General features: G+C 68.8%; 45 protein-coding genes and 2 pseudogenes. 31 read left to right on the top strand and 16 right to left on the bottom strand.

Going from position 1 to position 51655, the window contains the following annotated elements; genetic code table 11:
• Window positions 1–117: 117 nt before the first annotated feature.
• Complete coding sequence (locus MLGJGCBP_RS30870) at window positions 118–717, bottom strand: TetR/AcrR family transcriptional regulator (RefSeq protein ID WP_201453242.1); 600 nt, start codon at window positions 715–717, stop codon at window positions 118–120.
• A gap of 141 nt (window positions 718–858) precedes the next feature.
• Here MLGJGCBP_RS30870 and MLGJGCBP_RS30865 point away from each other — a divergent pair, with 141 nt between their 5' ends.
• From MLGJGCBP_RS30865 to MLGJGCBP_RS30840, 6 genes are all read left to right on the top strand, one after another.
• On the top strand, window positions 859–2004 hold the full coding sequence (locus MLGJGCBP_RS30865) for an acyl-CoA dehydrogenase family protein (protein ID WP_072947707.1): 1146 nt from the start codon (window positions 859–861) through the stop codon (window positions 2002–2004).
• Window positions 2005–2045: 41 nt separating this feature from the next.
• On the top strand, window positions 2046–2807 hold the full coding sequence (locus MLGJGCBP_RS30860; protein WP_087559137.1) for an SDR family NAD(P)-dependent oxidoreductase: 762 nt from the start codon (window positions 2046–2048) through the stop codon (window positions 2805–2807).
• A 43-nt stretch (window positions 2808–2850) separates the two neighbouring features.
• Window positions 2851–3546 carry a TetR/AcrR family transcriptional regulator gene (locus tag MLGJGCBP_RS30855; protein ID WP_087559136.1) on the top strand — a complete coding sequence of 232 codons (696 nt, stop codon included), beginning with the start codon at window positions 2851–2853 and terminating at the stop codon, window positions 3544–3546.
• Between the two features lie 123 nt (window positions 3547–3669).
• On the top strand, window positions 3670–4479 hold the full coding sequence (locus tag MLGJGCBP_RS30850; protein ID WP_160100426.1) for an SDR family oxidoreductase: 810 nt from the start codon (window positions 3670–3672) through the stop codon (window positions 4477–4479).
• 67 nt (window positions 4480–4546) lie between these two features.
• Window positions 4547–5305: a 3-oxoacyl-ACP reductase FabG gene (gene fabG, locus MLGJGCBP_RS30845; RefSeq protein WP_087559134.1), complete on the top strand. Its 759-nt coding sequence runs from the start codon at window positions 4547–4549 to the stop codon at window positions 5303–5305.
• A gap of 3 nt (window positions 5306–5308) precedes the next feature.
• Window positions 5309–6298 carry an NADPH:quinone oxidoreductase family protein gene (locus tag MLGJGCBP_RS30840; protein WP_087559133.1) on the top strand — a complete coding sequence of 330 codons (990 nt, stop codon included), beginning with the start codon at window positions 5309–5311 and terminating at the stop codon, window positions 6296–6298.
• Here the strand turns inward: MLGJGCBP_RS30840 and MLGJGCBP_RS30835 are convergent.
• The gene (locus tag MLGJGCBP_RS30835; RefSeq protein WP_087559132.1) at window positions 6295–6753 is read right to left on the bottom strand and encodes an SRPBCC family protein; all 459 of its coding nucleotides are present in this window, start codon (window positions 6751–6753) and stop codon (window positions 6295–6297) included. The two genes, MLGJGCBP_RS30840 and MLGJGCBP_RS30835, sit on opposite strands and share 4 nt — an antisense overlap.
• A gap of 119 nt (window positions 6754–6872) precedes the next feature.
• On the opposite strand from MLGJGCBP_RS30835, the gene MLGJGCBP_RS30830 reads away from it, so the two are divergent.
• The 4 genes from MLGJGCBP_RS30830 to MLGJGCBP_RS30815 all read left to right on the top strand — a co-directional run bounded on the left by MLGJGCBP_RS30830 (window position 6873) and on the right by MLGJGCBP_RS30815 (window position 10560).
• Window positions 6873–7493: a TetR/AcrR family transcriptional regulator gene (locus MLGJGCBP_RS30830; RefSeq protein WP_160100424.1), complete on the top strand. Its 621-nt coding sequence runs from the start codon at window positions 6873–6875 to the stop codon at window positions 7491–7493.
• 99 nt (window positions 7494–7592) lie between these two features.
• Window positions 7593–8804: an acyl-CoA dehydrogenase family protein gene (locus tag MLGJGCBP_RS30825; RefSeq protein WP_160100422.1), complete on the top strand. Its 1212-nt coding sequence runs from the start codon at window positions 7593–7595 to the stop codon at window positions 8802–8804.
• The gene (locus MLGJGCBP_RS30820; protein ID WP_160100420.1) at window positions 8801–9826 is read left to right on the top strand and encodes a phosphotransferase family protein; all 1026 of its coding nucleotides are present in this window, start codon (window positions 8801–8803) and stop codon (window positions 9824–9826) included. Before MLGJGCBP_RS30825 ends, MLGJGCBP_RS30820 begins: the two co-directional genes overlap by 4 nt.
• A complete protein-coding gene (locus MLGJGCBP_RS30815) occupies window positions 9823–10560 on the top strand; it encodes an SDR family NAD(P)-dependent oxidoreductase (protein ID WP_160100418.1) in 738 nt (245 codons plus the stop codon). The genes MLGJGCBP_RS30820 and MLGJGCBP_RS30815 overlap by 4 nt, the downstream gene beginning before the upstream one ends.
• Here MLGJGCBP_RS30815 and MLGJGCBP_RS30810 read toward each other — a convergent pair.
• Window positions 10557–11108, bottom strand: a complete 552-nt coding sequence (locus MLGJGCBP_RS30810; protein ID WP_160100416.1) for a ribulose 1,5-bisphosphate carboxylase large subunit — start codon at window positions 11106–11108, stop codon at window positions 10557–10559. The genes MLGJGCBP_RS30815 and MLGJGCBP_RS30810 overlap by 4 nt on opposite strands.
• Window positions 11109–11201: 93 nt before the next feature.
• Here MLGJGCBP_RS30810 and MLGJGCBP_RS30805 point away from each other — a divergent pair, with 93 nt between their 5' ends.
• From MLGJGCBP_RS30805 to MLGJGCBP_RS30780, 6 genes are read left to right on the top strand one after another with little or no spacing between them, the layout of a single operon-like run.
• Complete coding sequence (locus tag MLGJGCBP_RS30805; RefSeq protein WP_160100414.1) at window positions 11202–11708, top strand: methylated-DNA--[protein]-cysteine S-methyltransferase; 507 nt, start codon at window positions 11202–11204, stop codon at window positions 11706–11708.
• On the top strand, window positions 11705–12196 hold the full coding sequence (locus tag MLGJGCBP_RS30800) for an RNA polymerase sigma factor (RefSeq protein ID WP_160100412.1): 492 nt from the start codon (window positions 11705–11707) through the stop codon (window positions 12194–12196). The genes MLGJGCBP_RS30805 and MLGJGCBP_RS30800 overlap by 4 nt, the downstream gene beginning before the upstream one ends.
• On the top strand, window positions 12193–12795 hold the full coding sequence (locus MLGJGCBP_RS30795) for a methylated-DNA--[protein]-cysteine S-methyltransferase (RefSeq protein WP_087559124.1): 603 nt from the start codon (window positions 12193–12195) through the stop codon (window positions 12793–12795). The genes MLGJGCBP_RS30800 and MLGJGCBP_RS30795 overlap by 4 nt, the downstream gene beginning before the upstream one ends.
• Entirely contained in the window at window positions 12792–13502 is a 711-nt protein-coding gene (locus MLGJGCBP_RS30790; RefSeq protein WP_160100410.1) for a 2OG-Fe(II) oxygenase, read from the top strand. The genes MLGJGCBP_RS30795 and MLGJGCBP_RS30790 overlap by 4 nt, the downstream gene beginning before the upstream one ends.
• Before the next feature lie 5 nt (window positions 13503–13507).
• Window positions 13508–14164, top strand: coding sequence for an alpha-ketoglutarate-dependent dioxygenase AlkB family protein (locus MLGJGCBP_RS30785; RefSeq protein WP_160100408.1), 657 nt, complete (start codon window positions 13508–13510; stop codon window positions 14162–14164).
• Window positions 14161–15012, top strand: coding sequence for a DNA-3-methyladenine glycosylase family protein (locus tag MLGJGCBP_RS30780; protein WP_160100406.1), 852 nt, complete (start codon window positions 14161–14163; stop codon window positions 15010–15012). The genes MLGJGCBP_RS30785 and MLGJGCBP_RS30780 overlap by 4 nt, the downstream gene beginning before the upstream one ends.
• Here the strand turns inward: MLGJGCBP_RS30780 and MLGJGCBP_RS30775 are convergent.
• Together MLGJGCBP_RS30775 and MLGJGCBP_RS30770 are read right to left on the bottom strand one after the other, a co-directional pair.
• Entirely contained in the window at window positions 15009–17231 is a 2223-nt protein-coding gene (locus MLGJGCBP_RS30775; protein ID WP_160100404.1) for an MMPL family transporter, read from the bottom strand. The genes MLGJGCBP_RS30780 and MLGJGCBP_RS30775 overlap by 4 nt on opposite strands.
• An 83-nt stretch (window positions 17232–17314) precedes the next feature.
• Entirely contained in the window at window positions 17315–18856 is a 1542-nt protein-coding gene (locus MLGJGCBP_RS30770; RefSeq protein ID WP_160100402.1) for a bifunctional 3'-5' exonuclease/DNA polymerase, read from the bottom strand.
• A 117-nt stretch (window positions 18857–18973) separates the two neighbouring features.
• On the opposite strand from MLGJGCBP_RS30770, the gene MLGJGCBP_RS30765 reads away from it, so the two are divergent.
• Window positions 18974–19183 carry a hypothetical protein gene (locus MLGJGCBP_RS30765; protein WP_061697828.1) on the top strand — a complete coding sequence of 70 codons (210 nt, stop codon included), beginning with the start codon at window positions 18974–18976 and terminating at the stop codon, window positions 19181–19183.
• 1 nt (window position 19184) lies between these two features.
• Here the strand turns inward: MLGJGCBP_RS30765 and MLGJGCBP_RS30760 are convergent, their stop codons facing one another.
• Together MLGJGCBP_RS30760 and MLGJGCBP_RS30755 are read right to left on the bottom strand one after the other, a co-directional pair.
• A complete protein-coding gene (locus MLGJGCBP_RS30760; RefSeq protein ID WP_160100400.1) occupies window positions 19185–20528 on the bottom strand; it encodes a YhgE/Pip domain-containing protein in 1344 nt (447 codons plus the stop codon).
• Between the two features lie 111 nt (window positions 20529–20639).
• On the bottom strand, window positions 20640–20888 hold the full coding sequence (locus MLGJGCBP_RS30755; RefSeq protein ID WP_160100398.1) for a phosphopantetheine-binding protein: 249 nt from the start codon (window positions 20886–20888) through the stop codon (window positions 20640–20642).
• 145 nt (window positions 20889–21033) lie between these two features.
• Between MLGJGCBP_RS30755 and entS the strand changes: the two genes are divergently transcribed.
• Window positions 21034–22299: an enterobactin transporter EntS gene (entS, locus tag MLGJGCBP_RS30750; protein WP_160100396.1), complete on the top strand. Its 1266-nt coding sequence runs from the start codon at window positions 21034–21036 to the stop codon at window positions 22297–22299.
• Window positions 22300–22315: 16 nt separating this feature from the next.
• Here the strand turns inward: entS and MLGJGCBP_RS30745 are convergent, their stop codons facing one another.
• The 3 genes from MLGJGCBP_RS30745 to MLGJGCBP_RS30735 form a co-directional block, all read right to left on the bottom strand.
• Window positions 22316–23380 carry an iron-siderophore ABC transporter substrate-binding protein gene (locus MLGJGCBP_RS30745; protein ID WP_160100394.1) on the bottom strand — a complete coding sequence of 355 codons (1065 nt, stop codon included), beginning with the start codon at window positions 23378–23380 and terminating at the stop codon, window positions 22316–22318.
• Entirely contained in the window at window positions 23377–30456 is a 7080-nt protein-coding gene (locus MLGJGCBP_RS30740; protein ID WP_160100392.1) for an amino acid adenylation domain-containing protein, read from the bottom strand. The genes MLGJGCBP_RS30745 and MLGJGCBP_RS30740 overlap by 4 nt, the downstream gene beginning before the upstream one ends.
• A gap of 122 nt (window positions 30457–30578) precedes the next feature.
• Window positions 30579–31226, bottom strand: coding sequence for an isochorismatase family protein (locus MLGJGCBP_RS30735; RefSeq protein WP_160100390.1), 648 nt, complete (start codon window positions 31224–31226; stop codon window positions 30579–30581).
• Between the two features lie 224 nt (window positions 31227–31450).
• On the opposite strand from MLGJGCBP_RS30735, the gene MLGJGCBP_RS30730 reads away from it, so the two are divergent.
• From MLGJGCBP_RS30730 to MLGJGCBP_RS30710, 5 genes are read left to right on the top strand one after another with little or no spacing between them, the layout of a single operon-like run.
• On the top strand, window positions 31451–32047 hold the full coding sequence (locus MLGJGCBP_RS30730; protein ID WP_160100388.1) for a DUF4178 domain-containing protein: 597 nt from the start codon (window positions 31451–31453) through the stop codon (window positions 32045–32047).
• Window positions 32044–32550, top strand: coding sequence for a DUF2617 family protein (locus MLGJGCBP_RS30725; RefSeq protein ID WP_160100386.1), 507 nt, complete (start codon window positions 32044–32046; stop codon window positions 32548–32550). The genes MLGJGCBP_RS30730 and MLGJGCBP_RS30725 overlap by 4 nt, the downstream gene beginning before the upstream one ends.
• Entirely contained in the window at window positions 32538–32960 is a 423-nt protein-coding gene (locus MLGJGCBP_RS30720; protein WP_087559111.1) for a DUF4247 domain-containing protein, read from the top strand. The genes MLGJGCBP_RS30725 and MLGJGCBP_RS30720 overlap by 13 nt, the downstream gene beginning before the upstream one ends.
• A gap of 28 nt (window positions 32961–32988) precedes the next feature.
• Window positions 32989–33459 carry a DUF350 domain-containing protein gene (locus MLGJGCBP_RS30715; RefSeq protein ID WP_072947786.1) on the top strand — a complete coding sequence of 157 codons (471 nt, stop codon included), beginning with the start codon at window positions 32989–32991 and terminating at the stop codon, window positions 33457–33459.
• A 5-nt stretch (window positions 33460–33464) separates the two neighbouring features.
• Entirely contained in the window at window positions 33465–35036 is a 1572-nt protein-coding gene (locus MLGJGCBP_RS30710; RefSeq protein WP_160100384.1) for a polyamine aminopropyltransferase, read from the top strand.
• Window positions 35037–35102: 66 nt separating this feature from the next.
• Here MLGJGCBP_RS30710 and MLGJGCBP_RS30705 read toward each other — a convergent pair.
• A pseudogene (locus tag MLGJGCBP_RS30705) lies at window positions 35103–36224 on the bottom strand (2-isopropylmalate synthase); the annotation flags it as partial.
• Between the two features lie 19 nt (window positions 36225–36243).
• Between MLGJGCBP_RS30705 and MLGJGCBP_RS30700 the strand changes: the two are divergent.
• Window positions 36244–36852 carry a FadR/GntR family transcriptional regulator gene (locus tag MLGJGCBP_RS30700; protein ID WP_160100382.1) on the top strand — a complete coding sequence of 203 codons (609 nt, stop codon included), beginning with the start codon at window positions 36244–36246 and terminating at the stop codon, window positions 36850–36852.
• A gap of 7 nt (window positions 36853–36859) precedes the next feature.
• On the opposite strand, the gene MLGJGCBP_RS30695 is transcribed toward MLGJGCBP_RS30700, so the two are convergent.
• Window positions 36860–37993 carry a lysylphosphatidylglycerol synthase transmembrane domain-containing protein gene (locus MLGJGCBP_RS30695; RefSeq protein ID WP_160100380.1) on the bottom strand — a complete coding sequence of 378 codons (1134 nt, stop codon included), beginning with the start codon at window positions 37991–37993 and terminating at the stop codon, window positions 36860–36862.
• Between the two features lie 28 nt (window positions 37994–38021).
• Complete coding sequence (locus MLGJGCBP_RS30690; protein ID WP_072947540.1) at window positions 38022–39479, bottom strand: adenylate/guanylate cyclase domain-containing protein; 1458 nt, start codon at window positions 39477–39479, stop codon at window positions 38022–38024.
• Between the two features lie 188 nt (window positions 39480–39667).
• Here MLGJGCBP_RS30690 and MLGJGCBP_RS30685 point away from each other — a divergent pair, with 188 nt between their 5' ends.
• The 5 genes from MLGJGCBP_RS30685 (at window position 39668) to MLGJGCBP_RS30665 (ending at window position 45397) form a co-directional block, all read left to right on the top strand.
• A complete protein-coding gene (locus MLGJGCBP_RS30685; protein ID WP_160100378.1) occupies window positions 39668–40897 on the top strand; it encodes an AI-2E family transporter in 1230 nt (409 codons plus the stop codon).
• On the top strand, window positions 40881–42083 hold the full coding sequence (gene macS / locus MLGJGCBP_RS30680) for a MacS family sensor histidine kinase (RefSeq protein WP_160100376.1): 1203 nt from the start codon (window positions 40881–40883) through the stop codon (window positions 42081–42083). Before MLGJGCBP_RS30685 ends, macS begins: the two co-directional genes overlap by 17 nt.
• The gene (locus tag MLGJGCBP_RS30675) at window positions 42076–42744 is read left to right on the top strand and encodes a response regulator (RefSeq protein ID WP_160100374.1); all 669 of its coding nucleotides are present in this window, start codon (window positions 42076–42078) and stop codon (window positions 42742–42744) included. The genes macS and MLGJGCBP_RS30675 overlap by 8 nt, the downstream gene beginning before the upstream one ends.
• Window positions 42745–42805: 61 nt before the next feature.
• Window positions 42806–43447 carry a DUF1707 SHOCT-like domain-containing protein gene (locus tag MLGJGCBP_RS30670; protein ID WP_087555001.1) on the top strand — a complete coding sequence of 214 codons (642 nt, stop codon included), beginning with the start codon at window positions 42806–42808 and terminating at the stop codon, window positions 43445–43447.
• A gap of 66 nt (window positions 43448–43513) precedes the next feature.
• Window positions 43514–45397, top strand: coding sequence for a DUF2339 domain-containing protein (locus MLGJGCBP_RS30665; RefSeq protein WP_160100372.1), 1884 nt, complete (start codon window positions 43514–43516; stop codon window positions 45395–45397).
• On the opposite strand, the gene MLGJGCBP_RS30660 is transcribed toward MLGJGCBP_RS30665, so the two are convergent.
• The 3 genes from MLGJGCBP_RS30660 to trmB are packed head-to-tail and all read right to left on the bottom strand — an operon-like array spanning window position 45372 to window position 49880.
• Window positions 45372–48365 carry an MMPL family transporter gene (locus MLGJGCBP_RS30660; protein ID WP_160100370.1) on the bottom strand — a complete coding sequence of 998 codons (2994 nt, stop codon included), beginning with the start codon at window positions 48363–48365 and terminating at the stop codon, window positions 45372–45374. The two genes, MLGJGCBP_RS30665 and MLGJGCBP_RS30660, sit on opposite strands and share 26 nt — an antisense overlap.
• Window positions 48366–48375: 10 nt before the next feature.
• Complete coding sequence (locus MLGJGCBP_RS30655; RefSeq protein WP_087555004.1) at window positions 48376–49107, bottom strand: NYN domain-containing protein; 732 nt, start codon at window positions 49105–49107, stop codon at window positions 48376–48378.
• Complete coding sequence (gene trmB / locus MLGJGCBP_RS30650) at window positions 49104–49880, bottom strand: tRNA (guanosine(46)-N7)-methyltransferase TrmB (RefSeq protein WP_179220066.1); 777 nt, start codon at window positions 49878–49880, stop codon at window positions 49104–49106. The genes MLGJGCBP_RS30655 and trmB overlap by 4 nt, the downstream gene beginning before the upstream one ends.
• A gap of 123 nt (window positions 49881–50003) precedes the next feature.
• Between trmB and MLGJGCBP_RS30645 the strand changes: the two genes are divergently transcribed.
• Together MLGJGCBP_RS30645 and MLGJGCBP_RS30640 are read left to right on the top strand one after the other, a co-directional pair.
• Window positions 50004–50909: a hypothetical protein gene (locus MLGJGCBP_RS30645; RefSeq protein ID WP_160100368.1), complete on the top strand. Its 906-nt coding sequence runs from the start codon at window positions 50004–50006 to the stop codon at window positions 50907–50909.
• Window positions 50906–51655 (top strand): annotated as a pseudogene (locus MLGJGCBP_RS30640) (hypothetical protein); the annotation flags it as partial. The gene MLGJGCBP_RS30645 and the pseudogene MLGJGCBP_RS30640, both read left to right, overlap by 4 nt.

The raw sequence follows: 51655 nt of genomic DNA, 5'->3' as shown, positions 1-51655 counted from the left end.
TCACTCACGGCGATGATCTATCTCAATCTCGGCGGAATCGAGGTAAAACTGCCCACACAAACGTAAGGAGGGGCACGTATGTTCTATATTAGCTCGATCCAAGTTCGCAGGCAATACCTACGCTGCCCCGACCAGTCGCATGGCGAGGCCGGCGTAGAGGTCTGCGACGGCCTCCGGTTCGGTGTAGGCGCCCGCGGGAAACCAGCGGCAGATGTCCACGCACAGTGACATGAGGGCGAGGGTGACGCCTTCGCCGTCGGGGACGGTGAATTCGCCGGATGCCGCCCCGGCGTCGACGACGGAGCGGACGATGTGGGTGATATCCCGGCGCAGTTTGACCACGTCGCGGTAATGCTCCGGCGTGAGGGCGTTGAGTTCGTACTGCACGACGCGGGCCTGCGCGTGGTGGGTGGCCTGCCAGCTCGCGAACGCGCCGATCAGTGCCTGCAATCTCGTCGACGGCGCCTCGTCGGGTAGGTCGGCGTTCCTCACGACGTCGAGTGCAGCGGTGTGGCCTTCGTAACTGATCGCGAAGAGAAGTTCTTCCTTGGAGCGGTAGTGCGGGTACATCGCGGCCGGGCTCATGTCGAGGCGGGCGGCGATCTCGCGAGTGGTGGTGCCGCCGTATCCGCTGGTAGCGAAGGCGTCGACGGCTGCGGCTCGGATGCGGGCGGCAGCCTTGGACGGGCTGATCACCTGGCTGGGTGATTCGCTCATGTCTCTCTCCATCCTCGGCTGCGCGGCTGTTGACAATACCGCGTCACGCCATCAGTATAAGCAAGCGCTTAGAAAATAAGCAGACGCTTACATGCTCGAAGCGTGAATCAGTCAATAGCTCGACATCCAGAAGGAGCGGTCATGCGACGCACCCTGTACGGCCCCGATCACGAGGCATTCCGCGAATCGGTCCGGGAGTTCGTGAACCGCAACCTGCTGCCGGTGGCAGACAAGCTCATCGCCCAGCGGTTCATCGACCGCGAGATCTGGCTCGAAGCGGGCCGCAACGGCTTCCTCGGCCTCGAGGTCCCCGAGGCGTACGGCGGAAGCGAGGCCGGCGACTACCGGTTCAACGCCGTCCTCGGGGAGGAACTCGCACGCGCAAGCGCCGCCGTGTCGTCGAGCTTCGGTATTCACGCCGACGTCGTCGCGCCGTACCTCGTGCAACTCACGACCGAGGAGCAGAAGCAGCGCTGGCTGCCCAAGTTCTGCACCGGTGAGCTGCTCACCGCGATCGGCATGACCGAGCCCTCCGGCGGTTCCGACCTCGCCTCGCTCAAGACCACCGCGGTCAAGGACGGCGACGACTGGATCATCAACGGTTCCAAGACGTTCATCACCAACGGCTACAACGCCGACCTGGTGATCGTCGCCGCCCGCACCAGCCCCGAGAAGAAGTCCAAGGGCATCACCCTGTTCGCCGTGGAGACGGGCATGGAGGGTTTCGAGCGCGGACGCAAGCTCGACAAGGTCGGCCAGCACGAGTCCGACACCGCCGAGCTGTTCTTCGAGAACGTGCGCGTGCCGTCGACGAACATCATCGGTGAGATCGACCGCGGATTCATTCACATGATGGAGATGCTGCCGCAGGAGCGTGTCGGCGCCGCCGTCTCGAACATCGCGCACGCCGCGCCGATTCTCGAGGAGACGATCCAGTACGCCAAGGACCGCAAGGCATTCGGGCAGCCCATCGGGTCGCTGCAGTGGAACAAGTTCCTTCTCGCCGACCTCGTCACCCGTGTCGAGGTCACCCAGGCCTACGTCGACAACTGCGTCGCCGCACACGCCGACGGCGAGCTGACGGCAGTGGACGCCGCCAAGGCCAAGTGGTGGACTGCTCAGGTGCAGAACGAGGTCCTCGACCACTGCGTGCAGCTGCACGGTGGCTACGGGTTCATGACCGAATACCGTGCCGCGCGTGCATGGATGGATGCTCGTGTCACCAAGATCTGGGCCGGTTCGAACGAGATCATGAAGGAACTGATCGGCCGCGACCTCGGCCTCTGAGTCCGCACCCCTACAGCCCGACGACAAAGGAGTCGCTTCGTATGTCCGTTCTCGACAAGTTCAGCTTGACCGATCGGGTGGTCGTCGTGACCGGTGCGTCGTCGGGCCTCGGGGTGGCGTTCGCGCAGGCGGCGGCGGAGGCGGGCGCCGATGTGGTGCTGGCTGCGCGCCGCACCGATCGTCTCGAGAAGACCGCCGAACTGGTGCGGGCAGCGGGACGTGAGGCGCTGTGCGTCGCGACGGACATCGCCGACCCGGCGCAGGCGCAGAACATGATCGACGCGGCGATGGAGAAGTTCGGCCGCGTGGACGTTCTCGTCAACAACGCGGGCGTCGGTACCGCCGTCCCCGCGACGAGGGAGACTCCGGAGCAGTTCCGGCAGGTCGTCGACATCAATCTGAACGGCTCCTACTGGGCGGCGCAGGCGGCGGGCCGGGTCATGAAGCCGGGCAGCGCGATCGTGAACATTGCGAGCGTGCTGGGCCTCACGACCGCGGGACTTCCGCAGGCCGCGTACGCCGCGAGCAAGGCCGGCGTCATCGGTCTGACCCGCGATCTGGCGCAGCAGTGGGGCACTCGCAAGGGCATCCGGGTGAATGCGATCGCCCCCGGGTTCTTCGAGTCGGAGATGACGGACCAGTACCAGGACGGGTACCTCGAATCGATGAAATCGCGACTGGTTCTCGGTCGCCTCGGTGACCCCGAGGAGCTGGCTGCGACCGTGGTCTGGCTCGCGTCGGACGCCGCGGCGTACGTCACCGGTCAGACGATCGCGGTGGACGGCGGCATCACGATCACCTGAGCGCGGGTTGGGCGGGGCTGCGGTGCTGGCGTATAAGTAGGAAATGACCACGCGCACCGTCCATGAAGAGTGGGACGACCAGCCCGCCCCGTCGATGGCGGCCACCGATCTGCTGCGGGAGCCTCCGGCGACCCCTCGCGGTGCACGCACGCGCGCGGCGTTGGTGGCGGCCGCGCGGACGGTGTTCGAGCGGTCCGGGTACCTCGACGCCAGGCTCACCGACATTACGAAGGAAGCGAACTGCTCGACGGGGTCGTTCTACACGTACTTCGACAACAAGGAGCAGATCTTCGCCGCCGTGCTCGAGGTGGCGCAGGAAGACATGATGCACCCGGGCATGAAGCGGGTGCAGGACACCGACGACCCCTATGCGGTGCTGGAGGCGAGTAACCGCGCCTACCTGGAGGCCTACCGGCGCAACGCCAAGCTGATGGGGCTGCTCGAGCAGGTGGCCCACATCGACCCGGCGTTCGCGGATCTGCGGCGTCAGCGGGCCGACGCGTTCATCGCGCGCAACGCGCGGGGCATCGCGGAGTTGCAGGCGCGAGGCATCGCCGACAAGGAACTGGACCCGATGCTGGCGTCGCGGGCGTTGTCGGGGATGGTCAGCCGGCTTGCGTACAACGTGTTCGTGGCCAGCGTGAACGGGACCGACGGCACTCCTGTCGACTTCGACGACGTCGTGTTCACGACGACGCGGATCTGGGCGAACGGACTGAGGTTCCCCGAGCGGAGCTGAGCTCTCGCCTGCGGCGTGAGCGTGTGGGACACTTCGGTCCACAAAACTGAATCCGACACCGGGTTCAGGTTGTTTCTGTGGAAGACTGGGGCCACGTTCGTGTCCCCTCGAGGGAGGAATCTCGTGCAGGTTGCGCAGAAGGTTGCCGTCGTCACCGGTGGCGGCGGTGGAATCGGCAGTGCACTCGCGGAGCGGCTCGCCGCCGAGGGTGCCAAGGTCGTCGTTACCGACCTCGACGGCACCGGGCTGGAAGCGATAGTCCGGAGAATCGACGCCGAGCATCCCGGCGCTGCGCTGGCAGTGCAGGCAGATGCGTCCGACGACGCTCAGATCGCCTCGGTCATCGACGCCGCGGAGCGAGCCTTCGGGCCCGTCGACCTCTACTTCGCCAATGCGGGTGTCGCGGCAGGCGACCAGCTCGAACCCGACGACGCCGTGTGGGACCTCGCCCTCGACGTGAACGTCCGCGCGCACGTCCGGGCCGCCCGCCGCCTCGTTCCCGGCTGGATCGAGCGCGGGGAGGGGTACTTCGTCAGCACAGCATCGGCCGCCGGGTTGCTCACTCAGATCGGTTCCGCCCCCTACTCGGTGACCAAGCACGCCGCCGTCGGATTCGCCGAGTGGCTGTCGGTCACCTACGGCGACAAGGGCGTCCGTGTCAGCTGCCTGTGCCCGATGGGCGTCAACACCAAACTGCTCACCGACGACGCCGCCCTGTCGGCCATCGCCGCACGCGCCGTCACCACCGCGGGATCGGTGCTCGAGCCGGCCGAGGTGGCCGAATGCGTGCTCGCCGCAATGGAAGCCGAGCAATTCCTGATCCTTCCGCACCCCGAGGTGCTGGAGATGTACCGGCACAAGGGCGCCGACTACGACCGATGGATCCGGGGCATGCGCCGCTACCGGGCGACGCTCCTGGCCGAGCCGTCCTGACCCGACCGAGAAGCGAAGTGCGCACATACCGTACGAAGACCGAGAACAACCACCATGGAGGAAACAAGTGAGCCAGGAACGTAGAACCGCCATCGTCACCGGGTCGGCCAGGGGTATCGGCGCCGCCGTCGCGAAGCGGCTGGCGAGCGACGGGTACGCCGTCGCCGTGCTCGACCTGGACGAGGCCGCGTGTGCCGGCACCGTCGACGCGATCAAGGCCGCCGGCGGCGAAGCCCTGGCCGTGGGCGCGAACGTCGCCGACGAGGCGTCCGTCGCCGCGGCGGTCGAACGGGTGGCGACCGAACTCGGCGCACCGACGATCCTGATCAACAACGCCGGAATCACCCGCGACAACCTGCTGTTCAAGATGACCGTCGACGACTGGGACGCCGTGATGAACGTGCACCTGCGTGGCGCGTTCCTGATGTCGCGGGCCGTGCAGAAGCACATGGTGGACGCGGGGTTCGGCCGGATCGTGAACCTGTCGAGCACGTCCGCGCTCGGCAACCGCGGTCAGGTCAACTACTCGGCCGCGAAGGCCGGCATGCAGGGCTTCACCAAGACCCTGGCCTTCGAACTCGGCAAGTTCGGGGTCACCGCCAACGCGATCGCGCCCGGATTCATCGAGACCGAGATGACCGCAGCGACCGCCGAGCGGGTGGGCGTCGGCTTCGAGGACTTCAAGAAGGCGGCGGCGTCGCAGATCCCCGTCAACCGCGTCGGACAGCCCGAGGACATCGCGCACACCGCGTCGTTCTTCGTCAGCGAGGGTGCCGGATTCGTGTCGGGTCAGGTCGTTTACGTCGCCGGTGGACCGAAGGACTGATCGATGAAGGCGTGGCGTGTACACGAACTGGGTCAGCCGCGGGACGTCCTGACGTTCGAGGACGTCCCCGACCTCGAGCCGAAGCCCGGAGAGGTGCTGGTCAAGGTGCTCTCCGCGGCCGCCAACTTCCCGGATGTGCTGTTGTGCCGCGGTGAGTACCAGATCAAGCCGCCGCTTCCGTTCACTCCCGGCGTCGAGTTGTGCGGCGAGGTGGTGGAGCTGGGAGAGGGCGTGTCCGGGTTCTCCGTCGGCGACCGGGTGATCGGCATGCCGAGCCTGCCGAACGGCGGATTCGCGGAGCTGGCCGTCATGTCGGCGGCGACCGCGTTCCCCGCCCCGGAGGCCCTCGACGACGCCGAAGCATCGGCACTGTCGATCGGGTACCAGACGGGATGGTTTGCGCTGCACCGCAGAACGCAGATCCGGCCCGGCGAAACCCTGCTCGTGCAGGCCGCGGCAGGAGGCGTGGGCAGCGCAGCCGTGCAACTGGGCAAGGCGGCAGGCGCCAAGGTGATCGGCGTCGTCGGCGGGCCCGAGAAGGCGGCCTACACGCGGGAACTCGGTGCCGACCTCGTGATCGACCGGCACAGCGAGGACTTCGTCCAGGCCGTGAAGGACTTCACGGACGGACGCGGTGCGGACGTCGTGTTCGATCCGGTGGGCGGCGACTCCTACACGAAGTCGACCAAGTGCATCGCGTTCGAGGGACGCATCATCGTGATCGGGTTCGCGAGCGGCACCATCCCGTCACCCGGGTTGAACCATGCGCTGATCAAGAACTACTCGATCATCGGGCTGCACTGGGGTCTGTACAACGCCTACGACCCCGCCGCCATCCGGGAGTGTCACGAGGAGCTGACGAGGATGGCCGCGGCGGGCGAGATCACACCGATGATCAGCGAGCGGCTCGGGCTCACCGACGTCGCGGACGGCATCGGACGCCTCGGCGACGGGACGACGGTCGGACGGCTGGCGTTCCTGCCGGGACGCTAGCGGGCGCGCTTCGCGTACAGCTCCTCGAGGTTCTGCCGCAGGGTGGCCTCGGTGTTCTTCACGGCCGTTTCGACGAACGGTTCGACGATGAGACCGAGAGCCTTGCCGGTGAGACCGCCGGGGAGTTTGTACGCGAAGTCCACGCTGATCTCGGTCTTGTCCTCACCGTGCGCGGCGAACTCCCAGGTGGAGGAGTTGGCGGCGCCGTCGAGCGACGCCAGGGTGATGACCCGGTCCTGCACCCACTCGGTGACCTCGAGGCGCGACCGCAGGGTGCTCGGGCCGATGTGGATCGCGGCGTCGAATGTCGACTCCAGCCCCTGGTCGAATTCGCCGATCGGACGGAATTCGGAGACTCCGAACATCCAGTCGGGGACCGTCCGGTAGTCGTCGATGTACGCGAAGGCCACGTGGAGGGGCACGGCTGCGATCGCGGAGTGACGGACGTGGATCATCGGGTGGTCCCTGGCTCTCTGTCGGAGAAGGCTGTCGATCTGGGCGACCTCGTTCGACTCTAGTCAACTCCCGCGACCACGGCAGGGGAGCGGCGGGTACCTGTTCTACCGTAGGACCCATGACGGTAGAGGGCGCCCAGCGCAGCAGTTCCTGGCGTGAGTACACCGACCAGGGGTTGTCGAAGGTTCTGGCCGCGGCGCTGGCGGCGTTCGTCGAGAAGGGCTACGACGGCGCGTCGATCCGTGAGATCGCCTCACGTGCGGGGCTCTCAGTCCCCGGTCTCTACCACCATTACCCCTCCAAGCAGGCGTTGCTGGTGGGGCTGACGAATGTCGTGATGCGGGATCTCCTCGATCGCAGTCGAGCGGCGGTGTCCGAGGCGGGCCCGACACCGGGGGCGCGGTTCGACGCGGTCATCGAGTCGTTGCTGCGATTCCACATGTACCGCCGCGAGCAGGCCTTCGTCGCGTCCCGTGAGACGCGGAGCATGGAACCGGAGAGCAGGCAGGCGTACATCGCGCTGCGCGACGAGCAGCAGGAGATGCTCGACGACATCGTCCGCGACGGGGTGGCGGCCGGGCATTTCCGGACACCGTTCCCGGAGGATGCGAGCCGTGCCGTGGTCACCATGTGCGTCGCGGTGTCCACCTGGTACCGCGAGGACGGGCCGCTGTCGCCCGACGAACTGGTCGAGCGGTACCTGGCGATCGCGAGGAGCACCGTCGGCGCATCCGGCTGAGCCTTGACCCCGTTCCGAACCTGTGGGATCCTCGGGAACGACTTCGACCGAGCGAGTGATCGGTCGGTACCGGAGTCGCCGTACTGACTGGAGGTAGTTGTGGCGATCGATCTGTCCTATGCACCCGAGGTGACCGCACTCGTCGAGAAGACCGAGGCGTTCATCCGCGAAGTCGTGCTCCCCATCGAGGACGAGCACGGCGGCGACATCACCGCCGCCGGGGGCGACACCCTGCGCGTGCAGATGCAGAAGGCGGCGAAGGACGCCGGAATCTTCGCCCCGCACGCACCCGTCGAGTACGGCGGACACGGCCTGAACATGACCGATCGCGCGCCCGTCTTCGAGGCCGCCGGCTACTCGCTGTTCGGCCCGACGGCACTGAACATCGGCGCACCCGACGAGGGCAACGTCCACATGCTCGCGCACATCGCGAGCCCCGAGCAGAAGGAGCGGTTCCTCGCTCCGCTGGCGCACGGCGACATGCGGTCGGCGTTCGCCATGACCGAGCCGTCGCCCGGAGCCGGCTCCGACCCGTCCGCGCTGACCACGCGCGCCGAGAAGGTGCCGGGCGGGTGGAAGATCAACGGCCACAAGTACTTCATCACCGGAGCCGACGGCGCCGGATTCTTCATCATCTTCGCCCGCACGTCCGGTGTGCCCGGCGACCGCGGCGGCGCCACGATGTTCCTCACGCCGGCCGACGTGGAGGGACTGACGGTAGGGCGTCACATCGACACCCTCGACCGGGCAATGATCGGTGGGCACTGTGAGGTGTTCTTCGAGAATCTGTTCGTCCCCGACAGCGGGGTCCTCGGCGAGGTGGACCAGGGATTCGCCTACGCCCAGGTCCGGCTCGGACCCGCCCGGATGACGCACGTCATGCGCTGGCTGGGCGCCGCGCGCCGCGGCCACGACGTCGCCGTGGCGCACGTCGCGCAGCGGGACGGTTTCGGTGGCAAGCTGGGTGATCTCGGCATGGTCCAGAAGATGATCGCGGACAACGAGATCGACATCGCCGCCACCCGGGCGTTGCTGACGCGAGCCTGCTGGGAACTCGACCAGGGCGGCCACGCGAGCAACTCGACGTCCATCGCGAAGACCTACGCCGCCGAGGCGATCTTCCGGATCGTCGACAACTCCGTGCAGATGTGTGGCGGTCTCGGCGTGTCCGGCGACCTGCCCCTCGCCCGGCTGTCCCGCGAGGTGCGGCCGTTCCGCGTGTACGACGGCCCGTCCGAAGTGCACCGCTGGGCCATCGCCAAGCGCGTGGTGGGTGCCGCGAAGAAGGCCGCGCGGGAGGCCGGCGCATGAGCGAACACCGCGGGCTCGATCTCGTTGCTCTGCAGAAGTTCCTGTCCGATTCGAATGTCCCTCTGAATGGCGAGTTGCGTGCCGACCTGATCTCGGGCGGCAAGTCCAACCTCACGTACGCCATTCACGACGACTCCTCGCGGTGGGTGCTGCGAAGGCCGCCCACCGCGGGGCTCACACCCTCGGCGCACGACGTGGCCCGCGAGTTCCGCATCACGTCGGCGCTGCAGGGCACCGACGTACCGGTCGCCGCGACCGTCGCGTTGTGTGAGGACGACAGCGTCATGGGCGCGTCGTTCACCGTGGTGGAACACGTGACGGGCCAGGTGATCCGGACCAAGTCGGACCTCGATCCGCTGTCCGACGCGGACATCGACTCGTGTACCGACGAACTGGTCCGCGTGCTCGGCGCACTGCACAACGTCGACTACGACGCCGTCGGCCTGGGCGAACTCGGCCGTCCGGACGGGTACGTGGCGCGGCAGGTGAAGTTGTGGGCCAGTCAATGGGGGCGGGTGAAGACGACGGATTCCGCCGACGTCGACCGCCTGCATGCCGCGCTGGCCGAGTCGATCCCGCAGCAGTCGGAGTCGTCGATCGTGCACGGCGACTACCGCATCGACAACACGATCCTCGCGCCCGGTGACGTGAGCACCGTGGCGGCCGTCGTCGACTGGGAACTCTCCACCCTCGGTGACCCGCTCACCGACGTCGCCCTGATGTGCGTCTACCGGCATCCGGCTCTCGACCTGGTGCTCGGCGAACCCGCGGCGTGGACGAGCCCGCGACTGCCGTCGGCCGACGATCTCGCGCAGCGCTACACCGTGGCGTCGGGGCGTGAACTGGTGCACTGGAACTTCTACCTGGCGCTCGCGAACTTCAAGCTCGCCGTCATCGCCGAGGGCATCAACCACCGCTACCGGGCCGGTGCCACCGTCGGTGACGGTTTCGACAAGGCGGGCGACGCGGTGCCCGAATTCATCACAGCGGGCCTGCGCGCCCTGAAAGGACAGACGGTATGAGCCGCAGCGCACTGATCACCGGCGCCTCGCGGGGCATCGGACTCGGCATCGCCACCCGCCTCGCGGAGCAGGGGTACGGGCTGACGATCACGGCCCGCGACCGCGAGCGGCTCGACGCCGTGGCCGCCGACTTGCGGACCGCAGGCGCGAAGGACGTCGTCGTGGTCGCGGGGGACCTCGCAGACGAGGAATCGGCGGGACGGGTCGTCGAGGCGCACGCCGACGCCTTCGGTTCGCTCAACGCACTGGTACTCAATGCCGGGGTGGGCACCGCCGGCGCCATCGGCGAATTCCCCATGCGCCGATTCGACAAGAGCCTGGGCGTCAACCTGCGGGCGCCGTTCAGCCTGTTGCAGCAGTCGCTGCCGCTGCTCCGGACCGGTGCGGCGGAGAACCCGGGCCGCGGATCCAAGGTCGTCGCCCTGGCATCGATCACCGGCGTGTACGCCGAGGCGGGGCTCGCCGTCTACGGGGCGACCAAGGCCGCGCTGATCTCGCTCATCGAGACGCTGAACGTGGAGGAGTCCGGTAACGGGATCTCCGCGACCGCCCTGGCCCCGGCGTACGTCGACACCGACATGGCCGCGTGGACGCACGACACGATTCCGCCCGAGACGATGATCGAGGTGAACGACATCGTCGAACTCGTCGACGCCGTGCTGCGGCTGTCCTCGCGCGCGGTGGTCCCGAAGATCGTCGTCGGACGGGCCGGAACGGACGGCTACCGCGCCTAGTCCTCGTCCTCCTGCGCCTCGCCGCGCTTGCGGAAGAACTTGAACCCGGGGACGCCCTGGATCGCCTGACGCACCCCCTGGACCTCTTCGAGGAGCTGGTGGATCTCCGGCGACACGGTGTCGAGGGTCGCCAGGATGGGCAGGAGTCCCTCCATGCGCATCGTCAGCTCGGGCAGATGGTCCACCAACCCGATCGCGGCGTGAATCTCCTCCTCGGTGAGGTCGTCGACGAACCGCTGCGCGAGTGGGGCGGCCTTCGTCGCGAGCGGCTGGTACAGGTCGATCAGGGTCTGCGCCGACGCGGACGTGGTTCCTGCCGTGGCGACGACGGTGGCCGCCGCTTCCGCAACAGCGTTCGCCCGCGTCACCGCGATCTCGGCGCCGGTGCTGATCGCCTCGATGCGGGCGATCAGCACCTCGACCTGGTCCAGGAGGACGCCGATCCGGCCGGGAAGGGAGACGACGAGTTCAGCGGTGTCCGCCGACCATCGGGCGATTCCGGTGACGGTACGCACCAGGTCGCGGGTGCCGAGTTGTACGAGAGACATCGGCCCATCCTGCCTGATGGATTCGCACCTCACGTTTCGGTCGTGGCAGACGTCTACCTTTCAGAGGCCCGTACACCTGGAAGGATTGGCACCGTGAATGCCGACCGAGCAGCACACACTCTCATCGATTCGCCGATCGGCCCCCTGACGCTGGTGAGCGTCGACGGGGTGCTGAGCGGCATCTACATGGTCGAACACCGGCACCAGCCGAATCCCGCGACGTTCGGTGACCGCGATACCGCAGGGTTCGACGAGGCAACCACCCAGCTCACCGAATACTTCGACGGCCGGCGCACCGACTTCACCGTCGCGCTCGCCGCGCGGGGCACCCCGTTCCAGAAACGGGTGTGGGACGCTCTGCGCACCATCCCGTACGGCGACACGTGGACGTACGGGCAGCTGGCCGATTCGCTCGGGACACCGACCGCCGTTCGCGCGGTGGCGGCGGCGAACGGCAGAAATCCGATCAGCATCATCATCCCGTGCCACCGGGTGGTCGGGAGCAACGGCAGCCTGACGGGGTATGCGGGCGGTCTCGTTCGCAAACGGTTCCTGCTCGAACGCGAAGCGGAACGGGCGGGGCTCCGGCTGAGCCGATGACCCTGAAGCCGTTCGAAGACGTCGTGGCCGAGCACGGCCCGACGGTCCTGCGCGTCTGCCGGGCCGTGGTCGGTCCGGTGGACGCCGAGGACGCCTGGTCGGAGACGTTCATCGCCGCGATGCGCGCGTACCCCGACCTGAGTCCGGAGAGCAACGTCGAGGCGTGGTTGGTGACGATCGCGCACCGGAAGGCGCTCGACCACATCCGTGCACGTGACCGGAGGCCCGTTCCCACCGACGAACTGCCGGAGCAGACCACCGACCGCGGGCTTCCCGGCGGCCACGACCCGGAATTGTGGAAGGCGGTCGGCGCCCTGCCGATGAAGCAGCGGGCAGCGGTGGCGTATCACTACCTGGCCGGGCTGCCGTACACCGAGATCGCGGTGATCCTGGGCAACTCCCCGGCCGCGTCGCGGCGGGCGGCCGCGGACGGCGTTGCGGCGCTGCGCAAGACCCTCTCGATCTCTGTGAGTGGAGACATCACATGAACATGCCCGACATCGTCTATTCCCTGTACCCGTTGGACTCCCCGGTGGAGCAGAAACTGCGGGAGCGTCTCGCCGTCGCCGCCGCCGAAGCCGGGCTCCTCGACGTCGCGTACCGGACACTCGACACCCCGGTCGGTTCGCTGCTGCTCGCCGCCACCGATCGCGGGCTGGTGCGGGTCGCCTTCCCCAGCCAGGATCACGATGCCGTGCTGCAGACCCTCGCCGAGCAGATCAGTCCCCGGATCCTGCGGGCACCGGCCCGGCTCGACCGGGTCGCCCACGAGATCGACGAGTACTTCCTCGGCAGGCGCACGAGCTTCGACGTCCCGCTGGACTTCCGGCTGTCCAAGGGGTTCCGGCTCGAAGTGCTGCGCCATCTCCCCGACATCGACTACGGGCACACCGCCAGTTACGCGGCGGTCGCGGTCGCCGCGGGCAGTCCGAAAGCGGTGCGTGCGGTCGGCACCGCGTGCGCGCTCAATCCGTTGCCCGTCGTGGTGCCCTGCCACCGGGTGGTCCGCAGCGACGGCAGCATGGGCCAGTACGCCGGTGGGCCGGAGGCCAAGTCGATTCTGCTGACATTGGAGGCGGCGGCATGACCACCGTGACGCAACGCGTGAACGCTCTGGACTGGCCGACACTGCACGCCGAGACCGACACCGCGGGATGCGCGCAATCGGAGCAGATCCTGACCGCGGAGGAATGCGGGCAGATCGCGGACATGTACGAGGAGGCCGAACGTTTCCGGTCCACCGTCGACATGGCCCGGCACCGCTTCGGCTCGGGACAGTACCGGTACTTCGACTATCCGCTACCGGAAGTCGTGGCCGAACTCCGCGCCGCCTTCTACCCGAAACTGCTTCCCGTGGCACGGGACTGGGCGGTCAAGCTGAGGCAGCCGTCGCCGTGGCCGGACACCCTCGACGAATGGCTGGACCTGTGCCACGACGCAGGCCAGAAACGGGCGACGCCGATCCTGCTCAGCTACCGCGCGAACGACTGGAACGCCCTGCACCGCGACCTCTACGGCGACCTGGTGTTCCCGTTGCAGGTGGTGATCGGCCTCGACCGACCGGGGGTGGATCACGAGGGTGGCGAGTTCATGCTCGTCGAGCAGCGGCCCCGCGCCCAGTCGCGAGGCACGGTGACGACGCTGCGGCAGGGCCACGCGCTGATCTTCACCACCCGGGACCGGCCCGTGCGGTCGACCCGCGGTTGGTCGACGGGACCGGTACGGCACGGTGTCAGCACCATCAAACGCGGCACCCGCCGGACCCTCGGCCTGGTCCTGCACGACGCGGAGTGACCGTGATGTCCGCCTTGATACCCCGACCCCGGACCGTGGTGGCGCCCGGCGCCGTCCACGTCCCCGACTGGCTCACGCTGGAGGAGCAACGCCACCTGGTGGCCGAATGCCGGGGATGGGCCACCGCGCCGGTCCCGATGCGGGCCGCGCAACTGCCGACGGGGCACCGCATGTCGGTGCAGACGGTGTGCCTCGGCTGGCACTGGAAGCCGTATTCCTACTCGCGGACCGCTGAGGACGCGGGCGGTGGTCGCGTCGCGCCGGTGCCCGACTGGCTGATCGAACTCGGCCGGCGGGCGGTCGGCGAGGCCTACGGGGAGCCCGCCGACGGGTACACACCCGATGCCGCGCTGATCAACTTCTACGACGACGCCGCGAAGATGGGCATGCACCAGGACAAGGAGGAACGGTCGGACGCGCCGGTGGTGTCGTTGAGCATCGGCGACACGTGCACGTTCCGGTTCGGCAACACCGCCACCCGCACCAAGCCGTACACCGACGTCGAACTGCTGTCCGGCGACCTGTTCGTGTTCGGCGGCGAGTCCCGCTTCGCGTATCACGGAGTGCCGAAAGTGTTTCCCGGCACGAGTGATCCGAACTGCGGGTTGACCGCGGGGCGACTGAACATCACGCTACGGGTGACGGGTCTCGAGGACGGATGAGAGTGCAATTGCCGTATCATGGTCCGTTCACCCATGCACCGCTGTGGGGTGCGCTCCGCGCGCACACCGTGTCCGGGCTCGAGCGGCACGACCCCGACGGAACCCACACCCGGGTGGTGGACGGACCGCACGGGCCCGCGCTGGTGTCCGTTCTCGTGCGACCCGCCGACGGGTATGTCGAGGCGCACCTGACACCGGCGGACCCGGACGACGTCGAGGCGTTGATCGCGACGATCCGGCGCTGGCTCGACCTCGACGCGGATCCGCGGCCGATCGACGCCGCGCTGAGCCGGCACCCGCAACTTGCTCCGCTGGTGGCGCAACGGCCGGGACTGCGGCGCCTGGGCAGCGTGGACGGGTTCGAGACGGCGGTCTTGACCATTCTCGGGCAACAGGTTTCGCAGGCCGCTGCCCGGACGTTCGGCAGCCGCCTCGTGGCCGCGTACGGCCTTCCGGTCCACGACGGCTTCTTCGCGTTCCCCGAACCGGAGACGCTGGCGGCGCTCGCCCCCGAGCAGTTCCGCTCCACCCTCGGTCTCACCGGGGCCCGGGCCAGGACGGTGCTCGCACTCGCCGAGGCCGCGTCGAACGGACTGCGCATCGGCGCGGACACCGACCCGGCCGAGTTCCGGGCCGGTCTGCTCGCGCTGCCCGGTATCGGTCCGTGGACGGCGGACTATCTGACGGTGCGGGTACTGGGCGACCCGGACGCGTTCACACCCGACGACCTCGTGCTCAAACGGGCGCTCGGCGTCAAGACCGGCAGGCAGGCAGCAGAACTCGCCGAGGCGTGGCGTCCGTGGCGGGCGTACGCCCTGTTCCATCTGTGGACGGACGAAGCGTATTAGTCCTTGGCCTTCGCCAGCGCCGAAGGCCACCAGATCTTCTTGCCGATGTCGTGGGAGAGGGCCGGGACGAGGATGCTGCGCACGACGATCGTGTCGAGCAGCACGCCGAACGCGACCGCGAAGCCGACCTCGGCGAGGAACACCAGCGGCAGCACACCCAGCACCGCGAACGTCGCGGCGAGCACCACACCGGCCGATGTGATGACCCCACCGGTCACCGCCAGTCCGCGCAGCACACCGGATTTGGTGCCGTGTTCCTCGGTTTCCTCGCGGACCCGCGTCATCAGGAAGATGTTGTAGTCGATGCCGAGGGCCACGAGGAACACGAACGCGAACAGCGGGAACGCGGGATCCGCGTTCGCGAAATGGAAGACGTGGGTGAAGAAGAGCCCGCACACCCCGAGTGTGGCCGCGAACGACAACACCACGGTGGCGATGAGGATGATCGGGGTGAGCAACGCGCGGAGCAGGAGGGACAGCACGACGAATATGACGACGAGAACGATCGGGATGATCAGGTTCCGGTCGTGGACCGACGCCGTCTGCACATCGAGGGTCGTTGCCGTGCTGCCACCGACCAGCGCGTCGGCGCCGGGCACGGCGTGCGCGGCGTCCCGCAGTCGTGTCACCGTCTCGAGGGCTTCCGGGGAATCGTACGAGTCGGCGAGGGTCACGTTGACGACCATTCGACCGTCGATCGGTGCGGCGGTGAGGAAGTCGGGTGCGCACCCCTGCCCGGCCGCCGAGGCCACCGCCGCCGGGTTCGACTTGACGAGGGCGGACAGCTTCTCGACATCGACCTGCGGGCACACCGCGCCGGGGTCCGTCGACACGCCCTCCACGCCGCTCACGGCCGCGATGACGGCGTCCGTCTGGTCGGCGTTGGTGACGATGACGGCGGGCGCGCCGGCGCCCGGATCGAATTTGGAGTCGTACAACTCCTGGCCGACGACGGCGTCGGGCCGGTTGGTGAAGTTCTCCGAAGACGACAGCCCGTCCGTCTTCAGACTGCCGATACCGACCAGGAACAGCACGGCCAGCAGCACCGTCGTCCCGATCCAGAGGGAGCGGTCCTTGCTTCCGACCTGGGCGGCGATCTTGCCCCACAGGCCGTGCGTGGTGAGGTCGGCGGCCTGATCCACCTTGGGTTTCCGCGGCCAGAACACCCACCGTCCCGCCGCGGACAGTGCCGCCGGCAGGAACGTCATCATCACGAGATACGTGCACGCGATGCCGATCGCGGCGACCGGCCCGAGGCTCTTGTTGGAGTTCAGTTCGGAGAACGTCAGGCACAGCAGACCGAGGATGACGGTGACCGCCGACGCCGTGATGGCGGGAGCCGATTCCTTCCAGGCCTTGATCATGGCGTCGAACCGGCTGGGATAGAAATGCAGTTCTTCCCGATAGCGGGAGATCAGGAGCAGCGCATAGTCGGTGCCTGCCCCGATCACGAGGACGAACAGGATGCCCTGACTCTGCCCGGTGAGCGTGAGCACGTCGGCCTTGGCGAGGAAGTAGATGACCATCGACGCCAGACCGAGCGCGAGCAGAGCCGAGAAGAGCGGGAAGAACCACAGCACCGGGGAGCGGTACACCACCAGCAGGATCAGGACCACCACGAGCAGTGCGGCGCCCAGCAGTGCGCCGTCGAGTCCGGCGAACGCGTCGATGAACGCCACCAGCAGGCCGCCGGGACCGGCGGGGAGCACCTCGAGCCCGGTGGCCGCGTCCTTCGCGGCGGTGAGGACGTTCTCCTCGGTGGCCGCGAGCACGTCGCCGGCGACCGCCGTGCCGTCCTCCTTCGCGACGAGGGGAACGAAGATCGACGCCGTGGTGCCGTCCTCCGAGAACTGTGGCTGGGACATGCCTTCGGCGTCGACGCCGTCGACGGCCGCGATGGCGTCGTGCGCCTGCGCGACGGCGGCCTTGTCCTGTTCGGTGAGCGGTGCGTCGCCGTGGAACAGCACGAAACCGGGGATGGTTTCGACGGTGAGGAACTTGGACGCTTCGTTGGTGACGATCGTCGATTCGGCGGAACTCGACAGGTAGGCGGCGTTGTCGTTCTTCTGGACCTCGGTGAGCTTCCCCTGGAACGTCCCCCCGAATCCGCCCGCGAAGAACGCGACGATCGCGATGGCCACGATGGTGAACGCGGGCCAGCGAAATCTGCGCGACTTCTCGCCGCTCGTGCTCGAGTCCGTCGAATCCAACTTCGTCATGGGTTCTCCTTCGCCGCCCCCGCCAGCAGTGCGTCCCAGTACACCATGCCGGGCGCACCCGCGACACCGGAAACCTGCGCCCGTCAGGCCTCGTCGGAGGTTTCCGCGTAGCAGTCCCGCACCGCCACATCCATCGGAAACCGCACCCGTGTCTCGCCGAACAGCAACCGGGTGGCTACGTCGACCGCACCCAGAACGTGCCGCGTCGCCGACTCCGGGTCCCGGGTGTGGACCATCACCTCGTCGTGCTGGAAGAAGACCAGTTCGCTGTCCGGTTCGTCGGCCAGGCGGCGCCGCAGATCGGCGAGCACGCACAGCGCCCACTCGGATGCCGTGGCCTGCACCACGAAGTTTCGGGTGAACCGGCCGCGGGAACGCGCGTCGCCGTGCGACCAGAAGTCGGGGGACGGCGGTGGGCAGGCGCGACCGAGCCACGAGTGAACGACCTCGCCGCGTTCACCGGCGCGGGCCGCACGCTCCACGTATTCGACGGCGACGGGAAAGCGGGTGCGCAGCAGCGTGAGCAGCGAACGGGCCTCGCCGGCGGTGGCGCCGTACAGCACACCGAGGATCGCGACCTTGGCCTTGCCGCGGTCGCCGTCGAACGTCTCCGCCGCGACCGGTGCGTACAAGTCGTCGGCGCCCGCGGCGGCGACCATCCGGGCGTCACCCGACATGGCGGCCAGGATGCGCGGTTCGAGTTGGCCGGCGTCGGCGATGACGAACGTGTGACCCGGGTCGGCGATCACGCTCGACCGCAGCGGTTTCGGAATCTGCAGTGCGCCGCCGCCGCGGCTCGCCCAGCGGCCTGACACCACGCCGCCGGGAACGTAGACCGGGCGGAACCGGTCGTCGCGGACCCAGCTCTCCATCCATTGCCAGCCGTTCGTGCTGAACAGTTTGGACAGATCCCGATGGTGCAGCAGCAGCGGGACGGCGGGGTGATCGACCTCGCGCAGCAGGTGTTTGCGGGTCGACGCGAGTTCGATGCCCTCCCGGCGAAAGGCGTCGACGACCTCGACGTGGGACGCCGGGTTGATACGACGGCCGAACGCCGCCCCGATCTCCACGGTGACGTCCTGGATGCGCTGCGGCAGGTCGTACCCGGCGGGCCGGGGCCCGAGCGTCGTCTCGAGGAACGCGCGGTGGGCGGCGGTGGAGAACGGCAGACCGTCGAAACTCATCTCCGCGGCGGCCAGCGCTCCCGCGGACTCGGCGGCCACCAGCAGGTCGAGTTTCGCGTCGTCGCCGATCGTCTTCCGCTGTTCGGCGAAGTCGGTGACCACCTGCGCCGGATCCGTGGTGGGTGCGGTGTCGAACAGGCCGGGGCGTTCGTCGACGGGTTCGTCGGCCGGCGGCGCGGGAACACCGTCGCGCATGCTGAGGACGGCGTGGGTGAGCGCGAGGTCGTGGCAGCGCCGCACCCGCACCCCGGCCCGCAGCAGCGCCGGATAGACGGCGGCGGTGCTCGTCCACACCCAGCGGGGGTGCTCGGCGGCTTCGATGTCGCGGACCGCGGCCGCGGCGTCGGAGTGCCGACGCGGCGACTCGACCGGAACTCCCGAGGGATCGGTGCGAACGGTCGTCGCGCCACCGTCGGCGCCGGAAACCATGACCACTCTCACGGGCCCAGTCTGCTCTGCGCCACCGACAGGCGATAATCCGCCGCCGGACGGGGGTGAATCCGCAGGTCGGCACTACACTGAAACGCAGACGCTTCTCGCCGGAAGGAGGGGCATCCGATGGCAACCATCGAAGAGTTCGAGCAGACGGTGACCGACAAGGTGATCGCCGGACTGCACGACCGATTCGCCGACTACGAGCGCCGCGGAGTCGGACTCGCCGAACTCGGCGACCCCGATCGGTTCGTCGAGCGGATCCTGGCGGCGGTGCCCGCCCCGCATCCCTGGTACGAACAGTTCGGCACGGCCTGGTCGTCCGCGCCCGCGTGACTCACGCCCCGGCCGCTTCCACCGGTGCGGGTTCGGTCTGTGCCTTGTGGCGGCGGTGCAGACCCTTGCGGTCGTAGAACCGGGTGATGACGGCACCGAAGACGAGGCCGATGAGCAGGCCGGCGAGGGTCATCCACACGGCGTGAATGAGGCCGGCGTCGCCGGATGCGCCGAAGAACATGATGGCGCGCACCCCGATGTAGATCTGGTGCATCGGTTCGAACTCACCGAGCCACGCGTACAGCCGCGGCGCCGCCTCGAGCGGGATGGTGCCCCCGGACGAGGGGAGCGCCAGGACGACGAAGACCATCAGGTTGATGAGCAGGCCCAGGTTCCCGAACGCGGCCATCACCGACATCGCCGTGATGCCGACGGCGGCGATCGCGAACGCGCCGTACTCCCACAACGCGAGCGGATCGGTGATCGGCAACCCCAGGGCGGAGCTGATCCACAGGTACAGCCCCGACACGATCATCGCCAGCGCCACCATCACCGCCCACTTGATCAGCAGGGTGTTGAAACGGGAGATCGGGACCGCCTCGTTGTGCAGGTACAGCGGCCCGACCTCGGTCGGGGTGAATCCGAGCAGGCCGTCGATCAGGGTGCTCGCGATGGTTGCACCGGTGAATCCGGCGAGGACGATCAGGAGCGCGTAGTAGAACGCCGCCAGTCCGAAGCCGGTGCCGTCCGGCAATGGGTTGTGGGCCACGACCCGCACGTCGATGGGGTCGTCGAGCACGAGCCGGCTGGCCCCCGACAGCTGGAGGTCGGGGGCTGTCGCCTGGAGTTGCTGCGTGACCTGGGTGGTGAGCTGCTCGCCCATCGTCTGGTTGGCCTTGGCCATCGCCATCTCACCGATGTTCTGGACGAGGTTCGCGCTGATCGTGCCGGCGCGGGGGTTCGTGTAGATGGTGATCACGGGTCGCTCGACGTCCCCGGGGATCACGCTCGCCTGGGCGAGGATGAAGGTGCGTTTCGTGAAGTCGCTCGGGATGACGATGGCGCCGTAGATTTCCCCGTTGTCCAGTGCGGACTGGGCCTGTGCGATCCCGATCTGCCGCAGTTCGATCTTGTTCGGGTCGACGCCCTCGAGGAGGCCCGCGGTGATCTGGTTGCCGAAGTTCTGCTGCTGCGGCGGATCGGAGTTGGGCAGGGTGTCGCCCTCGTCCTGGTTGACGAGGGCGATGGGGAAGTGGTTGAGGTGCTTGGGGGGATTGAGCATGCCGCCCATGTAAAGCGCGGCGAGCAGGGACATGACGACGGAGACGAGGAGCACGGGAGCTATCCAGAACCGTGGTGTCCGCAGCACGCTCATCTTGCCGGTATCGCTGGTTTCGTGTGCCATGGCCCCTCGCGTCCTCCCGTGTCCGTGCCGACCCTGAGATCGACCAGCCCGGTCAAGCGTAGGCGGTGAGGCGGGAATTTCAGGGCCGAGTGGACGACCGGGCCGGTCGGGTCATCGCGCGGCGGTGACCTCGAACCAGGCGTCGAGCGTCGGCTCCCCGACGAGGTCGACGAGATCGACCTGCACACCGTCCGCCCGCCAGCGTTCGACCAGCGCCATCACGCGCACGGAGTCCATTCCCTCGTCGAGGAGGTTCGCGTCGTCGTCGATCTCGGTGACCGGGACGTCGAGGACGTCGGCGACGTCGGCGCGGATTCGGTCGCGGGTCGGAACTGTGCTGGGTGCGGAACTCACTGTCATCCTCCGGTGCGTCGGCCGGACGCGGCGCGTTGAGCCGGTTCGGTCACATGGGGTAGGTTGCTGGGTTAGTGAAGCCTAAGCATAGTTGCTCTCCGCGCGAACGGCGAACCGGAGAGCTGTTGCAACCGAATGTGAATGGATGACAATGGCTGGATTATCGCGATACGCAATCGACTTGACGCCTCTCCGGACGAGTCGCGAGTTCCGATACATCTTCATCGCCCGCACGATCTCCATCTTCGGTCTGGGTCTGCTGCTGGTGGCCGTGCCACTGCAGGTGTACGACATGACGAATTCCACACTGGCAGTAGGCGCGGCGAGCATCGTCGTGGGCTCCTCGGTGTTCGTCGGCACCCTGTTCGGCGGCGTGGTCGCCGACCGGTACGACCGCAGGCCGGTCATCTCGCTCGCCCGGGCTGCCGCGGGTGTGGCCTTCGCGATCCTCGCGGTCAACGCGTTCCTCCCCACACCCCAGTTGTGGATCATCTACCTGTGCGGCGTGATCGAGGGCCTCGCAGGCGGCATCTCCGCGACCGCACTGATGGCGGTGATCCCGTCGCTGCTGCCCAAGGACAAGATGGCCGCCGCCGGCGCCCTGATGACGGTGATGGCCGATCTCGGCACTGTCGCGTCGCCCGCCATCGGCGGTGTGATCATCGCTGCGACGTCCGTGGGCACCAACTACGTTCTCGCCGCGGTGTCCTCGGGGATCACCGCGTACTGCATCGCCAGGCTGCCGTCGCTGCCGCCGCCGGTCAAGAACACCGAGAGTCCGCTGCGGTCGATCGCCAGCGGTTTCACATACGCGGCCAAGGACTCCGTCGTCGGCGGGACGCTGCTGGTCGGCTTCTGCGCGATGATGCTGACCGGCTGGAACGTGCTGCTGCCCGCCTACGCGAGTCAGGTGCTGCACGCCGGACCGGCGGCCACCGGACTGCTCTACAGCGCTCCCGCCGTCGGCGCCCTCACCGGGTCGCTGACGAGCGGCTGGACGGGTACCGCTCGGCGCGGTGGCCTGATCGTGTTCCTCGCGGCCATGATCGCGTCGGCCGGGCTGATCGGCGTCGGCGCGGTCCCGATGATCGCGGTCACGTTCCTCGGTCTCGCCGCACACGGCTTCGGGCGTGTGCTCGGCGACATCCTCCGATATGCGGTCATTCAGACGGAGACCCCCGAGGAATACCGCGGACGCGTCGCCGGTGTGTGGGGCGCCCAGATCTCCACCGGCTCGGCTGCCGGAGCGCTCGTCGCGGGCGCCGTCGGCGCCGCGGTGGGACCGCGGGAGGCGTTCCTCCTCTACGGAGCCGGCGGCATCGTGGTGCTGGCGGTTCTCGCGGTGGCGTTGAGGGGACTGCGCACCTACAGCAGTGCCGCTGCCGAAGAGGACGACCTCTCGGCAGCGGCACAGTGACGCTGTCAGGTGGGAACTAGCTGGCCTGAGCGTTGTTCGCGGCCTGCGACAACTGCGGGAGCAGCTTGTCCAGCAGCCACGGCACGCTGAGCACGTTCGGCGAGCTCGACGCGAACACCAGCGGCGGATCGGTCAGACCCACGTAGGCGTTGTCGCGCACGGCCTTCACGCCGGCGAACAGCGGGTTCGACTGGACCTCGTTCTGCAGTTCGGGCGAGAGGTACCAGGCGAGCAGCACATCCGGGTTGTACGTCGGCAGCAGTTCCATGCTGACCGGAGCGGCGAACTTGGTCTGGTCACTGCTCTCTCGCAACTTCTGGGCGAGCGGGTCGACCGTGAAACCGAGGCTAGCCAGCATCTTCAGGCGAGGATCGGTGTCGAAGTAGAAGTTGTACGACCCCGGCTCGGTGCCGCTGCCGAAGGCCACCGTCTTGCCGGCGAACTCGGGGTGCTGCGACTTCGCCTGCGCGAGCGTGTCCTGCGTCTGCGTCACCAGCGCCTCGGCCTGTGCCGACCGGCCGAGGGCCTTGCCGACGGTGGTGATCTGGTCTTCCCAGCTGGTCGCCCAGCGACGCTCCGGGTACGCCACGGTGGGGGCGATCGCCGACAGCTTGTCGAACTGCTCCTGGTTCACACCGGAGTGCACGGCCAGGATCACGTCGGGGGCGAGTGCCGCGATCTGCTCGTACGGCATCTCCTTGCTCGACGCCGTCAGCAACGCGGGTTCCGCGTTCGGATCGAGCTCTTCGAGCTTCGCGCGCGACCACGGCAGCAGGCCGTCGTCGGTTCCGGTGTCCGACTTCATGTTCTGCACGGCGACGGGCACGACGCCGAGCGACAGCGCCGCGTCCTCGCTGCCCCAGCCGATCGTGACGACGCGTTCCGGTGCCTCCGGGATCTCGGCGGTGCCGAGCGCCGACGGAATCGACACGGGGAAGGCCGACGCGTCGGCCTGTCCGGTGGCGGATCCCGCCGCGTCGGTCGAGTCGGACGTCGACTCGCTGCAGGCACCCGCGAACAGCGCGGTTGCCGCCATCATCACGATTCCGGCTCTACGCCAGTATCTTCCGGACGTTTTCATCGATCTCCCTGTTCTTTGTTGATGGGGTTCATGGGCGAGCCGAACGAGGCGAGTGCCTCGTTCACGACGGAACCGACTTCGCCGATCCAACGCGGCTGAGTCATGTCCTTGTGCTCGCAGTCGAGGTCGTGGTTGACGATGGTCCCGGTCAGGTAGGGCCGCCACAGGTCGTACGTCGCCGCGGTCGGAGGATTCCTGGCCGCGGTGAAGAACAGCATGTCGGAGTCCACGACGATCTGTGAGGGTTCGGATTCGAGGCGCACGGCGTTCGCGAAGTTGTCGATCATCGCGGCCGGTGTGTGCTCGTTGATCCCGGCGAGGGCACTGCCCTCGCCGCGCAGGATGTCGATCACCTGCTGCCGGTCGAGTCCGTCTGCAAGAAGCGGTTCGGGGTCGTAGCCGACCATGTACAGCAGTGCGGCGAGCGCGTCCTGCTCCGTCGGCATCGACGCCCATGCATCCGACGGGAAGGAGTCGAGCATGACGAGCATGCCGAGTTCCTCGCCCTGGTTCTGCAGCGCGCCCGCGATGGCATGCGCGACGACGCCGCCCAGTGACCATCCGAGGAGGTGGTACGGGCCCGTCGGCTGCACGGTCCGCATGTGCTCGATGTATTCGGCGGCCATGTCCTCGAGCGTTTCCGGCGGCCGCTTGGACGTCGACAGGTTGGACGCCTGCACGCCGTACAGCGGGTAGTCGTCGTCGATGTGACGCAGCAGACCCGAATAACCCCAGCTGATCCCGCCGGCGGGGTGGAAGCAGAACACCGGTGGCCGGAAGCCCTCGGTGCGGAACGGAAGCAGCACGGCCAGGGCGTCGGCGTCGTGATCGTCGTCGAGGCGCCCCGCCAGCTGGGCCACGGTCGGTGCCGCGAACAGTGACGCCACCGTCGCGGTGACGGACAGGCGGGAGGAGATCGCGCTCATCAAACCGGCCGCCATCAGCGAGTGGCCACCGAGGTCGAAGAAGCTGTCGTCGATGCCGACCCGCTCGATACCGAGGGCCTCCGCGAACAAATGGCACAGCACCTCTTCACGGGCCGTGCGCGGCCCCCGCTCGGACACCTGCAGGGACAGGTGCGGAACGGGGAGCGACGACTGGTCCAGCTTGCCGTTGGGGAGGGTCGGGAACTCGTCGACGGCGATGAACGCGGCCGGGATCATGTAGTCCGGCAACCGGCTGGCGGCGCGGCGGTGCAGCTGGTCGGGGTCGATCCGGCCGCCCGGCACCGACGTGGCGTACGCGACCAGCCGCTGATCGCCCGGCCGGTCCTCGCGGACCACGACGACGATGTGCTCGACGTCCGGGTCACCGGACAGCACGGCCTCGATCTCGTTGAGCTCGATGCGGAATCCGCGCACCTTGACCTGTGAGTCGGCGCGGCCGGTGAAGTAGATCTGACCATCGCGGCCCCACCACACCACGTCCGACGTCCGGTACATCCGACTGCCCGGCGCCGCGAACGGGTCGGCGACGAACCGCTCCGCCGTCTTGGGGCTCTGATTGCGGTATCCCCGGGTGACGCTAACACCCGCGAGATACAGCTCGCCGGACACCCCCGGGGGCACCGGCCGCAGCGCGTGGTCCAGGACGTACGCGTGCTTGCCCGGATCGACGACGCCGATGGGGACGGGACCTTCGTGCCCCGGTTCGACGAGGGCCAGGGTGGCGTTGACCGTGCACTCTGTGGGCCCGTACGCGTTGAACAGCCGGCGGCCGGGTGCGTACCGCTCGATCAGCTGCGGAGTGAGCTTCTCGGCGCCGAGCATCAGGTCGACGCCGTCCGGGATGGGGTGTTCCGGCGGGAACGCGGCGGCGAAAGACGGTGGTACACCCACGAAGTTCACGTCGTGTTCGGTGATGACCCGGGCGAGCGGCTCACCGGGGATGCGGTCGGCGTCCGTCGAGACCACCAGCGTTCCCCCCGACAGCAGTCCCCACATGATCTGCCAGAACGCGAGGTCGAAGCTGATGGACGAGAAGTGCAGCGCCCGCGTGCGGTGGTCCATGCCGATCACGTCGGACTGCAGTGACAGCAGGTCCGCGATGCCGAGGTGGGGGACGACGACGCCCTTGGGGACTCCCGTCGAACCGGACGTGTAGATGAGGTACGCGGCGTCGTCGAGTTGCAGCGGCCTGCTGCGGTCGGCGTCCGTGGGGGTGCTGACGGGCTGGGTGCCCAGCAGCGACTGCAGGTCCGGATCGTCCAGGTCGAGGATGGGCACGCCGGTGCCGAGCGGGGTGCGGTCGGGCACCCCGACGGACGAGGTGAGGATCGCGACCGGGGCGCCGTCGGTGAGCATGTGCGCGATCCGGTCGGCCGGGTACGTGGGGTCGACGGGAAGATATGCGGCACCGCTCTTCAGCACGGCGAGAACACTGATGATCAGCTCGGCGGACCGGTCGAGGGCGATCGCGACCACGTCGCCGGGGCCTGCGCCCCGCGAGATCAGCAGGTGCGCAATCCGGTTCGCGCGTTCGTCCAGCTGCCGGTAGGTCAGCGAAACGGCGGGCCGCACGCTCGATCCGACGGCGAGGGCCTCGGAGTCGGGGGTGCGGGCCACCTGCTCCGAGAAGTACTCGTCGAACGTGCGGGCGGGGATGGAGTGCTCCGAGTGGGACCACTCGCCGAGCACCCGATCCCGCTCCTGCGGGGTCAGGATGTCGAGCAGACCGATCCGCTGCTCGTGATTCGCGACGAGTCGCTCGATCACCACGGCGAGGCGGTCGGCGAGGGATTCGACCGTTGCGGTGTCGAAGAGTTCGGTGGAGTACTCGAACGTGACGTCGACGCCGCCGCTGTCCGGACGTTCCTGAAAGCGCAGCGCCAGATCGAATTTCGCGGACGTCGCGTCGAGCATCCGCGCGGACGCGGTCGTCCCGTCGAATCGCTCCGTCGTGCCGTCCTGCTTCCAATGCGAGAGCATCACCTGGAACAGCGGGTGGCGCGCCGACGACCGTGGGGGATTGACGAGTTCCACGATGCGGTTGAACGGCACGTCGGCGTGGTCGACGGCGTCGAGGTCGACGGCCCGGACCCGGTCCAGCAGCTGGTCGAAGGTCGGGTCGCCCGAGACGTCGGTCCGCAGGACCACCGTGTTGATGAAGCAGCCCACCATGGCGTCGAGGTCGGGGTGACTGCGACCGGCGACGGGCACACCGAGGGCGATGTCCTCTCCGGCGCCGAGCCTTTCGAGGAGCACGGCCACCGCGGCGTGGACGATCATGAAGAAGCTCGCGCGCCGCTCGGTGGCCAGCGCATCGACAGCCGCGTGCAGCGACGGTGACAGCGTGCGGTGGACGCTCGCGCCGCGATTCGTGGGCAGGGCCGGTCGCGGGCGGTCGGTGCGCCAGCCCAGTTCGAGCGGCAGGCCGGCGAGTTGCTCACGCCAGTAGTCGAGCTGGCCGGTCAGCAACGGGGTCGCGTCCTCCGGTCCCGCGCCGATGCGTTCGCGCTGCCACACGGCGACGTCCGGGTACTGCAACGGCAGCGGCGTGAACGCCGGTGCCCGCCCGGCGCGGCGGGTGTTGTACGCGAACGCGAGATCGTCCAGCAGCTTCGACTGCGACCATTCGTCGCCGATGATGTGGTGCATCAACAGGACCAGCGTGTGCTGAGGTTCGTACAGCACGGCCCGCAGCGGCGGCTGCTCGGTGAGTCCGAGGCCCACCGTCGTCATCGCCGAGATGTGCCCCTCGATGTTGCCGACGTTGTCGACACGCTCGAGCCGGACCTTCGCGTCCCCGGCGGGAAGCACCACCTGGTGGGGCACCGCGTCGACAAGGGGGAACACCGTCCGCAGCGACTGGTGTCGGGTCACGACGTCCGCGAGAGCCGCGGACAGGGCACCGGGTTCGAGGCCGTCCCCGAAATCGACGGCCAGCGCCAGCAGGTACGTCCCGCCGCCGGCCGCGCTGTCGAGGAACCACAGGCGTTCCTGCGCGGGGGACAACGGCACCGGCGTGCCCTCGGGGAGGTCCCGCGGGGACGGCCTGCTCGCCTGCACCCGCTCGCCGGCGTCCTCGAGTCGCGCGGCCACCGCGACCGCGGCTACGGTGGGATTTTCGAAGACCGTCGCGACCCGCAGCGGCACACCGAGTTCCGCGGTGATCGCCGACACGAGGGCGGCGGCGAGGAGGGAGTTCCCGCCCAGCGCGAAGAAGTCGTCGTGGACGCCGACCTGCTCGGCGCCGAGGATCGAGGTGAACAGCGGGAGGATCCGGGCCTCGGTGCCGGTGCGGGGTGTGTCGCCGGACCGTCCGAGCCACCGGGGGGCGGGCAGCGCGTCCTTGTCGACCTTGCCGTTGTGGGTCAACGGCAACCGGTCGAGCATCACCAGCGCGGACGGCGTCATGTACCCGGGAAGCGAGCGGACGAGGTGCGCTCGCACGTCCTCCTCGACCGCGTCGGGTGCGCTGCCCGGACGGGGAACGACGTACCCGACGATCCGCTGGTCGCCGCCGGCCTGTTCGTGCACCGTCGCGACCGCCGCCTGCACGTCGGGAACCGTGGTCATCGCGGTGGTGATCTCCCCGAGTTCGACACGGTAACCGCGTAATTGGATCTGGTCGTCGATCCGGCCGTGGTAGTGGAGGGTGCCGGTCGCGTCGTACCGGGCGAGGTCGCCGGTCCGGTACATGCACGCCCCGGTCGAGGCGAACGGGTCGGCGACGAAGCGCGCCGACGTCAGGTCGGGACGTCCGAGGTAGCCGGGGGACAGTCCGGGCCCGGAGACGTAGATCTCGCCGGTGACGCCGGGCGGCACCGGGCGCAGTCCCGGCCCGAGAACGTACGTGCACAGGTCGCCGAGCGGCACCCCGATGTCCACGACGTCGGCGGCGGTGACCCTCGTGGCGGTGACGTGGACGGTGGTCTCGGTGATGCCGTACATGTTGACCAGGGCCGTCTCCGCATCCGGACCCGAGGCGGCGAACCAGGCGCGTAGGACGGCCGGATCGAGGGTTTCACCGCCGAATACGACGTACCGCAGTCGCAGCCGGTCGAACGAGTCCGCACGAACCAGAGCGTCGACGAGGTGCCCGAACGCGGACGGCGTCTGGTTCAGGACGGTGACACCCTCGTCGACGAGAACGGCGGCGAGGTCGGCCGGTGACGTGAGGGTGGTCTCGTCGACCGTGACGAGGCGGCCGCCGTGCAGCAGCGCACCCCAGATCTCCCACACGGAGAAATCGAACGCATACGAGTGCAGCAGCGGCCAGCAGTCGTCCTCCGTGAACGTGAACCATTCCCGGGACACGTCGAACAGCCGCATCACGTTGCGGTGCGGAATCGGAACGCCCTTGGGCACACCCGTGGATCCGGACGTGTAGATGATGTACGCGATGTCGTCGGCGCGCACCGGGTTTTCGAGGTCCCCGGCGCCGGACTGCGGCGCGCCCTCCTCGACGCGGGGGAGGTCGCCGAGCAGATCGGCGGATCCGATGCCCAGCGTCGGCTGCGCATCTCGCAGGATGAACCGGGCACGCTCGGCCGGGGAGGACGGATCGATCGGCAGGTAGGTCGCGCCGCTGCGGAGAATCGCGAGGACGGCGACGATCAGACCGGTGCCGCGGGGGAGGCTGACGGCCACGACCGTGCCGCGTCCGGCACCCGCCGACCTCAGCCGACGGGCAAGGGCGGCACTGCGATCCGAGAGTTCCCGGTACGTCAGTTCGTTCACCGCGACGCGGTCCGCGTGGATGCGCACCTGCGCGAGGAAGGCGGAGACGAGGCTGTCGGGAAGTGCCGCTGCGGCCGCGCGCCGGTCGAGCCCGGCCGCCGACCGCCACAGGTGCAGCTCGTCCGGGGCACAGACGTCCACGACTGTGACGGGTTCCGTTGCGACGGAGACGGTCCGGAGGTAGTGCGCGAAGCGGTGTGCATGGTTCCGGATCTCGACGTCCGTGTAGACCTCGGGGTTTCCGGCCCATTCGAGCGTGAGTTCGTCGCCGGCGCCGGAGACGGAGATCACCACGTCCTCCACCGGACCGGTGGCGAGTTGGTGTACGGATCCGGAGGTGGGGCCGAAAGCGATTCTGGCGGCGAACGGTTTGACGTTCACCACCGCACCGCCGGTGACGCGGCTCCCGGCGTCCCGGACGCGCTGGAACGGGCGGGTGTCGGACAGGGCTGCCGCCACCCGGTCGATCACGTCGGCGAACGTCGGCCGTGCGTCGAGGGGAATGCGGAGCGGCACGATGTTCGTGGCCGTGACGGGCGACGCCAGCTCGATTCCGTTGCGGGCGAGCACCGGAACCCGGAGCGTCACCTCCTCGGCTCCCGTGCAGGCGCCCAGGTACGCGGCGGCAGCCGCGTACACCGCTTCGGCCCAGGTGGTCGCCTGCGCGGTGGCGGCGTCGCGCAGGCTCTGCGCGACCTCGGGGTCGATCGGGATAGTGCACCGATGGGGATCGGGGGCCGGCCGGCGCACCGTGTCACTGAATCCGACCGGACGCGACGCGGCAGGCGGCGCGCTGTCGGGGGCCGCGGCGTCGAACTCGTGTGCCGCCCGGACGTGCTCGCGCAGCGGCGGGAACTTGGCCGGTCGGGGTTCGGTGCCCGCGAGCCGGGCCGCGTACAGCGCCGCCACACGGCGGGTGAGCAGCGAATACCCGTACGCGTCCAGCAACGCGTGCGGGGCGCGGAGGTACCAGATCGCACCGGATTCGGCCGTGATGAGTGCCGTGCGCACGAGGGGAGCGGTGTCGAAGTCGAGTGGCCGTCGCACGTCCTCGCGCATCCACTCGAGGGCCGCGGCCCTGTCGAGATCGAGACGCTCCAGTTCGGGTGCGTGATGCCGATCGTGCACCTGGATCACATCGGCCGAATCGGCGTCTGCTCCGCCCCCGAATCGGATCGAGAGGACGTCGGCCTCCTCGATCACCGTGGGTATCGCCGCCGCGAGAGCGTCGAGGTCGACGGGGGCCGCGACCTCCACGTATTCGGCTGTCGTGAACGCCGACCGGGTCGGGTCCAGATGGTGCCCGGCCCACAGTTCGCGCTGGGCGGCGGTCAGGCTGACGCCGGTGTCCGCCCCGGTCTGCAGGGTGGACGGCGACGATATCGAAAGGGACATCTGACAGGCGCTCCTGATGCTTTCGGCTTTCGGCATTCGGGCTTGGGGCTTTCGGGCGTTCAGCCACTCAGCATGTCAGGTTAGCCTAACCACATAAGCTGTGGTGATCCGACCGCCGCGGCTCAGCCGACTTCGAGCGGGGACAGCGCGGAGACCAGCGCATCCGTGGTGGTCACCGAACCGCAGCGCTTCGCCGCGTACGTGAGAGCCATGAGGTGCTCGTCTCGGCTGAAATCCGCAGTCGCGTCGGAGACCAGGAACGGCTGGACGTCCGACATGAACGCCTCGGCGGCGCTCAGCATGCAGCCCATGTGCGTGTAGACGCCCGTCACGATCAGCTGGTCGCGGCCGTGGTGGCCGAGCAACTGCCGGAGGTCGGTGCGCTGGAAGGCCGAATACCGCCATTTGGTCACCTGAATGTCGCCGTCGCGGGGGGCGAGCGGCTCGACCACCTCGGTGTCGCGACCCGACGTCAGTCCCGGGCCCCAGAAGTCGGCGAGGATGCCGCGACGCGACGGGTGCTGGTCGCCCGGCTGCATCGTGTAGATCACGGGAATCCCGGCTTCCGAGCACAGTTCGCGAATCCGGACCATGTTCGCCATCGCGGTCGACATCGGCTCCGCGCGCACGTCGTACGCGTCGATGAAGTAGTTCTGCATGTCGTGGACCAGCAGTGCGGAGCGCCGGGGGTCGAGGCGCCAGGACACCTTCGATTCGGGGACCTCGTGGATCTCCGGAATCGTGTAGGTCGAAATGGGCGGGATGGCCATATGGTTCCTCACTGTCGGTTCTGTCGACTTCTGGGCGTGTGCCGCGCGAATCTCGGTGAACGACAGCGCTCCGCCCCACCGCTCGCGCGTTCGGTTAGGCTAGCCTTTGCTACCCGGCTCTGCAATCGCTACGTGTGCGGGGTGTGCGGCGCACAGTAAGGTGACTGACCGGTGGGGGCCGGGCGTTGGCCTCCCGTGCCGGAGCCGCCGACCAGGAGAGACCGTTGACCGAGCTGCTGTTACTGCTGCTGATCGTTGTCGTGATCGTGGGCATCGTGCTGATCCTGCGAAATCGGGCCGGGACGAACAAAACTCCTGCTGCCAGGGTCGATCCGCTCGCCGACTACCCGGAGGTCTACGACCCGTACAAGATCGGCGTCGGCGACATCATCACGTACGCCGGAATCGATCACGTCGTGCGCGGAACCATCACCCTCGACGAAGAGGGATACATCTGGCACGAACACCTCCTCGACGGGTCGACCGGCCAGCGATGGCTCACCGTCGAGAACGACGAGGGCAACCTCGACATGACGCTGTGGATGCGCCGGGAGGGCACGGGCCTCGAACCGGGCGGTGACGTGATCCTCGACGACAGGGTGCACCGGCAGATCGAGCGCGGCACCGCCTCGTTCACTGCGGAAGGCACCACCGGGACCGCACCCCAGGGCATCGTGGACTACGCCGACTACGAGACCGCCGACAAGACCGGCCTGCTGTCCTTCGAGCGCTGGGCGCGGACGCAGTCGTGGGAGGTCTCCACGGGCCGCGCCGTCACCCGGGGCGAACTCACCGTGATCCATTCCGGTCCGCCGCAGTGACACTGCACGTCCTCGACATCGAGTCGCGTGATGTGACGGCCGAGGCGCTCGGTCTCGTCGTGAACGCCGAAACACCGCTTGCGCTGGCCGAACTCACCATCACCTATGGTGACGAACGGGTGACTCTCGGAGTGCTCGGGGCGTCGCACGCGGTGACGGCGTCGGCGGCGGGCAGTCGGATCACCGAACAGGTGTCCTGCGACGCGATCGGCGCCGGCGGCAGACCGCTGCCGGTATCCGACAGCGCGGGCGGGTACCGATTCGACTCGACCACCGACATCGTCGACCGCGCCCGCCTCGAGCAGACCGCCGACTGGCTGCGGCGGCAGGCCACCGAGGTGGAGGGGTGGATCTGCGGGGCGTTCCCCGGAGACCACACCGCACTGACCGCGCTCACGGCTACGCGTGAGCATTCCGGCGGATGGGCCTGGCAGACCTGGCATCTGTATCCGGGAGATAAGGGCGGGGTGATCGTGAAGACACGAAGCAGGTGGCTGCCGTGAGCAGGTTCGGGACACGCGTGCGGCTCGCCCCGATGCTGCTCCTGGTGTTGGCCGCGACCGCGTGCGGCGGCGGGGTGCGCGACTACATCGCCGACACGTACGCCCTGCAGAACACCGCGGGCGACGCGAAGACGTACAGGTCGAAAGACCCGGTGGGCACCACCGTCTCGTCGATCGTCGCCGACGAGCCCCCGGCGGCTCGGAAGGCCGACGGCGGCAGCGAATACCTGCGCTACGACGACGACATCGTCACGGTCAGCGCCGCGCCGGGCGGCGGCAGCCTCGTGCGCGTCGAAGACATCGACGGACGCTACCGAAGCGGCGGGTTCGCCTATCTGGGGCCCGGTTTCAACCCCGGCTCACCGGCGGGCGGCGCCGGCGGCAGCGGCGGATCCGGCAGCGCGAAATGACAGAGACCACTCGACTCGGGAGAAGTGCGTGAACACCACCTACACGGCGGCAGCAACGGAAATCGGCAGCGTCGACGTCGGATTGCTCGCCGTCGGCATGCTCGGCACCCTGGCGTACTTCGTCATCGGCATCGCCGTTCTCGGAGTCGGCTTCGCCGTCCTCGACCTCGCCACTCCCGGCAATCTCCGGCACCAGGTGTACGTAGACAAGAACCCCAACGCGGCGATCCTGCTGGCGTCGAACCACCTCGCCCTCGCCGTCGTCGTGGTCACCGCGATCCTCACCAGTTCCGACGGATTCGCGCAGGGACTCGCCGACTCCGCGGTTTACGGTCTCTTCGGGGTGCTGCTGCAGGTCATTGCGCTGCGCCTGATGAACGTGCTGCTGCCGGGGCAACTCGTCGGACTGGTCGGGAACCCGCAGATGTGCGGTGCCGCCTGGGCGGTCGGTGCGAGCCTCTTCGCCATCGGCCTGGTGAACGCCGCCGCACTCACCTGATCGACGTGACCACCACAGCGGCAAAGCCGAATTCTTCCACCACCCGCGCTCTCGGCGGGCGCGCCAGGGCGTTCCTGCTCGCCGCCGTGGCCGCGTGCGCGGCGTGCGGGCTGATCTACGAACTGGCACTGCTGACGCTGTCGGTCAGTCTGACCGGCGGCGGGATCACCCAGACGTCGCTGATCGTCGCGGGTTTCGTGGCCGCGCTCGGGGTCGGTGCCCTCGCCGCCAAACCGCTGCTCTCCACGGCCGCCGCGTCGTTCGTGGTGGTCGAGATCGTCCTCGGACTCGTCGGCGGATTCAGTGCGGTGACCCTGTACGTGACGTTCACGTTCTTCGGTTCCAGCGCAATCGTTCTGGTGCTGGCCACCGCGCTGATCGGTGTGCTCGTGGGCGCCGAGGTGCCGCTGCTGATGACGCTGCTGCAGTCGGGCCGCAGCGACACCGACGCCGAGAGCACCGGAAAGGTGCTGGCGAACCTCAACGCCGCCGACTACGCGGGCGCCCTGGTAGGTGGCCTGCTCTGGCCGTTCGTCCTGCTGCCGGTCGCGGGGATGATCCGCGGCGCCGCCATCACCGGCATCATCAACCTCGCCGCCGCCGCCGTCGTGGCGCTGATCCTGCTGCGATGGCAGCTGAGCCTGCGGACGCGACTCCTCGCCGTCGTGGCGCTGCTCGTCGCCGCCGCCTGCATCGCGGTGCTGCTGGTCCGCGCCGACGGCATCGAGACCACGTCCCGGCAACGCCTCTACACCGATCCCGTCGTCGCAGCGGAAAGGTCGCAGTACCAGGAGATCGTGGTCACCGAACGTGGGGGAGACGTGCGGCTCTTCCTCGACGGCGACCTCCAGTTCTCCAGCGTCGACGAACACCGGTACACCGAATCGCTGGTCTACCCCGCGATGGCCGACGACCCCAAGCGGGTACTGATCCTCGGCGGCGGCGACGGCCTCGCCGCCCGCGAGGTCCTGCGACTGCCCGGCGTCGAGGACATCGTGCAGGTCGAACTCGACCCGGCGGTCGTCGAACTCGCGAACACGCGACTGTCCGGGCTGAACCAGGGTGCGCTGCAGGACCCGCGCGTGCACGTGGTCCTCGACGACGCGTTCCGGTGGCTGCGCGACGCACCCGACTCGGGATTCGACGCCGTCATCGTGGACCTCCCCGACCCGGACACCCCGGCGCTCGGCCGCCTGTACTCCACCGAGTTCTACGGTCTCGCCGCCGCCGCTCTCAACCCCGGCGGACTGATGGTCGTGCAGTCGGGCAGTCCCTATTCGACGCCCGACGCGTTCTGGCGCACCACGTCGACCGTCGCGTCGGCGGGGCTGGCCGTCACGCCGTACCACGTGCTCGTGCCCAGCTTCGGGGACTGGGGGTACGTCCTCGCCCGCCGCGGTCCCGAACCGCCTGCGCTGCGCCTGCCCCGCGACGTCCCCGAACTCCGCTTCCTCGACGAGCCGACCCTCGCCGCGTCCGCGATCTTCCCGCGGGACCGCCCCCACCGCGAACTCGAGCCTTCGACCCTCGACCGTCCGCGCATCGTCGACGACATGCGGAAGGGTTACGAGCGCTGACATGCCTTCGGCCCGTGAGTACTTATTAACCGCCCGACGTTAATAAGTACTCACGGGCGCGGAGCGCACGCGGCACTCCGCCAACGTGATCGCCGCGCTGTCGCTGCCCGACCGCTGCGAGTGCTGGGTGAGGGACAGGACGTCCACGTCCACGCCCTTCGACGTGAGGACGCGGGTCATCGCCTCGACGGGGCCGGTGGCGACCGCCTCACCCGACACTTCGACGCCGTCTACGTCGAACACGACGAACAGCCGGTCGCCGTCCGGGCCGTGCTCGACGGACCTCCGGCCGAGGCCGCCCCGGTAGCCGTATTCGGCGCAGAACAGCGTCCACAATTGCTCGGCGGTGATCTCGAGACCCGACGAGTCCGCCGCCTCCTGCACCTTGGCGGCGAAGTCGATCTGGAGCGTCGCGGCAGGGTGATGCCGTACTCGCTCTGCAGCAGGTGCGCGATGCCGCCCTTGCCGGATTGGCTCCGCGAACCCCTTCTTGATCGCATCCTGATGGGTGCCGGAGAACGCCGTGTACACGAGGTCGCCGCCGTAGGGGTGCCGCTCGTGGACGGGAATTCTGTTGCAGTACTACATCGTTCGACGAACCGCATCGATGTCCGAGAGGTCGATCATCGGGTCGACGCCCTGCGCATGCAGACTCAGGGCCGGGGTCACCAGATCGACGTTGCCGGTCCGGTCACCGTTGCCGAACAGGCAGCCCTCGACGCGTTGCGCACCGGCCGGCACCGCCAGTTCGGCGCGCGCGACGCCGGTGCCGCGGTCGTTGTGCGGGTGCACCGACAGGATGACCGCATCCCCGTCCTCCAGATGGCGGTGCATGTACTCGATCTGGTCGGCGTACACGTTCGGCGTCGAGACCCCCACTGTGGCAGGCAGATTGTGGATCACCGGACGATCGGGGCTCGCGTCCCACAGCCGGGTCAGGCTGTTGCAGACGTCGAGCACGAAGTCCGGCTCGGTCAGGTCGAACACCTCGGGTGAGAACTCGAAGCGCACGCCGGGACGGTCGCCGGCGCCGCGTGCCACCTCCTGCGCGGCATCGAAGATCAACCGGTGCAGCGCCTTCCGGTCCCTGCCGAGGACGACGGAACGCCACGTTGGCGCCATCGCGGAGTACATGTGCACCACGACGTTCGGCAGTCCCTCGACCGACTCGTACGTCCGGGCGATCAGACAACCTGAGGAGCTGGGCGTGACCTCGTCGATACGACGCCACCTGCTGACGGACCAGGCGGAGGACCTGCTGCGCTCGCGGATCGACAGCAGGGAACGGGAGATCGGCGCCAAACTGCCCGGCGAGACCACGCTGGCCGCCGAATTGGGTGTCGGACGGTCGACGGTGCGCGAGGCCGTCCGGATGCTCGCGGGGCTCGGCATGCGCGAGTCGCGGCAGGGGGCCGGAGTGTTCCTCCGCAGGTCGTCGCCGCGTCAGGACTGGGACCGGGTGCTGCGGACCGAGGAGATCCTGCACGTCGTCGAGGTGCGCAACACCGTCGAGATCGAGGCGGCCAGGCTTGCGGCGACCGGGCGCGACGAGACCGATCTGGACGCGCTCCGTAGGGCACTCGACGCACGGTCCGCGGCGTCCGGCGCCGGCGCCGCCGCGTTCGTCGACGCGGACATCGCGCTGCACCGTGCGGTCGTGGTCGCCGCGCACAACCCGGTGCTGACCGAACTGTTCGAGACATTCGTCCCGCGACTGCGGGACGCCATGCTCGACCTGATGGACGTGCGGGACCTGACCGCGAGCACCTCGTGCGGCTCCGCCACCCGTGAGTACTTATTAACGTCCGGCGGTTAACAAGTACTCACGGGTGGGAGTCGGGCTCCGAGTCCGTGGAGTGCTGCGTGTGGTTGGTGGTCGGGGTCGACTGCTCCCGGCGTTCGAATTCGAGGTCCATCTCCAGGTCCTCGTGCTGGTTGTGCCGGAACAGGATGAAAAACACCACCCAGCCGACCAGTGCGACGAGGATGTAGCTCACGAGGCGGTAGACGAACACGGCCGCGAGCGCCTGCGACGCGGTGGCCCCCGCCGCGGTCAGTGTGGCGATCAGTGTGCCGTCGACGAACCCGAGCCCGCCCGGGGCCAGCGGAATGCTGGCCACGGCCTTGGCCGCGGCGAACGCGATCAGCAGACCCGCGAATGATGGTTCCGCGCCCACCGCCCAGCACGCGAAACCGAGGCACGCGACGTCGGCGAGCCGGTGCACCGCGGACCAGCCGAACGTGATGATCGAATCCTTGCGCCTCAGCTCGACCGAATCGAGCTGGCTCAGGATTTCCCGCCACCGCTCGGCGCCGGCTGCGGGGGGATTCTTGCGGAACTTGTTGTACCGGGCGAGCACCCACAGCCCGATCGACTCGATGGAATCGGGGTTACGTGAGATGTATCGCAGTGCGTAGAACAAGCCGAACGCGGCCACCAGCGACAGCGCGAGGGTGACCGGACTCACCTTGGTGCCCACCGCGAATGCGCCTACGGCGCCGAGAAGCGCGAGGCTTCCCGCGGCGATCACACCCGAGATCGCCAGCTGCCAGGACGCGACGATGGGGGTGGCACCCCACTTGCGGGTCTGCTTGTAGGTGAAGGCGGTGGAGAACACCTGACCGGCGGGGAGGCTCACCGCCATCGCGGTGCTCGCATAGATCACGGACACCGACTTCAGCTGGGTGACGACGACTCCGCCCGCCTGCAGCAGTCGCTGCTGGACCGCTCCGTACCCGCTCAGGGACACCGCCTGGGCTGCGATGCACGCCGCGACCCACCCCCAGTGGATCTCGGTGAGCGCTTTCCACGAGTCGCTGAGTGTGGGCCACAGATAGATTCCCTCGACGGTCAGCAGGGCCAGGAGGCCGGCGCCGAGTAGCCATTTGATCCACCAGTATCGGCTTCGCTGCCGAGGATGTTCGGCAGTGGGCGGGTCGGATCGAGGCTGTGCCACCTGACCAGCGTAACCAACGGGTAGCGGATTACTCCGGATAGTCCTCCGGCCAAGCCAGATGGGTGTTGCGGCGACGGCCCCGCAGCTGGACCTGTTCGCCGAGTTCCCAGTGTGCCTGTTCGTCGTCGTCCGCGAAATACAGGGCACTCGTCGACGCCAGCACGCGGCTGGGGTGCAGCTTGGCGAGTTCGGTGAGCCGCGACGCCTCGTTGACCGGGTCTCCGATCACCGTGTACTCGAAGCGTTCGGCGGCGCCGATGTTGCCTGCGACGGCGAGGCCCGCGGAGACGCCGATGCCGACGTCGAGGCCGGTGATTTCGTTCAACGCGAACCGCAGCTCGCGGGCCGCGGCCAGCGCCGCTGTCGGTGCGTCGGGGCGGTCGAGTGGGGCGCCGAAGATCGCGAGCGCCGCGTCGCCCATGAACTTGTTGACGAAGCCGTGGTGCCGGTCGATCACGTCGACGACGACGCGGAAGAACTCGTTGAGCAGGTTCACGACCTCGCCGGGGGGACGTTCCGCGGCGGCGCCGGTGGAGCCGACCATGTCGACGAACAGGACGGCGACGAACCTCGTCTCGCCCCCGAGTTCGGTGCCGAACTGCAGTGCCCGCCGCGCCACGTCCTCACCGACGTGCTGACCGAACAGTTCACGCAGCAGCCGGCGCTCGTCCGACTCGCGCATCATGCGGTTGAACCCGACCTGCAGCCGCCCGACCTCGCTGCCGTCGAACACCTCGACGCGGACGTCGGTGGCGCCCCGCTGGACGCGTTCGATGGCCCGTCGCAGCTGCTTGATCGGGTCGGAGATCTGGCTGGCCGTCAGCATCGACAGCGCGAACGCCTGCGCGATCGCGATGATCGACAGCAGCATGATCGCCCACGCGAGCGCGTCGGGGGAGAACACCAGGTCGGTGGTTATCTGCGTCACGCACAGCAGGATGATGCCGATGACGGGCATCAGCGTTCCGAGTCCCCACGTCATCGCCATCCGGGTGCCGACGCCGGGGGCCATGGTCCGGTCGAACTCGCCCTCGCTGAGCGCGCGGGCGGCCACCGGTCGCAGGATGCGTTCGCCGAGCATGTACGTGAAGCCGAACGTGGTGGTTGCGGCCATGCAGACGGTGACGATCACCGCGACCGCCAGTTCCGGCATCTCGGTGATGGTGAGGAGCACGAAGATGATGCCGCCGAGGATCCACAGCACGAGGTGCACGATCGCCTGCCGCAGCGGTGCGTGCAGCGCCGACATCTGCTCGCTGCGCGTCGGCGGGCCTCCCCGCAACTGCCAGCGGACGACCGACCGCAGCATCATCGCGGCGGCCGTGAGACTCACCACGGCGGCGAACGCGAGATAGCCGCCGAAGATCGCGACGTTGCGCACCCGGTCGGCCATGATGGCTGCCGATTCGGGGATCGGCACGCCGTACCGGACGAAGGCGAACACGAGGATGGCGCCGATGAAATTGGCGAGGAGCATCGAGATCATATAGAGCGGCCATCTGCTGCGGACCGTCGCCGCGATCGCTCTATAGGATTTCCGCACGCCGTTCAATTTAGCGGGGGGTGTACCGGGTGGCGTAGGACACGTCCCCTAAACGGCGCATATGCGTGCCCTGCGGACGTGTTTCCCGCGCGAAGCACCCGGCGCCGCCCGAACCCCGATACGCTCCGCAGGTGAACGCGAACGAGCAACGCTCGGACACTGCCGCGGTAACACGGGGTGGGGGTCACCCCTCGGCGTCGGTGCACCCGGTGGTGCGGGTGGCGGCCGAGTGGACGTGGCGGCTACTGGTCATCTTCGCCGGCCTGCTGACCCTCGGATACATCGTGACCAGGCTCGACACCGTCCTCATCCCGGTAGGGCTGGCGCTCCTGGCGTCGGCGCTGTTGGTGCCGCTCGTCGACTGGCTGCAGGGCAAGGGGGTGCCGCGGTCGGCCGCCGTCCTCGTCGTCCTCATCGGGTCGATCGGCATCGTCGCCGGGATCATGACGTTCGTCGTCGAGCAGTTCATCGAGGGTCTCCCCGGCCTCACCGAACAATTCGAGGCGAGCGTCACACAGATCCAGGGGTGGCTCACGGACGGCCCGTTCCACTTCAGCGAGGATCAGATCCGGCAGGCCGGCGATTCGGTGGTCAAGTCGATCCAGGAGAACCGGCAACAGCTGACGAGTGGCGCACTGACCACCGCCACGGTCGTCGGCGAGATCTTCACCGGCGCCCTGCTGACGCTGTTCACCCTCATCTTCTTCCTCTACGGCGGCTCTCAGATCTGGGAGTTCGTCACCCGCCTCGTCCCCACGAGGTCACGGCGGCGGGTCCGGCTGGCGGGAAGCGAGGGGTTCGGCTCGCTGATCGGGTACGTCCGGGCCACGGTGGCGGTGGCCGCCGCGGACGCCATCGGGATCGGGGCGGGACTCGCGATCCTCGGGGTTCCGCTCGCGCTGCCGCTGGCGTCGCTCGTGTTCATCGGTGCGTTCATCCCGATCGTCGGTGCGTTCCTCACCGGGTTCCTCGCGGTGCTCGTGGCGCTGGTCACCAAGGGTTTCCTCACCGCACTGATCGTGCTCGGCATCATCATCGGGGTGATGCAACTGGAGGCCCACGTGCTGCAGCCACTGCTGCTCGGCCGCGCGGTCCGGTTGCACCCGCTCGCGGTGGTGCTGGCCATCACCACCGGCATCGTCCTCGCCGGGATCGTCGGCGGCCTGCTGGCGGTGCCGATCGTCGCGCTGCTGAACACGGCGGTGCGGTCACTGCTGTCGTCGGACCCCGAAGCCACCTACGACGCACTCGAGGTCGACGACCCGTCGGTCCCGCTCTATCCGGCCGAAGCCGACACGCCGCCTCACCACGACGACCCGCACTTGGAGAACCCGGCGCAGACCGATGACCGACGAGAGTGAACACCGCAGCCGCCTGCACTACCGGCCGCGAGCCGCGACCGAACTCGACACCCATCCGGACGCCCCGCTGTGGCGTGCGGCGCAGGCGTTCCGCCTCGTCACGCTGGTGTACGCGATCAGCTACCAGATCGTGTCGGTGCAGTACTACACCCATCAGCGGCTGAGCTGGTTCTTCATCGCCCTGATGGCGGTGTGGTCGGGACTGTCGGCGGTCCTGTTGTCCCACGGGAATGTCCCGCGCTACCAGGTCGTGATCGCCGACCAGGTGATCGCCATCGCGCTGATGGCGTCGACGCGCGTCGTCTCCGATGACGATTGGTACAGCCACCATCAGACGCTGCCGACGACGCTGTGGGTCACCAACGCGGTGATCTCTGCCGCCGTCTTCGGCGGGCCGTGGCTCGGCATGGCGTCCGGGGTGCTCATGGCGACCGTGAGCGCGGTGGTGCGCGACCAGGTCAACCTCGACCTGTGGAAGGACGCGACGGCGCCCGTCCTGGTGTCGGTGGGGTTGGCGCTCGGGCTCGCCACCACCACTGCGAGGCGCGCGCAGGCCCAGCTGGAGCAGGCCGTGCGGTTGGCCGCCGCCACCGAGGAACGGGAACGACTCGCCCGTGAGGTGCACGACGGCGTCCTGCAGGTGCTGGCGCTCGTGCGCCGGAGGGGCAACGAGATCGGCGGGCCCGCAGCCGAACTCGCGGAGCTCGCCGGAGAACAGGAGGTGGCGCTGCGCATGCTGATCTCCGAGCAGGGCGCGGGTGTCGCGTCGGATCTGGGTGGGAGCGCGATCGACATGCGACTGCTGCTGGGCACGCGGGTGAGCACCACGGTGTCCGTGTCGACTCCGGCGGATCCGGTGACGATCGAGCGCGGCCGGGCGACCGAACTCGTCGCGATCGTCGACACGGCACTGTCCAACGTCGCGCTGCACGCGGGGACCGGCGCCCGGGCATACGTGTTGCTGGAGGACCTGGGCGGCGAGGTGATCGTCAGCGTCCGCGACGACGGCAGCGGCATCGCCCCGGGACGGCTGGCCGAAGCGAAGGCCGAGGGGCGCATGGGAGTATCGAAATCCATTCTGGGCCGCGTCGGCGCGCTCGGCGGCACCGCCGAACTCGACACCGAACCCGGCCAGGGCACCGAATGGGAGATCCGTGTGCCGAAGGGAGACGAAACGCATGGGTGACCCGGACACCGGCGAACAGATCACCGTGATGGTCGTCGACGACCACCCGATGTGGCGGGACGCCGTGGCCCGCGACCTCGACGGCGCCGGGTTCACCGTGGTCGCCACGGCGGACGGCGTCGCCGCCGCGGGACGCCGGGCTGCGGCAACCCGTCCCGCTGTCGTGCTCATGGACATGCAACTGCCGGACGGCAACGGGGCCGCCGCCACCGCCGCCGTCCTGGACGTGTCGCCGGACAGCCGGGTGCTGGTGCTGTCGGCCTCGTCCGAGCGTGACGACGTCCTCGACGCCGTCAAGGCAGGCGCGTCCGGGTACCTCGTGAAGAGCGCGTCCGTCGAGGAACTGCTGGACGCGGTGCGGGCCACCGCGGCCGGGCAGGCGGTGTTCACGCCGGGGCTCGCGGGACTCGTGCTGGGGGAGTACCGCCGAATGTCGAGCGCGCCCGCAGACGAGCAGGGCCCCGCCGTCCCCAAGCTGACGGAACGGGAGACGGAGGTGCTGCGGTTCGTCGCGAAAGGGCTCAGCGCCAAGCAGATCGCGACCAAGCTGTCGCTGAGTCACCGCACCGTCGAGAACCACGTCCAGGCCACCCTCCGCAAGCTGCAGTTGGCCAACCGCGTCGAGCTGACCAGGTACGCCATCGAGCAGGGCCTCGAGTAGCCGTGAGTACTTGTTAACCGCCGGACGTTAATAAGTACTCACGGGCGCTAGCCTGGTCGGTATGGAGGCACGGGACCTACGCGTATCGGATGCGGAACGGGAACACGTCGGCGAGCTGCTGCAGCGGGCGGTGGGCCAGGGGATGCTCTCGCTCGGCGAGTTCACCGAACGGATGGACACGGCACTCGCCGCGAAGACGCGCGCGGAGCTGAACGTCGTCCTGGTGGATCTGCCGGGGATCCAGTTGATCTCCGAGTTCACGCCGCCGCCGTACCCCGACCAGCCGTACGTATCCCGCCCGGTGCCGCCGTCCGTGCACCGCTCACCGGCACCGCCGCCGGGTGACGTCGTCCGCGGCCGGATGTCGTCGGTCAGCCGTACCGGCTCGTGGCACGTTCCCCCCGCCCTCGAGGTGAACACCCGCCTGTCGACGGTGACGCTCGACTTCACGCGCGCCGTGATGTCCACGCAGGTGGTGCACGTGACGATCGACGACTACGCGAGCACGATCTCGCTGGTCGTGCCGGAGGAGGCGACGGTCGACCTCAACGGCGTCGAGACGGTCGGCGGTTCCGCGACCAACAAGGTGCGGACCGGCCCTCCGATCGGCCCGCTGCACGTCGTCGTCCGTGGCAAGGTCCGGTTCGGGAACGTGACCGCCAAGCATCCTTTCGGCACGTCGATTCGCCGCATGTTCGGGTAGCACGACGCAGGTCTCTCGAGTAGGCCTACTCATGTGTGGGCGCCGTCGCCGCAGGACGATTGATCCATGTCCACACCTGGTATTCCTTCAGTCGACCCCCGGCTCGTCGCGCAGCTGTCCGGCGACTTCTCGGCGCTCGGTCAGCAGATGCGTCACGTGGGTGAGAACCTCGCCGTCCTGCAGGCGCAACTCGCGAGCGTCCCGCGGCCCCAGCCCCAAACGCAGCCCCAACCGCAGCCTCAGCCCCAGCCTGCGCCGCAGCCGATGTACCGGCCGCCGGTGGCGCAGCCTGCGCCGGCACTGCCGCCCGCACCGGCCGTCCCGTACCGGCCCGCTCCCGCGCCGCGGCCCCGGGTGGTTCGCGAACCCTGGTGGCAGCGCGACGGGATGATCAGCCGCGTGCTCGCGGTCGCGGGTGTCGCCGTCACCCTGATCGGTGTGGTGATGCTGCTCGTGCTGGCCGCGCAGGCCGGGTTCTTCGGCCCGGAACTGCGGGTGGTGGCGGGCGGGCTGTTCTCGGCCGGTCTCGTCGTCGCCGGTGCCCGCGTCTTCGGACGTCCCGGCGGCCGGGTCGGCGGGATCGCTCTCGCGGCAACGGGTATCGCCGGCGCCTACCTGGACGTCGTGGCCGTGGCGGTCGTCTATCACTGGCTGCTGCCGGTGCTCGCGATGGTCGTGGCACTCGGGATCGCGGGAGCCGGTGTCGCACTGGCGGTCAGGTGGGGTTCGCAACCCCTCGCGCTGCTGGTGGTGACCGGCGCCGCCGTGCTCGCTCCCGTGCTCACCGACGGCATCACGCTCACCCTCATCGGGTTCCTGTTCGTCATCCAGGTCGCGAGCTTCCCGGCGCAACTCGGTCGCGACTGGCTGTATCTGGCGATCGCGAGGACGTGCCCGGTGGTGATCGCGCTGCTGATCGCGATCGCGAATACTGGACTCGACGACCGGCCGGAACGGTTCTGGCTGCTGGCCTCCGCCGCACTGGTTGCAGTGTTCGGGCTCGTGTCGTCGATCATCTTGCTGCGCAGCAACTCCCACGACGTCACCGCGACCGCGATGATCGTCACGACGGCCGTCCCGACGCTGGTGATCGGCCACCTCTTCGACCGGCTCGGGTCCACGCTGATCGCGCTGGCACTGGCCGCCGCGATGTTCGCCGCATTCGCCGTGGCCCGGTCGTTGCCGAACCACGCCCGGATCGCGCTCGCCGGCGTGGGTACCCTCGCACTGCTCGAAGCGTGCCTCATTGGATCGAGCGAAGACCTCGCGCCGCTCGTCCTGCTCGGGGTGGCGGCACTGTTCCTCACCGTCGGCGGGCAAGCGGAGTCGCGGATCGCCTACGCCGTCGGTGCCGTCTTCACCGTCGTCGGCGGGTTCGCCTTCGTGATCACCGCGCCGCCGTTCGTCCTGGTCGACGAGTACAGCGCGCTCGACGCACTCGGGGTGACCACGGTGCTGTCGTCACTCGTGCTGGCGGGAACCGTCTTCCTGTTCGTCTGGTACGCGCACACACTGAAACTGCTGAGCGCCACCGCCGCCCAGCCGTGGTGGGTGCTCGCGGGGCTGGTGATTCTGTACGCCGTCACCACCGCGACGGTGTCCGCGGGGACGGCGCTCACCGGGACGTCCGCAGGCTTCATCGCCGGCCACTGCGCCGCGACCATTGCGTGGATGGCGGCCGCGACGGCGGCCCTGGTGTTCGGACTGGCTCGACGCGACTACGCCCACACCGCGCTCGGCGTCGGACTGGGACTGACCGCGGCGGCGCTGGCCAAACTGTTCCTGTTCGACCTGGCCACCCTCGACGGACTGTTCCGCGTCCTCGCGTTCCTTGTGGTGGGCCTGTTGCTGCTCCTCGCCGGCACCCGCTACGCGCGGGAATTCGCGGAGCGTGAGGCCGGACGGGAAACGCCGAACGGCTCCGTCAGCGCCGGTTCTGCCGAGCGATGAGTTCGCTGACGCTGACGGCGTTGGTGTCGTCCGCGCGGTGCCTGCCGCTCGAGGCGTCGTCCGGATCGACGGGCGACTCCTCGGCGCGGCGGCGCGAGCCGTTGGTCGGGGCACCGTTTGCCGGAGCACCGTTGGCCGGGCTCCCGTTGGCAGGCGTGCCGTTGGTGCGCCTGCCGCCGTTGACGGGTTCCACAGGCTCGGCGGCGCGACGCCGCGACGGGATCGGCGGCACCGGGCGGGCAGGAGACGACTGGGGGGTCTCCTGCTCGTACGGTGCGGGCACCGAACGCGGCGAGCGGGTCGGCAATGACGGCGCCGACGCGCTCGGTCGCGGTTCGGAAGGCGTGGAGATCGGCCGCGGTTCGGCGGCCGACGTGGACCGCAGGTCCGCGAGCCAGCTCTCGATGGGACGCGACTCGGTGGCCGGGCCCGGGGCCGGGGCCGCCGCCTGGCGGGGCCGGGGAGCGGGACGTGACTGCGGTGCGGGGCGCGGAGCCTGCGCGGGACGGGACTGCGTCGGTGCCGGACGCGGGGGAGCGGGCTGCGGCAGCGCGGTGGTCTGCGGTTCCGCGGCCGGCTCTTCGATTTCCACCGGTGGCCGGGCGGGGCGGCCTGTCGCCGACCGCCGGGCCTCGTCCTGCGCCCGGCGTGCCTTCGCGTCGTCCTCGGACATCTTCGCGGCCAGCGCCCGCGCCGTGACGAGGGGGATCGGTTCGGTGAGCGGTTCCGGTTTCCGGGGGGCGGGCGGGGCCGCGACCTTGCGCTGCGGCGGGACAGCACCGATCGGGGTGAGCTCCGGGACGTCGGTGGGCATCAACTCGTTGTCGAGGATGGGCTCACCGAGACCGGTCTTCTCCTGGATCCGTTTCATCCACGCCGGCGCCCACCAGCAGTCGTCGCCGAGCAGCTTCATCGTGGCGGGGACGAGGAACATGCGGATGAGGGTCGCGTCGATGATGAGCGCGGCGATCATGCCGTAGGAGATGTACTTCATCATCACGAGTTCGGAGAACCCGAACGCGCCGGTGACGACGATGAGGATCAGCGCGGCCGCGGTGATGATGCGGCCCGTGTGCGCGGTGCCGATGCGGATCGACTCCGTCGTACTGGCCCCCTGCGCCCGCGCCTCGACCATCCGGGAGAGCAGGAACACCTCGTAGTCGGTGGACAGGCCGTAGACGATCGCGATGATCAGCACCAGCACCGGCGACATGATCGGTCCGGGGGTGAAGTTCAGCCACTCCGAACCGTGACCGTCGATGAAGATCCACGTCAGGATGCCGAGCGTGGACCCGAGGCCCAGCGCGCTCATCAACGCAGCCTTGATCGGCAGCACCAGCGAGCCGAACGTCAGGAACATCAGCAGCGTCGTCAGGAAGAGGACAGAGATCACCATCGTGGGCAGGTGGTCGAGCAGCGCCGAAATACTGTCCTGCTCGATCGCCGGGGTGCCGCCCACCAGCACTTGGACGCCGTCCGGACTGTCCATGGCACGCAGATAGTCGATGGTCGGCTTGGACTCGTTGCGGTCGACGAGACCCGCCTTGAGGACGACCACCCCGTCCTTGGCCGCGCCCTCCGGGGTGAACCGCTCGATCAGACCCGGCGCGCCACTGGCTTCCTTGATGATCTGGCCGAGCGCCTTGTTGTCGGCGTCGGACACCACGAGCTTGACCGGTTCGGTGCGCAGATTCGGGAAGATCTCGTCGAACTGTTCCTGCGCCGCGCGGGTCGTGCTGTCCGGGGGCAGGTAGGTCTCGTTGATGCCACCGAACTTGATACCCGTCAGCGGCACGATCAGCAGGAGCAGGCCGACGACGATGGGAATGGTGACCTTGAGCGGGTTGCGCATCACCCAGCGGGTGAGCCGGCCCCAGACGCTCGCCTCGATCTCCTCGGTGTTCTTGGTCTGCCGGAAACGGTCGAGGCTGAGGGCGTCGACGCGCTTGCCGAGGATGCCGAGGATCGCGGGCAGGATCGTGATCGACGTCAGGGCGGCGAGGCCCACGGTCGCGATGGCGCCGTAGGCGACGGATTTCAGGAAGCCCTGCGGGAACAGCAGCAGTCCGCCGAGGCTGGCGACGATCATCGTCGCCGAGAAGACCACCGTGCGGCCCGAGGTCATCACCGTTCTGCGGACGGCGGAGCGGGTGTCGTACCCCTCCGCCATCTCTTCTCGGAACCGGCTGACGATGAACAACCCGTAGTCGATGGCCAGGCCCAGCCCCACGAGGGAGACCACGGGCGCGACGAACGAGTTGACCTCGGTGAAGTTGGTGATCAGACGGACGATGCCGTTGGCGCCGACCACGGTCAGGCCGCCGATGATCAGTGGCAGCGCCGCCGCGATGACACCACCGAACACGAAGAACAGCAGCACACCCACGGCCGGGATCGCGAGGAGCTCCATCCGCCGGATGTCCGTGGCCATCGTGTCGTTGAGCGCACCGGACACGGGCTGGAGACCGGCGAGTTGCACGTCGACGCCGTCGATGTAGAACTCGTCCTTGACGTCCCGGAAATTGGCCGTGACCTCGGTGTCGTTGTCGCCGACGATGGCGACGCTCTCGATCGCGTGCTGCTTGTCCGCGTCCGCGGCGGACGCCAGCTGTGGCGCGGTGCCGACCTTGAAGTAGCCGCCGTTGATCTTGAGGATCTTGTCCGGGTGTTCCGCCGCCAGACGCTCGAGGTTCGCGACGACCTTCGCCTGGAACTCGGGGTCCTCGATCGTCTTGCCCTCGGGGGCCGTATAGAGCGCGACGACGTCGCTGTTGGTGTCGCGACCGAAGGTGCCGTCAGCCAGCTTGGCCGCGGCGACCGACTCCGAGCCCGGATCGTCCCAGCCGCTCTGGCTGAGATGCTTCTCGAGGCCCAGGCCGTACGCGGCCGAACCGAGCAACAAGGCAACCATGATGCCGATGACGGTGAATCGGGCCCGGTAGACGACGCTTCCCCAGCTCGCGAACACAGATCAACTCCTACTCGGCAGCACTCTTCCGCCCGACGAGCAGGGCGGAAAGCGGTCGGAACGGCTGCAACCAGGCACCCTCGTCGGGCAGTGTGTCGAGGCTGACCCGAGGCAGTGGCTCCCGGAACACGCCGGGGATGTCCTCGAGATCGACGAAGTCCAGAAGGTCGGACGCGACCGCCCAGCTGGCGTGCTCGCGGAACCCGAGTATCTGGACCGGAATGCCGGTCGCGGCGATGCCCTCCAACGGTTCGCGAAATGCTTGACCGTCGGCGGAGGCGACCATGACACCGGCCAGCCCCTCGCCGTGACGAAGCGCGATGTGGTCCAGCATGTCGGAGTCGACGTCGCTGTCCTCATCGATCTTCGGCTTGGCGAACACCGCGAATCCCACATTACGCAAGGCTTCGACCCACGGTCTCACGACATCGGCGCTGCCAGCCGCGATGTTGGTGAAGACCGTCGCCTCGGGTTCGAGTGTGTCGGTGCCGGACGCGGACAGTTCCGCGGTCCGGGAGAGCAGCCAGCGGCCGAGTGCATCGAATCGTGGCCGGTAGGCGGCCGTGGGCCTGCCGCCGAGGATGGCGCCGAGACCCATGTCGAGGTTGGGTGCGTCCCAGACGAGAAGGACCCGCTTCTGGTGGCGCCCGTCACGTGCACCCACCGCGGGAGATCCTGACGACACCGCGGTGCCTGCCGGGGCGGTGCCGGCTGTGTCGGTGTATTGCTCGCTGACGCTCATGACCTGATCTTCCCCCAAATCAACTCGGTGATCGCACTGCCGACCTGGTGGGCCTTGTCTTCGAACTTCGTCACCGGACGTTCGTGCGTCATGGGTGACTCCCAGTCGAGGGAGGTCAGGAGGGGTTCCGCGTTGCCTGCCTCGGCGATGGCCTCGGCGTACTCGGCGTGATCTGTTGCGACATGCAACACACCGCCGGCCTTCAGTCGACTCGCGATCAGGGCGAAAGTGGGGGCCTGCAGCAGGCGGCGCTTGTGATGGCGGGCCTTCGGCCACGGGTCCGGGAAGAAGACACGGACTCCGGTGAGCGATTCCGGTTCGATCATGTTCTCCAGGACATCCATGGCGTCGCCGCGCAGGACCCGGATGTTCGGGATCTCGTCCCGTTCGATTTGTTGAAGCAACTGTGCGAGCCCGGGCCGGTAGACCTCGACGGCCATGAGGTTCACATGGGGTTCGGCCTTCGCCATCGCCGCGGTGGCGGTACCGGTGCCCGAGCCGATCTCGAGGATCAGGGGCGCGTCCCGGCCGAACCACGACGGCGCGTCCAGGCGATTGTCCGAGACGTCCGCGCCGATCACGGGCCATTGCCGGTCCCACGTCTCCTGCTGCGGAGCGGTCAGAGCGCCCCTGCGCGAGCGGAAACTTGTCACCCTCGGGTGGAGACGGGACCCCTTCGAGTCCTTCGTCTGCCCCTCCTCGGGGACGGCGGGTGCATCCTGATCAGCGTGGTTCACCGGACCATTGTCACGCATGAGGGGCGTTTCTGGCATACGGGTCTGAAGTTCACCTTGAGACTTTTTCGGTAATCCGGTGCCCAGCCTGCACGGTTGCCCACGCCGATTCGGGGCGAGTCTGACAGAATCGGCGCGGAACAAAGGGGGGGTGAGTGCGTCATGGGCACTGCAGATGCCGGGGGCGGGGAACTGACGGATCTGGCCGCGGAGGTCGCGGCACTGGACGAGGCCGCCGGCGACCGCGTCCGCGCCGCCGTCGCGGCGTTTCGGGCGCCGATCCGGGTTCAGACCGCCGGTCGGGCGGGTGTAGGCAGGTCGACCGTGGCCGCCGCGCTGACCGCCGATGGCATCGAAGGCGCGGTCGTGGAGGAATCGGACGCCGTCGACGTGCCCGGCGCACCCGACCCGATGCTGGATGGCGACGTCGTGGTCTACATCCTCGTCGAAGCGGTGCGCGACGCCGACCGGGACGCCGTGCGGAACCTGGACCCGGCGCAGGCCCTGTTCGTCCTCAACAAAGCGGACACGTTGGGCGCGTCGCGCGTGCCCGCCGACGCCTGGGCGACGGCGACCGCGCGGGCCGCCGAATGCTCGGAGGAGGGTGGCTTGCCGGCCCTGCCGCTGATCGGCACGCGCGCGAGCGCGGGGACGTCCTCGAAGTCGGGGATCTCGGAGTCCGGGATCGCGGAGTCCGGGATCGGCGCGGTGTCGGCCGCTGTCGCCGACCGGGTCGCACGAGCCCGGGCGCACCGCGGGGAGATCCTGCTGAACACGCTACGGTCGCAGGCCGCGCGCAGCCTCGCGTCCCGCGACGTGCTGGAGCGGTACCTCGCCGGCGACCACGCGGTCGCTCTCGGCGCCGCCGCGGCCCGGCTCCACCTCGCCGACTGCATCGCGGACGAACCGGAACCGCCGCGCACCGCCGCGGACGCCGGCCGGTGCGCGGACTGGTGGCGGGCGCAACTCGCCCGGCAACCGACGGCCCGCCGGCGCCGAGCGGTCGTCGACATCCGGCGCCACTACGTTCGCGTCGGACGGCAGCTGAGCGGCAGCCCCGGAACGTGACGACGCCACAGTTGTCCGATCTGCCCGCAGAGACCGTCGACGTCGTGACGCGATGGAACCCGGACGCCGTCGCCCGCCTGAAGTCCGGGGGACCCGCGCAGCGAGGTGTCTTCGTCGCGGGGCCGCGGCGCGCAGGCAAGACCACTCTCGTGCGCGGGCTCCGCGCACTCGACGCGTCCGCGCTCGCATTCGTGGAGGATCCGCTCGACGCCGGGGTGGTCCTGATGGTGCTCGACGCGGCAGCGCCACTCGGACGGGAGGAGCTGTCCGTCCTCGACGTCGTCGCGCGACCGGCGTGCCCCGTGGTCTTCGCGCTCACCAAAACCGATGTCCACCGGGACTGGGCGGGCGTGCGTGAACGTAACCGGGCCCTGCTCGCCGGGCACGCGGCGCGCTTCGCCGACGCGCAGATCCACCCGGTCGCGGCAGGCGGATCCGGGGTGGAGGCGCTGCTCGCGGCACTTCTGCGGGCCGCCCGGGACGAGGCCCACGGCACGCGCCCGGCCACCGAGTCGGTGCTCGAGCAGACTCGACGGATGATCGTGGCCACCGCCCGGTCCGTGCGGGAGACCGAGCCGGGCGCGGAACTGCGCGCCGAGCGGGTGCGCGCGCTGACGCTGCGGGACGGCGGGCGCACGGAACGGGTCGCCCAGCTCCGCGGTCAGGTCCAGCTCGCGAAGGTCGAGTTGCTGCACGAGGTGGCCTCCCAGGTTCGCGCGGCCGGAGCGTCGGCGCGGTCCGAGATC

The sequence above is a fragment of the Rhodococcus sp. T7 genome (assembly GCF_009872365.1).
Classification (GTDB): Bacteria; Actinomycetota; Actinomycetes; order Mycobacteriales; family Mycobacteriaceae; genus Rhodococcus_F.
The sequence above is the reverse complement of the archived record's forward strand: the minus strand, read 5'-3'. Positions and strand labels throughout refer to the sequence as shown.

What these genes read in the sequence shown, in the direction of transcription:
- MLGJGCBP_RS30870 (WP_201453242.1), bottom strand. Translation starts at nt 717, where the DNA reads ATGAGCGAATCACCCAGCCAGGTGATCAGCCCGTCCAAGGCTGCCGCC.
- MLGJGCBP_RS30865 (WP_072947707.1), top strand. Translation starts at nt 859, where the DNA reads ATGCGACGCACCCTGTACGGCCCCGATCACGAGGCATTCCGCGAATCG.
- MLGJGCBP_RS30860 (WP_087559137.1), top strand. Translation starts at nt 2,046, where the DNA reads ATGTCCGTTCTCGACAAGTTCAGCTTGACCGATCGGGTGGTCGTCGTG.
- MLGJGCBP_RS30855 (WP_087559136.1), top strand. Translation starts at nt 2,851, where the DNA reads ATGACCACGCGCACCGTCCATGAAGAGTGGGACGACCAGCCCGCCCCG.
- MLGJGCBP_RS30840 (WP_087559133.1), top strand. Translation starts at nt 5,309, where the DNA reads ATGAAGGCGTGGCGTGTACACGAACTGGGTCAGCCGCGGGACGTCCTG.
- MLGJGCBP_RS30835 (WP_087559132.1), bottom strand. Translation starts at nt 6,753, where the DNA reads ATGATCCACGTCCGTCACTCCGCGATCGCAGCCGTGCCCCTCCACGTG.
- MLGJGCBP_RS30830 (WP_160100424.1), top strand. Translation starts at nt 6,873, where the DNA reads ATGACGGTAGAGGGCGCCCAGCGCAGCAGTTCCTGGCGTGAGTACACC.
- MLGJGCBP_RS30820 (WP_160100420.1), top strand. Translation starts at nt 8,801, where the DNA reads ATGAGCGAACACCGCGGGCTCGATCTCGTTGCTCTGCAGAAGTTCCTG.
- MLGJGCBP_RS30815 (WP_160100418.1), top strand. Translation starts at nt 9,823, where the DNA reads ATGAGCCGCAGCGCACTGATCACCGGCGCCTCGCGGGGCATCGGACTC.
- MLGJGCBP_RS30810 (WP_160100416.1), bottom strand. Translation starts at nt 11,108, where the DNA reads ATGTCTCTCGTACAACTCGGCACCCGCGACCTGGTGCGTACCGTCACC.
- MLGJGCBP_RS30800 (WP_160100412.1), top strand. Translation starts at nt 11,705, where the DNA reads ATGACCCTGAAGCCGTTCGAAGACGTCGTGGCCGAGCACGGCCCGACG.
- MLGJGCBP_RS30795 (WP_087559124.1), top strand. Translation starts at nt 12,193, where the DNA reads ATGAACATGCCCGACATCGTCTATTCCCTGTACCCGTTGGACTCCCCG.
- MLGJGCBP_RS30790 (WP_160100410.1), top strand. Translation starts at nt 12,792, where the DNA reads ATGACCACCGTGACGCAACGCGTGAACGCTCTGGACTGGCCGACACTG.
- MLGJGCBP_RS30785 (WP_160100408.1), top strand. Translation starts at nt 13,508, where the DNA reads ATGTCCGCCTTGATACCCCGACCCCGGACCGTGGTGGCGCCCGGCGCC.
- MLGJGCBP_RS30780 (WP_160100406.1), top strand. Translation starts at nt 14,161, where the DNA reads ATGAGAGTGCAATTGCCGTATCATGGTCCGTTCACCCATGCACCGCTG.
- MLGJGCBP_RS30775 (WP_160100404.1), bottom strand. Translation starts at nt 17,231, where the DNA reads ATGACGAAGTTGGATTCGACGGACTCGAGCACGAGCGGCGAGAAGTCG.
- MLGJGCBP_RS30765 (WP_061697828.1), top strand. Translation starts at nt 18,974, where the DNA reads ATGGCAACCATCGAAGAGTTCGAGCAGACGGTGACCGACAAGGTGATC.
- MLGJGCBP_RS30760 (WP_160100400.1), bottom strand. Translation starts at nt 20,528, where the DNA reads ATGGCACACGAAACCAGCGATACCGGCAAGATGAGCGTGCTGCGGACA.
- MLGJGCBP_RS30755 (WP_160100398.1), bottom strand. Translation starts at nt 20,888, where the DNA reads ATGACAGTGAGTTCCGCACCCAGCACAGTTCCGACCCGCGACCGAATC.
- entS (WP_160100396.1), top strand. Translation starts at nt 21,034, where the DNA reads ATGGCTGGATTATCGCGATACGCAATCGACTTGACGCCTCTCCGGACG.
- MLGJGCBP_RS30745 (WP_160100394.1), bottom strand. Translation starts at nt 23,380, where the DNA reads ATGAAAACGTCCGGAAGATACTGGCGTAGAGCCGGAATCGTGATGATG.
- MLGJGCBP_RS30740 (WP_160100392.1), bottom strand. Translation starts at nt 30,456, where the DNA reads ATGTCCCTTTCGATATCGTCGCCGTCCACCCTGCAGACCGGGGCGGAC.
- MLGJGCBP_RS30735 (WP_160100390.1), bottom strand. Translation starts at nt 31,226, where the DNA reads ATGGCCATCCCGCCCATTTCGACCTACACGATTCCGGAGATCCACGAG.
- MLGJGCBP_RS30690 (WP_072947540.1), bottom strand. Translation starts at nt 39,479, where the DNA reads ATGATCTCGATGCTCCTCGCCAATTTCATCGGCGCCATCCTCGTGTTC.
- macS (WP_160100376.1), top strand. Translation starts at nt 40,881, where the DNA reads ATGACCGACGAGAGTGAACACCGCAGCCGCCTGCACTACCGGCCGCGA.
- MLGJGCBP_RS30675 (WP_160100374.1), top strand. Translation starts at nt 42,076, where the DNA reads ATGGGTGACCCGGACACCGGCGAACAGATCACCGTGATGGTCGTCGAC.
- MLGJGCBP_RS30670 (WP_087555001.1), top strand. Translation starts at nt 42,806, where the DNA reads ATGGAGGCACGGGACCTACGCGTATCGGATGCGGAACGGGAACACGTC.
- MLGJGCBP_RS30665 (WP_160100372.1), top strand. Translation starts at nt 43,514, where the DNA reads ATGTCCACACCTGGTATTCCTTCAGTCGACCCCCGGCTCGTCGCGCAG.
- MLGJGCBP_RS30655 (WP_087555004.1), bottom strand. Translation starts at nt 49,107, where the DNA reads ATGAGCGTCAGCGAGCAATACACCGACACAGCCGGCACCGCCCCGGCA.
- trmB (WP_179220066.1), bottom strand. Translation starts at nt 49,880, where the DNA reads ATGCCAGAAACGCCCCTCATGCGTGACAATGGTCCGGTGAACCACGCT.
- MLGJGCBP_RS30645 (WP_160100368.1), top strand. Translation starts at nt 50,004, where the DNA reads ATGGGCACTGCAGATGCCGGGGGCGGGGAACTGACGGATCTGGCCGCG.